This window comes from Desulfosarcina sp. (genome assembly GCF_046496365.1).
Classification (GTDB): domain Bacteria; phylum Desulfobacterota; class Desulfobacteria; order Desulfobacterales; family Desulfosarcinaceae; genus Desulfosarcina.
This window is the reverse complement of sequence record NZ_JAWOHB010000037.1, coordinates 57,672-115,342: the sequence shown is the minus strand read 5'-3', so window position 1 is coordinate 115,342 and position 57,671 is coordinate 57,672. Positions and strand designations below refer to the sequence as shown.

The following is a 57,671-nucleotide window of genomic DNA, read 5'->3' as shown; positions in this document are numbered from 1 at the left end:
GGAAAACCGTACTCGTGGCCCCCAGTTCGGTGCCCATGTTGGCGATCACGTGACGGTCCATGGCTGTCAGATTGCCCAGCCCCGGTCCAAAATACTCAATGATCCTGCCCCGGCCTCCATCCACACCGTGGCGGCGAAGCATCTCCAGAATGACATCCTTGGCGCTGACCCAGTCGGGTAAACGGCCGGTCAGGAAAACACCCATCACCTTGGGCATGACGATAAAAAGGGGCTCACCCGCCATGGCCGTGGCCACTTCCAGGCCACCGGCACCGAAGGCCAGCATGCCCAGCCCGCCTGCTGCCGGGGTGTGGCTGTCGGAGCCGACCAGGGTTTTGCCGGGCAGACCGAAACGTTGCATATGCACCGGATGACTGACGCCGTTGCCCGGCCGACTGTACCACACACCGAATTTTTGGCAGGCGCTGCGCAGGAAAAGGTGATCATCGGCATTGCGATAGTCCGTCTGCAGCAAATTGTGATCGACATACTGAGCGGACAGTTCCGTGCGTACCCGACCGATGTCCATGGCTTCGAACTCCAGCATGACCATCGTTCCGGTGGCATCCTGGGTAAGCGTTTGATCCATCCGCAATCCGATCTCTTCACCGGCTGCCGCTTTGCCTTCGACCAGATGAGACTGAATTAGTTTTTGAGCAACATTTTCGGGCATGCGCATCTACTCCTGCTTCCGATTTCTGCAGCCACCTCTGCAGGTATCAGTTCGTGTCCATCGGGATCCTGGGGGTCTTCAGGGTGCCGGCATCTCTGCCGGCACCCTGATTTGACTGCCGCTTCGGTTTTGAAGCCTTGAGCGGTTGAATAACCCGATGGCGGGGGTCAGTTCGTGTTCATCCATAATGGCACCTGTAGGCCAGGCCGGCGTTTCCGCTTTTTTGAAAGTTTCCACCCAGCGCCACTGCGCCGGCGGTTTCAATTTCGTTGTGGACTCGGCCTGAATCAAAATCCACCCTTTCTGGACGGACACCGGTTAGACCCGACCCCCCATGGCTCCGGGCGGGTCGTTGCGTTTGGATGTCCATGGTGGTGACTGTTTGGCGGGCTCATCATATTTTTTGGATGAACGATTGATGGCAGCCTGCCGTTCCAGTTCGCCTTCAAAGACACGGTCCCGGCACTCTCCCCTGCACTTTCCAGTTGTATCTCTTAACGGCATTTTCTTCATGGTAATTTTCTCCTCATTTCTTAACAGACAGTCGGTTTGAGGTTAAATGTCCGCTCTGCGTCGATCCCATCATTTCCGTTTAGTCGGTCAGCATCTGGATCTCGGCTCCGATCCCATAGCGTTCATTTTCGTCATGGCCATCGATTTTGACGCACCGCTGAACCCTGGCAAGGAGATGCGACCGGAATCGGGTGCAGGCCTCGGGATCGCTCTTGGCAATGGAAAACAAAGGCGCCCTGGCTGCCGCATCGACATCCAAAAAATCGTTCGCACCCGTTGTCCTGAGCACGACAATGGTCCCGGGCTGGATGATAGCATACGATTCGAAATAAATGCCGTGAGTACTATAATTGCGTATGGTTACAAGCCGATGCGCTCTCCCGAGCAACACAGTGCAGTGCATGCCGACGTCCTTGGTACAGCGGTGACTCAGTCTCCGGTCTTTAATCTCGGACGCCACTGGCACGACCCCCTGTGCAATGCTAAAGGTGGTGCGATATGAACGGATATTTTTACAAAGGATGCGCTTTCCCAGGCCAATGCCTCGAATACCAGGGGGAGGCCGCCTTTAATCAAGCACCCACGCGTTGACCTCCTGCGGTTTTACCTTCAATTGTCGTGCCGGTTGGCGCTTGTGTTTAATCCATTGAGTATACAAATAATTTTATAAGGATTGCCCGCCACAGGCTCTCAATAGTTTGATTTAATCAAATTTTTGAGTCTTTTCATCAAAATATTGATAATTTGTGATCGTGTCGATCGATAAGACAGGCAGGGAATCCATGCCAACCAACAGGCAGGTGTGCGATCAACTGCGCTTTAGCATACCCGAAGCCAGCATATGGGTTGCATTTCCCAAAAACAGTTCCGCCGCTTCGGCTTGGGTTTCTGACAATGTCGGATGGGGATGGATGCTCAGGGCCATGTCTTCGGCCAAGGCACCCATTTCGATAGCCAGAACCGCTTCGGCAATCAACCCTTCGGCATGGCGTCCGGTCACCCCCGATCCCAGGATTCGTCCGCTTTCGGGATCGATGATGAGTTTGGTCAGTCCTTCATTTAATCCCATGGTGGCCGCACGACCTGAATATTTCCAGGGGAAGCGCCGAATCTCAATGGGGCGGTTTTCCCGCTGAGCAAGCGCCTCGGTCATGCCGCACCAGGCTATCTGCGGATCGGTGTAGATTACTGCCGGGATGGCTCGGATGTCAAAGGCTGCGGGTTGGCCGGCAATGACCTCGGCAGCCACCTTGCCTTCTCGGGAAGCCTTGTGCGCCAGCATCATTCCACCAGTCACATCACCGACGGCGAAGATGTTCGAATCACCGGTGCGTTGTTGTTCGTCTATAATGATGAATCCCTTTGCATCTACCGTGACGCGCGTGTTTTCAATACCGATGTCTTGACTGGCAGGAAGGCGGCCGATGGCCACCAGTACCCGATCGTAGGATATCAAACCGCTTTGGTCGTCATTGCTGATGTGTACGTCAACTCCACTGACAGTCTCTTTCATCAAAGCCACCCGCGTGCGCAGACGGATGGATTCGAACTCGTTTTCCAAACGTCGCTTCAGCGGGGCCACCAGATCCGCGTCCACACCGGGAAGGAGCGTGTCGCCCAGCTCTATCAGATCGATCCGGCAACCGAGGGACGCATACACGGATCCCAATTCCAAACCGGCATAGCCGCCGCCGATCACCAGCATCCGTCCAGGCAGATCGGCCAGCGCCAGGGCACCGCTGGTGTCCATGATCCGGCTGCCGGTGGTGAAGGGAATGTCGGGCAGGGGTGCAGGAACCGATCCGGTGGCAATAATGGCATTGTCAAAGGCAATTCGGCTGATTTCGCAGCCTTCCAGGCGCGCCCGCCGGGAACTTTCCAATGTCGCCCGGGCATGCAGGCGTTGAATCCCCCGCTGGCGGCTTAATTCCTCCAAACCGGCGGCCATGGTGTTGATCACCTGTTTTTTCCAACGGCGCAGTGCGTCAAGATCAATCCGCGGCCGTCCAAAGGAGATCCCCATTTCATGCGCACGACCGGCATCATGGATCAATTCCGACAAAAAAAGCAGTGTCTTCGAGGGAATGCAACCTTCATACAAACAGACCCCGCCGGGTCGTGGAGCCGAATCCACCAGGGTGACGTCCAATCCCAGGTCTGCGGCGCGAAAGGCCGCTGCGTAACCGCCCGGTCCACCACCGATCACCAGTACCTGGGCTTCCTGTTCCAGTTCTCCCATAACCATGGAGATTGCTCCTTGACTGTCCGTATCTGTGCACCGATGGATCGTCCGTAATGGATCTTCTTAGATCATGGTCATCAACAGTTCATCCGGATCTTCAAGCGCATCCATCACTACACGTAGAAAACTGATCGCGCCCGCTCCATCTGCAACCCGGTGGTCAAAGCAAAGCACGACGGGCATTAACAGCCGCGGGACGATCCGATCACCGTCATCGGCGTCCACGACCGGCTGCATCCGCGCCTTTCCCATTCCCAGAATGGCCACTTCCGGAAAATTGACGATCGGTGTAAAAAAGCCTCCACCCATGGCGCCGGCATTGGTAATGGTAAACGTTCCTCCCTGAAGCGATTCGCGCGCAATCCTGTGTTCGCGGGTTGTTTGGACTAACTGCTGCAATTCGATGGACAGCTCCTTGATGCTTTTGCGATCCACGTCACGGATAACCGGGACGATGAGGCCGCTGTCCGTATTGACCGCCACTCCGATATGGTAATATTGCTTTTGGATGATCTCCTGGTTGTCCACATCCAGCGACGCATTGAACTGCGGATAGGTTTTCAATGCGGTGGCCACGGCCTTGAGTGCAAACACCGTCAGCGTCAGGCGTCCACCGGCCGCTTGGATGTCGGACTTGTGCTTCTGGCGAAATGCTTCCAGACGGGTGACATCGATCGATTCCTGGCTGCTGACATGGGGGATGTGGGACCAGGCTTTCACCATGTGGGCAGCCGTGGCCCTGCGGATGGAGCGGAAGGGGATTCTTTCGACCGGTCCCCACTGGGAGAAATCGGGCAGTTCAATATTCGGTCGAGATCTGTCGGCAGCCGGGGTTATCGGTTTTTCGGGTTCGGCCGCAATTTTGACGGGAGTGTTGTCGCGCTTGCCAAAGGAACGGACATCGTCCGCAGTCACGACCCCGCCGGCGTCTGCAGGCTGGACCTGGTGCAGATCGACACCCAATTCTCGCGCCAGCCGGCGCGTCGCCGGAGAGGCCGGTACAGGTGTTCCATGGCCACCCGGCGGCGTTTTTTGGGGTTCTTCTTCCTGGCCCCGGGGTTTGATCCGACCGGCTCCCTCCGCTGGGGCAGTTTTCTCCACTCGGCTGTCGCCATTTTCAAAGCGCAGCATCACCTCTCCGACTTTTACCGTGTCTCCGGGACGAACCATAACCTCGGCAACAATCCCGCCATACGGTGAGGGTATCTCAACGGCAGCCTTGTCGGTTTCCACCTCGAAAATAATGTCGCCTTCGCTAACCATCTGACCCGCTGACACAAAAACAGCCAACACTTCTCCCTCATGTACGCCTTCCCCGAGGTCGGGCAATTTAAACGTCCGCGCCATATGGACTCCTTCTTCAGTGGTTGAAGGTCCTGCGTGCAGCGCTGACAATGCGCGACACACCGGGCAGATAATGGTTCTCGCGGCTGAACAGGGGGATGACGATATCGAATCCGGTTACCCGTTCAATGGGCGCCTCCAGGTAAAAGAAGGCACCTTCCATCAACCGGGAAACGATCTCTGCCCCGGGTCCGAAGCTTCGCGGCGCTTCGTGGACGATCACGGCGCGGCCAGTTTTTTTAACCGATTCAGTCAACAGGGTGTCATCCAAAGGTGACAAGGTCAACAGATCGATCACTTCGGCTTCCAACCCATCCTCGCCGGACAGCCGGTCTGCAGCGGCCATTGTGGGGCGCATCATGGCCCCATAGGCGATCAGGGTGAGGTCGGTTCCTTCCCTGGCGATTTGGGGCCGGCCGATGGGCAGGGCCTCCTCTTCATCGGGAACCTCTTCCCGATATGCGCGATAAATCGCTTTTGCCTCGTAAAAGACCACCGGATCCGGATCGCGGATGGCGCTCACAAGAAGGGCTCTGGCATTGCGGGGTCCTGACGGAACAACGGTTTTCAATCCCGGTGTATGGGCCCAATAGGCTTCACGACTCTCCGAATGGTGCTCCAGGGCCCGCACACCCGCTCCATAGGGCGTCCGCAAAACCATGGGGACGTGGTAATGTCCCCGGGTGCGCCACCGCAGGCGCGCGGCATGGTTTTCCAACTGGTGAAAGCTGTGATAGGCGAAGCCCGAAAACTGGATTTCACAGACCGGCCTGAGTCCGTAAGCGGCCATTCCGATGGCCATACCTGCAATTGCCGATTCCGCCAGGGGTGTGTCCAACACGCGCTCATTCCCGAATCGGCCGATCAGCCCGTCGGTCACCCGAAACACACCGCCATCCACCCCGACGTCCTCGCCCAGCACAATCACGCGATCGTCCGCTTCCATCTCTTGCCGCAGGGCCAGGTTCAGGGCCTGGACCATCGTCATCTTACCCATGCGCATCCTCCCTGTCCGATTCGGACAACTCGCCTTCAAACATGGATTTTTGCTTTTCCAGATACGGCGGAATCTCGTCATAGAGGTGGTCAAACATTTCCATCGGGTCACCCATGGATTTCATCTGGTCTTCGGCACGGTTCACGGCCGCTTGGATTTCCTCTGCAATCTGAGCTTGAAGGTCGGCGGCGTTTTCTTTGGTCAAAATCCCCTTGTTGAGAAGATATTTTTCAAACCGGCGCAGTGGATCCCTTTTGCGCCATTGTCCGACCTCCGCATCGGTACGATAGCGTTTAGGATCGTCGGCAGTGGTGTGCATCAACAGGCGGTAGGTGACGCACTCGATAAGCGTGGGGCCTTCGCCTGCACGGGCGCGTTGTACCGCTTTTTCAGCTGCTGTATACACCGCCAAAACATCGTTGCCGTCCACCCGAATTCCAGGAATTCCGTAGGCCACGGCCTTCTGTGCCAGCGTTTGGGAACGCGTTTGCCCTGAAAGGGGGATCGAAATGGCCCAATGGTTGTTCTGGCAGACAAAAATCAATGGCACCTGGAAAACAGCGGCAAAATTGATGCCCTCATGGAAATCACCTTCCGAAGTGGCGCCGTCACCGAAAAACACCATCACGACCTCATCAGTTTTGCGGTACTTGGCCGCCCATGCCAGGCCCACCGCATGGGGAATTTGTGAAGCCACGGGAATCGATATGGGGAAATCCTTGCTGGTATCCGGCATGATGCCCCCTTCGTTCAGCCCATTGTTCGCAATAATAATGTTTTCAAGGCTTCTGCCCCGCCATAATTCTGCCGCAGTTTCACGAAACGATGGAACCAACCAGTCTGCGGGTCTGATTGCGGCGACCGCACCGACCTGGGCGGCCTCCTGGCCTGAAATGGGTGGAAACGTGCCGATGCGCCCCTGGCGCTGGAGTTGCAGCAGCCGTTCGTCAAAACGACGGCCAAGCAGCATGGTTCGGTAAAATCGTAACAGCATCTCAGGGTCGATTGGCGTTTCGAGACGGCTGTCCGCCTGTCCATTTTCATTCAAGATGGCAAGGAATTCAATCGTTGCGTCTATATCTATCTTCTCAAGCGGCATGGGAAGGCTCCTTACGGATCGAAGGCAATCGAAAGCAAAGCGGCTGTAAAAAAAATATGCATTCGGATCGTTGTTGGCAAATCGACTGAAGCGATGATGGAGAATCCGGATGGGTCAAAATTTAACTTCCCGGCCACAGGAACTGGCCGGATTCGGATTGCTCCTTCAGGTTTATGGCAGAGTACTGTTGCCGCCCAACACCGTCAACATCCGTTTTAAAGGGATGGCCTCTCCGATGAATCCTCGGTAGCCGCTGATTGTGGTGGCTTTGAACAGGGAGTTCAGGATGGCTTCCTCGGTTGCTTCAATGGCCCCTTGAAACAGCGCAGAGATCAATTCGTTGGGCAGATCCGCGATGGCGGATCTGGCTCGACGCCGCTTTGGGGTGCGGCGCACCGCATCAGCCACGGAGAAGGCAATCGCATAGTCGCCGGAACCGTTGGAAAATGAGGCCCCGGTACGTGCCAGGCCGAACAGGGCTCGCCGGGCCAGTCGCGACAGGTTCCGGTCCGACAGGGGCGCATCGGTTGCCAGTACCATCATGATCGAACCGTCCCCATCGCCGTTATCCAGCGAATCTTTGAGGAAATATCGGCCCAGCGCCTTGCCCACCGGTTTTCCGAGAATTTGGAGAACCCCGCCGAAATTGGACTGCACCAAAGCGCCGAGCGTATAACCGCCCAAGGATTTCGGAAGCCTACGTGAACTGCTGCCGATGCCGCCTTTCCAGCCGAAGGCCATGCTCCCCGTGCCTGCGCCCACACTGCCCTCTTCGACCGATCCGTCGGCAGCCCGATCTATTGCCCGGCGAATGATTTCGGGCGTCAACACGCGTTTTCGGATGTTGTTCAGCCGGCCGTCATTGGTTTCCCCCACCACCGGATTGACGGTGGTAACCGCTTCGTTTCCCGAAAGTGTCAATACCCAGTCCAAAATGGCATCCGCCGCGCGTGGTACGCACAAGGTGTTGGTCAGGACTATGGGGGTCTCGATTTCACCCAGTTCCCGGATCTGGGTGCTGCCCGCCAATTTGCCATACCCGTTGCCGACGGCGATGCCTGCCGGAACCTTGTTCTGATAAACGTTGTCCGCATGGGGAAGAATGGCGGTTGCTCCGGTGCGGATATCGTCCCCATCGATCACGGTCACATGTCCGACCTTCACCGGGCGAACATCGGTAATGGCATTGAGCCGCCCTGTCGGCAGGATGCCGGGGGCGATGCCCAGCGCTCTGGCCCGCGGCCGCGTGGTTGGATTTGTTTTTTGCGGTATATGCATCGCAGCATCTCTTTCCGGTTTCGCTTGATGAACCGGTCAAGTCAATTGCCGATATTGGCCATTGACGCGGCGCCGTTCACCAGACCTTCGATGGTTGGACTGCATGAATGGCTGTTTACATGAATTCCGGATTGGACTATAGATTGCGGTATAGCATGAACGTGCATCGGTTTCCTGCCTGCCCGTCCGTCAATATTCTCCGGAGGAGCAACCATTTATGCGTATCGTCGTCGCCCCCAATGCGTTTAAGGGCAGTCTCAATGCCGTGGAAGCGGCGCAAGCCATTAAAAAAGGAATCCTCAACGTTCTTCCCCGATGCGATGCCGTCTGCGTGCCCGTGGCTGACGGGGGTGACGGGCTTACTGAAGTCATGCTCGCCGCGTTGGGCGGTCAGATGGTCAGCGCCAGCGTCCATGGCCCGCGAATGGAACCCATTTCGGCTCCGTTTTGTATGCTTCGGTCGCGAAAAACGGCCGTGGTGGAAATGGCCAGGGCCAGCGGGCTGGCTTTGTTGCCCGCTGATCTGCATGATCCGACACAGACCACTACATTCGGTACCGGCGAACTGATCCGCGCGGCCATGGATAGCGGCGCGACGCGGATCATTGTGGGGATCGGCGGCAGCGCAACCTGCGACGGGGGTATCGGCATGGCTGCTGCCCTGGGTTACCGGTTCTTGGATGCGAGCGGTTCGCCGGTCGAACCGGTGGGCGGTGCGCTGAATGCGATCACGGCTATTGACCGCGACCACATTGATCCGAGACTCCAGGATCTGTCGGTATCCGTGGCCTGCGATGTGACCAACCCATTGACCGGCCCGGACGGTGCATCGCCGGTCTATGCCCCCCAAAAAGGCGCCACGCCGGATCAGGTCGTCCAGCTCGACGACGGGCTGGTTAACCTGGCCCGGGTCATTCATACGGATATGGGAATTGACCTGGCGGATATGCCGGGAGCCGGGGCCGCGGGTGGTCTTGGAGGCGGTTTGCATGCTTTCCTCAGGGGCGAGCTGATACCGGGAATCGACCTGGTGGTGGATGTTGTCGGGCTCAAGGGACACCTCGCCGGTGCTGAGCTTGTAATTACTGCCGAGGGCCGGATCGATGGTCAGACCCGGTTTAACAAAGCCCCGGCAGGTGTTGCCCGGGCGGCCAAAGCGGCCGGAATACCCTGCATCGCCATTTGCGGCGGGATCGGTGATCGCATTGAATCGCTTTATGATATCGGCATCAATGCGGTTTTTTCGATCTGCAGTGGGCCCCAGTCGCTGGCGGAAACGATGCAACACGCCGGTGATCTGCTGGCCCGCCGCAGCGAACAGGTGGTCAGGGCCTTTCTCGCCGGGCGATCGGGACGGCGCGTGGATCAGTAATCATAAAAGAGCTGCTGAATCTCATCCAGGCTGCGCGTTTGCAAAAGCGCCAGCATGAGCAGGATTCTGGCTTTCGCCGGGTTGAGCTCATCCGAAGCGACAAACCCCATGCGGTCGTCATCGATCTCCATGTTCCGCCCCACTTTCCCGGTGGGAACGCGGGAACTGCGAACGATCAAGATTCCTTTTTTTGCAGCCCGGGCAGCCCGTTGAATGGTGGCTGCATTCATGTTGCCGTTGCCATCTCCGGCGATCACGATGCCCTTGGACCCGTTGTCAACCGAACAGTCGATAAGGTCAGGCGGCATGTCGGCGCAGGCGTAGATGATATCCACGCGGGGCAGGGATGCAACCCCCTTGAGGGAGAACTCGCTTTGATGGGTGTGCTTGCGGAACGGTCTCCGGAAATACTCGGTCCTGCCATAATCGACCGTTCCGATCAGCCCGTTGATGGGCGAAATGAACGTCTCCACGGACGTGGTATTGGTTTTGGTCAGCGAATGGGCGCCATGGATTCGGTCATTCATCACGACGAGTGCGCCCCTTCCAGCGGCATGCGGGTCGGCGGCGACCGCGACGGCATTGTAAAGGTTCAGCGGTCCGTCAGCGCTGACGGCGGTGGCAGGGCGCATGGCCCCGGTCATAACCACGGGTTTTTTGCTTTTAACCGTCAGGTTAAGAAAATGGGCCGTCTCTTCCATTGTGTCCGTGCCGTGGGTGACCACCACGCCGTCGGCCTCGGAGCTGCCCAGCAGGGTGTTGATCCGGTTGGCCAGGTCGATCATGATGGCAAAGGTCATGTCCTGGGAGCCTACATTGGCCACCTGATCACCGTGGATGCGGGCGAGGGCGGTCATACCGGGAACCGCATCGATCATCGTTTCGATGGACACCCGGCCGGGTGTGTATCCTGCCTGGGTCGCAGACTCCGCCGAACCGGCAATGGTTCCGCCTGTGGCCAGAATCATCACGCGGGGTAATTTATCCGGCTGGTGCCGGCTGCCACGAATCACCATCGATATCCCTCGGCTGCGTGCCGGCGTCAATCCGGATTTATGTTCACACGGCGTTGTGCCGGAACACGGCCGCCTGGTTCCGGGTCGACAAAACAAAAGGGGTCTTTTTCAGTAAACACATCCAGGCCCAGGCTGTGGGAGACAGCCAGGCAGCCGCGGCAGACGAGGTTGAGACTGCATTCGCGACAGGCTTGACTGCCGGCGCGATATTTTCCGGCCCGATGACCGTGATAGATATCGTAGAGGCTGCTGTCAAGCATGTTTCCGATGATGGAGGGGAATTTCCTGCAGGCGTGAACTTCACCGTCGGGCAGCAGGGCCAGAAAATTGAATGCAGCTCCGCAGCCATAGCCGGTGCAGCCTCCCAGGGCGGGGTCGCCGTTTTCCCGCCGAATAATGTTGAACAGATTGTCCTTGAGGCCCATGATTGGGCTGTTGACGGCCGCTTTGGCGTAAGCCCGCAGAAAAAATTCAAAGGCGTTTTTTTCGGGCATGAGAAGCTTGGCCCCTTCTCCCACGGTAGAGAGCCGATTGAAGGTGAATGCATCGGTCCGGTTTTCCAGCAATTCAGCCAGCGGAATGACCTGGTCAAGATTGTCGCGCGTCAGAGTGAGCATTACCATGCTGAAGATATCCAATTCCCGCAACACCTGCAGAAACTTCAGGGACCGGTCGAAATGTCCCTTGCCGCGAATATGGTCGTTGTGTGCGGCCAATCCCTCCAGGCTGATTTGAAAATAAAGCGGTCTGGCGATTTCGAGGAGTCGTTGAATCTGTTCAACGGGTGTCGGGTTGCCCAGAATGGCGATACCGAAACCAAGCTGCGCCGTCCTCCGGTAGACCATTTCAAGATGAGGATACAGCAACGGGTTGCCACCGGTGAAGGTCACCTGGCCACGCACATGCATTCGACGGCAAAAGTCGTAAAAATCCTCCAGAATGGCCAGGGCCTTGTCAACGGATATGGCCGCACGGTCGCTTCGATCATAGCAATGCTTGCAGTGAAGGTCGCAGGCCTGGGTGATGTGCCACTGAAGGGTAAAGATCTGCGCGCACAAAAACGATTCAAGTTCGGGGGGCACCATTGCCCTGGTCTGCGGAACGCGGCGGATGCCTGACCCTGGCGACAACAGCAGCCCCTGAAAAACGGCGCGATCGATGGCGGTCTGGATGTCACCCCGGCTCACGTTGCCGAGTGCTGCCGCCGTTGTGGGATCGACCTGTTCCGCTGCCAGTTTGAGCGCAAGCAGGTCGATGTCACCGGCTTCGCGATAGTGCAGCTGATTCGTTCCGGGGTGCTGCCAGATGATCACATGTGCCGGTTCGCTGTACGGGGGCGCACCCGTGGCCCCGGCCTGGATAAAGACGGCCAAATTTTTCCATTGGACAGGCACGATGGTCAAGGTGGGGTTGATCGTAATGGCCTCAACAGGCCGCTTGAGGTCATCGCACTTGACTTTTATTTGGTAGAGCATCCATTCCAGCCGCGCCAGGTCGGCGATGTAGCCGGGCAGGTCCATGCATGCCGTCAGGTGAACGAGTGCGTCGGGAAGGTTTTCAGCCCCAAAATCCTCTTCCACTGCCGCCAGCACCCTGCCCCAGGTTTCTTTGCCTAGCGTGCGGCAGCAAGTGGAGAAGATCGTTTCTTGCATATCGACATCTGAAAAATTCAAGTGGTGTTCGTATGCGTTGCCAGGTTTGGCGAGTCATTTGGCTTTGTGCGATCAGCCACGCAGCCTGCGTGGCGGGGCGTCAGCTTCAGCCACTTTTGGCTGGCGCCTTTTTTTCATCGTCGGTGCCACCGGCACCGGAAGTGCTGCCACTTCAACCGCTTGCGGAACCACCGGTTCCGGCCTTATCGCCACTTCAGGCGCTTTTGCCGGATGCGCAGCCGCTCAAAGTGAACGTGGATCCTGCAATCAAACCGGCGATACAGAAACCGGCCAGGATCTTTTTCAGTTCGTCTACATCCATGGTTGCCTCCTGCACGGTAAACGGTTTTTTTCCATCTAACCCGGGGCGTGAAAATAAAAGACTGATGATTGCGGTGTGATGCTGATATAGAAGAAGGCGATAGCGCAACTGAAAACAATAGCAAAAAGCTATCAGAAGCCCATGGGCATGTCAAGCCTGCTGTTTACAAGATTCTTTAGTTATTTCTGTAATTCGTGGATGCAAACCGGCAATGGACGCCAACCTTGCCTTTGACAACTTTCATCCCCGTCTGTTATAGATTTGGTGACAATCTAAACTTTGCCGGGGGCTTACGATGGCCTACGGATGCTGATACCCTATCATCCGGATGAACCGCGGCAGCCTGTGCACTCCCCGTCGCTTGCGGCGAGGTTAGCGAGTGGACTTGAATCGTTTCGACAGAAAGCGGACCGGTAACCGGGCCATTTTGATATCCGCCAACGGATCCGGCGGCTTTTGAAAGAGGACGCGACCATCCATGAGCGTAAGGCTGATCGAAGAATTTCTGACCGGCGACAGCAAGGAAATTCGGGATCTTGCCAGCAATGAGGCCTTGCTGGTCGGGTTCCTGACCCTGGCAAAGGGAATCGATGACCTGGAGGACATAAATACCCGTTTCTATGAGGAGTCGCGAAGCCTTTACCAGGTCACCTCATCGGGGCATTCTATCAGCAAGCTGGCGGCAATCCTGTCGGATTTTTTCGGTAAACCGGCCAAGGCACCCGGTAAAAACCTTCCCGTTACCCTGCGCTTCGACCCCGTCGTGAAACATTTGGGGGGAATCCGCAAAGACCAGGCCCTTTTTCTGAAAAAAATTAAAACCGGGGTGTTCTACGGTGCACTGTGGCCCTGGCAGCAGGACCCGACCAAGATCGAAGTCCTGTTGGGTTTTTTTTCCACCGGTATCAGCCCCGAAGATTACCGCTGCCTAGGAGCCCTGATTCAAAAATTTCTGAGCAAAAAAAAGATCGCAAGCATCTCCGAGGTGGGCGGACAGATCCATGGCATCAGCCTGCCTTCGTTTCTGCAGATGTCTGAAATGGAGGGCGCCACCTACACGTTGAGAGTGACCAGCGGCGATCGTACCGGTCATCTTTACCTCGATGGCGGCAGCTTAATTGCGGCGCGGTATGCTGACCAGACGGGCAACGCGGCGGCATACCGGATCATCAGCTGGGACAGCGCCGCCATTCAGATTGAGGCAGCCGACCCCGACCAGGTCAGGGAAATCAACGATCCCCTCATGCACGTGATGATGGAGAGTTTGAAGATCAAGGATGAGGCGGGCGCAGAACCGGCAAGCCCGGCGCCCGTTCCCCCGCCACCCGCCAAAGCCAACATGCCAATGCCGGCGGTGGATCGGCCGGCAACGGAAAAATCAGCCCAGCCGGACGGGATACCCGCCCGGAAAACGTCGACGCCGGCCCCAAAGAAGCCCCTTGCAAAAGTGTTTGCCCAGCCGCTCCAGCCCGAACCCCTCGATAGTGTGCCTTTTCAAAAAGCAAATGATCGTTCGGTGGGCAAGCAGAATCAGATGGGAAGGACAACCAAGCTGCTCATCGTTTTAGGGGTGGTGATTGTTTTTGCCATCGCCGTTGCCGGTGGCGGAAATCTGCTCAAGGAGCGGCAGGCCGATCGACGGTACGACCAGTTGATTGCAGACCTGGCGGTCACCAACGAACTTGACGCCCAGATTGTGCTGATGATGCAATACCTGCAAGCAAATCCCAATGATGCCCACCGGTCTGAATTGGAAACCCGGTTGAACGAAACCAATGTCGAAATCGAAAAACAAGACTACGAAAAGACCATCCAGGACGTCAATGGTCTGCCGATTGATGAAAATTATGAAAAAAAAGCACTCTCTCTGTATACCGCATTCTTAACCCGATACCCTCAAAGCATCTATGCCAAACCGGTTCATGCAGCCATTGGCGGCATCCGCCAGTTGCTGGCAAGGGCGCATTTTGAAGATTTAAAAAAGGTTTCCGGGGCCGATTATCTGGAACGCCACGCCGCCTATCGGGAGCACCTGGAACGGTTCCCGCAGGGTGCCGAGCGAGATGCTGTGGCGCGGATGATTTCCGACCTGGCACAAGAATATTTATCCGCCATTGAAAAACAGACCGCCGCATGCGATGCCCAGGCAGATTGGACCGCCTGCATCGCTCAGTGTGACCGCTTTTTGTTAACCTTCACCCACCAGGATGCGTCAGAGAAGGTCAACCGGCTGCGATCCCTGCTTCAAGACAAACAGGATGTTGCGGCGCTGACAGCCAAAGCGGCGCTCCTGGCCGATGACCCTGTCAAAGCCAGGCAGGTGTATGCCGACTACCTGAAAGCACAGCCGGATACCACCCAGAAAGAGGCAATCCGCCAGCGTATTGAAATCCTGACCGGTGATCTGGACAGGCAAGCTGCATGGAAAGAAACGGCGGCCTATGCTTCCAATCCGGCAAACGATATCAACAGCCGCATCAAAAGGTTGGATGAATATATGCAGAGTTCTGCGGTGGGGCCGTACATCGCCTACGCCCAAAAATTGAAAACCCAGCTCGAACCGGAGCTTCAACAAGCCATTCGCGCCCAGCGGGCGGATGCGGAACGGCGTAAGCTGCTGGCCATGCAGCAGGCTGAACAGGTCCGCCGGACCCAGGCGGTCCAGCGCATCCAAATGCTTCGGAATCAGGTAGCCGGACAGCTTGTTCCCGTGGCGCACCGCTTTGTCGATCACAAAGACGGTACGGTCACCGACCGGCTCACGGGTCTCACCTGGTGCCTGCTGGATTCACACCTGGATCTCGAGAGGTGCATTTCCTACGAAGCCGCCAAAGCCTACGTTCGGGCGCTGAATGTGGGCGGCCATTCTGACTGGCGCCTTCCCACCGCCGGTGAACTGGCCGCACTATATAAAAACAGTCCCTTTTTCCCCGGCACCGGTGCCGAGTGGTACTGGACATCGGAATCTTTTGCCAGGGGATTTCACCGGGTGGTGGATGTGGTGACCACGGTGCCGGAGACCGTGTTCACGAGGACCGCCAAACCCGAGGCCAGTTGCGGCGCCGTTCGTGCCGTGCGCTGATAAACAGTGTTCTTCGTCGGATGTCGCCAGGTGGCTGCAACCGATTCGGCCGGGAAGCAGGGGCTGCCCGATGGGGGCGCACGGCAATTATTCATTGAAAAATTTTCTATTTGGGTTTATACCTGCTTCGATTTTTCAACGACCAGAGCCCAGATAATTATTGAGGAGGGGTAAGCGTATGCGTAGCCTATCGATTGTGGAGGTTGTGTTGCTCATCGGTATAGTCGCCTGTGCCGCGTTGGGGACCGCCGTTGCCGGAGATGATGAAGAGATGTGTGTTCCCATGGGGATTATTACCCTGGAGCCGCCTGATTCGGTGGAAGCCAAGCGCGCCGCCGTGGAATTTCAGCATGGCCGCCATTTTATCCTCGCCTGCAATACCTGTCACCACACATGGGAAGGGGCGGAGCCGATCACCGGATGCATGACCGCTGGTTGTCACGACCTCGATACCCTGCCCAGAAAAGAAGACGCCAAGGCCATCGACAAGGAACAGGCCTTCCGATACTACAAAAACGCCTACCACGGCCAGTGCATCGGCTGCCACAAGAGCATGAAGGAAGAGATTCAGAAGATGGCCAGCACCCTTACCGGGATGGATGGCAAACTACCCACCACCGGTCCTACGGGTTGCATCGGGTGCCATCCGAAGGAATAGGGCGGCGGGCATGGCCCGACCCGTTTGATGGAGAACCAAAAAGCCCCGTCCGGCGACGGGGTTTTTTTTGTCGAACGCCCAACCGGCTGCCCTGGTGGTTCATGCCAGTGCATCGATCTTAAAGCGTGTGTTAACCCACTGCCCCGAAAGGAGCAGCTGCCATTTTACAAAAAATGGACCCCTATGAAATAGATCAGCGGCAGGAAGATGGCCGGAAGCATGTTGCCGACCTTTATACGCGCCAACTGAAGCATGTTGATGCCGATGGCGGCAATCAGCAGCCCCCCCACCCCTGACATCTGGGAAATTACACCCGTGGTGAGAAACGGCTTGAGCAGTGATGCACCCAAAGTGATCGCCCCCTGATAGATCAGTACCGGAATGGCGGAAAAGACTACCCCGCCGCCGAAGGTTGAGGCGAAGACCACCGATGTGATACCGTCCAGCAAGGACTTGGCAAACAACGTATCATGGTTGCCTGTCAATCCGCTCTCCAGAGACCCGACGATCGCCATGGAACCCACGCAAAAAACCAGGCTGGCGGTAACGAAGCCTTTGGAAAAGCCGCCATTGGTTGAGCGGCTGAAACGCTTTTCGACAAAGGCGCCCAACGCTTCGATGCGGTCTTCGATTTTCATGGCTTCCCCCAGCAGGCTCCCGATGGCCATGCAGACGATGACACCGAGAAGATTTTCTGCCCTGAGTGCGGAATGGGTGCCGATGAGAATAACAGACAGACTGATGGCCTGCATGACGGTCGTTTTATAGCGGTCCTTGATACCTTTCTTCAGGAGTTGGCCAGCCACGCCACCTGCAATAATTGCCGCTGAATTTACCAGTGTGCCGATCATGGGGTGCTCGCTTGTTTTTCTGAGTTGAGAACATCGTGGGTCCGAACGCAGGCAAGCCGGCAACAGGTGCCGGCTTGCCTGCGTTCGAAAAATTGCTTAAGCCAAGGGGTGTAAGACGGACGGCCGCGATCTATCAATCCATTTTGCGGATACCCCGCTCAAACAGTTCAAAAGCCGTTGCCAGGGTGGATTTCAGATAGTCCTTATCGGCAGTGATGATTTTTTTGCTGGCCTCCCAAAGCACCACACCGGAAAACATGGACCAGAAGATGTCGGCCAGGGCAACGGGGTGGCGATCGATAAAAATACCTTTATCCATGCCTTCTTCAAATATTTTGGCGATGGCTCCGATGGATTTCTTGGACAGTTCCTTGATCTCCTCCAGCAGCGATTCGGAAAGGTTCTTTAGCGTTTCGCTGGATTGAAGGTGAAACATATTGATGATGATCAGCGGATCGAAATCATAAACATCATACATGGCCTCCATGAGTGCGCGCAACTTCTGATCCGGATGCAGTCCGGTTTCCTTGTTGACATGGGCGACCCGAATCTGCAGGTATTGGAGAATACGCAGTGAAAGCGAGGCGTAAAGCTCTTCTTTGTTTTTAAAGTAGAGATAGAGGGTGCCTGGGCTCAGTTCCGCCTCTTTGGCAATATCCTCCATGGTTGCCTTGTTGAAGCCCTTTTCCGAAAAAACCCGTTTTGCCGCAACGATAATCTGCTGCCGCCGCCTTTCTTTTTCTCTTTCTTTACGTTCCTGAATACCCATGGTGCCGATGCTTCCTGAATGTGATTTATTTTGGAAACGTCTGTATAGTGAATAATCCTTTGGGGGTCAAGGGAAATCGCCCCATGGGCCAGGGCAGCCGCTGCGGCGCTAGCCCATGAATACGGAGAGGATGTTGTTGCGGGCGTTGACATGCTGGATGGTTACCTGAACCAGATCTTCGGGCTTCAGGTTTATCCCGCTGGACTGGGGCAGGGGGCATTCGATCATGTAGGCCTTGAGCAGGATGGTGTACATATTGCGGCGCCGCTGCAGAACAATGGCCTCCTCCTTCTCTCCGATTCGACGTTCCAGGTGCTTGAGCAGCCAGTAGCGGTTTCTGCGAAACTGAACGCGTCCCACATCGGCCATGGGCTGGGCCAGTTGTCCGATAATTTCCTTGATCTCCATTTCGCTGTAAGGCTTTTCAAGACCCAGCACCGCCCGAAGCTGGCGCTGGGTGACCAAATCAAAATATTTTCTGATGGGTGACGTGGCAGTTACATAAGCATCCAGTCCAAGCCCGCAGTGATGCTCCGGTCCGGGCAGCAGGACAAATCGATTGAGCAGTTTACGCTGCATCCAGTTCTGAAACAAGGTTCCCGTGCCGTTTTTAAGAATGCGATCTTTGGGCTTTGGCTGCGATCTGAAAATGGTCGGGGTATTGTTTTCAACCAGAAACCGGGCCGACAACCAGTTGGAGAGGATCATCATTTCAGCGATCAGGATTCGACCCGGACTTTCACGGTTGACTCGATTGACAACCGGAATACCGGATTCATCCAGCCAGACGTTAATTTCTGGAATGGTGATTTGGATGGCTCCCTGGCTTAACCGTTTTTCGCGGAACCGGCTGGCGATATCGAAGAGCGTGGCGATGGCCGTACTCTCTTCTGCACTGATGTTGGCTTCATAGTAGCTGAGCTGGTGGTCGACGCGGATGATCGAGGCGAAGATGTCGTAGCTGATGATCTCACCGGACAGACTGATTTTGACCATGGTGCTGATGGCCGGTCGGATGAGATCCCTTTTCAGGCTCAGCCGGTTCTCTGCGAGCAGCGGGGGTGTCATGGAGATTCGGTTGTCCGGCAGGTAGATTGAACTCCCGCGCGATCGCGCCTCCCGGTCCAGCAGGTCTCCTTTTTTTATGTGTTCGGCGACATCGGAGATGTGAATCCCTACCAGGAAGTGATCGTCCCTGGTTTCGATGCTCAAGGCATCATCAAAATCCAATGTGGCCTGCCCGTCGATAGTGATCGTGTTAAGGTGGGTAAGATCCACACGACTGGTGCCTTCAAACAGGCCCGCTGTTTCCGCCGGTATGGATTGGGCCGATTCGATAACCGGCTGCGAAAAATCAGTGGGAATTTTAAACCGCAGCAGATCCACATTTTCATCCGGTGTCCATTCCCCCACGGCCACCAGATGGTTGAAAAGAGCCTCGGTCGATGTGAGATCGGCCTTTTTCATGATTGCACGGGCTGTATCGCAGTGGGGGCTTTCTTTGTCGAACAGATAAAAGGATTTGATGATTTCCGTTATTTCCTGATGGCGGGCCGGTGCTTCTACCGTGGAACCCGACCGGACAGACTGGATCCATGTTGCAGCGGCGTCAATCAGGTTATCCTGACGGGCGGTCTTTTCTTCTGACGCGATGAGGGCCGCCACCTGTTCTTCTGTATGCGGCAGGAATCGGTCAGGCCTGAATTTAAAATAGCGCCTGCTTTTAAACAGGGCGCGGATCACTCCCGCTTGGTGATCATCGTCTGCATCCGTCGGGAAGCACAGGCCGGTCATGGTTTTCAGATCGATCCATGTCTGTTCCTGGTTGAGGATTTCCCAGAGCAATTCAGTCTCAATTTCATCGGCGATGGCGCTTCGCTTGAGAGACAGCTCGCGAAGGGATTGTACGAGCTGGTTTCTGCCCAAGGCCAGATTCAACCGTGCGCTCCCTCGATGAGAAAGGCGTTGGGCGGCCATTTTCACCTCCCGGTTGTGTTCGGTCAACAGCCTCAGTCTCTGGTTGCCGCCTTCCAGCACCACCGCACAGATGGTTTTTTGATCGTCAATATATTCTACAATATCACCTGATTCCATGGCTGTTTGTTTTAGCAACCCCCCCGTTGAAAGTCAATGCGTTGAGACGCTGCGGCGATCGTCAATCGGCTGCCCAACCGGGAAGCGTAGCGCTTGCTTTCATAAAAAAAGGCAGGGCCATCGGCCCTGCCTTTTTGAAATGGCGGATCGAAGGGCGTTGCTATTTGACGATATCCTTCAGCGCTTTCCCCGGTACGAACTTGGGGACCATTCTGGCTTCGATCTTGATTTCGGCACCGGTCTGGGGATTGCGGCCGGTGCGGGCTTCGCGCTTGGTGGTCTTGAAGCTGCCAAAACCGGCAATTTGAACGGGCTCATTTTTTTTCAGGGAACTGGTGATAGCTGAAAAAACGCTGTCCACAACTTCCTGAGCCTGTTTTTTGGTAGAGACAATCTGGGCCACTTCGTTGATTAAATCGCCTTTATTCATCTTTCATTCTCCTCCATATAAAAGTGTAAACATAAGGACCGTCAAGGTGGCCACCTATACCCGCTATTGCCATTTGCGTCAAGTCATTAAACGTTTCCGGGCATACGCCCGGAAATTACCGGTCGGCCTATGAACCCCGTGTGGCGGCCTTTTTCCAGGCTGTCGCGGGTGTGGGACGGGGTGGGTTGATCCGTTAAATGGCGCACTTATCGAAACGGATTCAGCTCAAAACGCCATCGTTTTAAGCCTTCGTGGTCCGGTTTGTCAGTTTCCATAAGCGACAACCGCTTAAGATCCTCCTGAAGGACCAGGGCACAGTGTGGGCCGCTTACCTTGGTTCCGGCAATGATGTTGCCTCCGATTTTGACAACCGCCACGCCGTGGCTGGTCTTTTGTGCTTCGTTGATTTCATTGAGACGTGCATCCAACGCATTGATGGTTTGAACGGTTTCAGCGATTGCCGTTTCAGTGGCGGCGATTTCCTGACTGATGGATTCATCCGCCTCCATGAGCTGAGCAACATCCTGATCATAGGCATCCTGTTTGGCTTTCAACTCCACGATGGTCTTTTGCAGTTTTTCTGCCGCGGCATTATCTTTTTTCAACAGTCCGGCTTCTACTTTTTCCTGAAGGCGCCGGTGCTGAACCATGCATTTGTCCTGTTCCTGGGCCACTGCTCCCAGGCGGGTATTGACTTGATCTGAGCGGCTTTTTAGGTTTTGAAGCAGTTTCGGCAGGTTTTCTCGCTCTGCCTTGATCGCCTTGATTTCTGCCTTGATGGCCTCTGCCTCCCTTTGCATGTGCTGGTCGATCCCGACAACCATTTCGTTGGATTTGGATGCCTGCGTGCCGACATCCATGGCGGTGATCCCCATCTTGGCGGAGATGGTCGACGAGATGATGATTCCATCGTTGACCAGACAGCGGCCATTGACTTCAATCCTGGATTCGATGATCTCCTTTTCCACTGCCATGTCACCGGTGATGATGATGTCGCAATTGTGGATATGTCCGGCTTTCAGATTGCCGCCGGATCGGATAGTGGCACCAAAAATACCGTTGGCTGCGCTGATGTCTCCGTCCACATCGATCCGGGCATCGCGAATTTCCTTGGCTCTCAAGCTTCCGCCCTTGACCCGATAGCCTTTTTCGACGGCACCGGCAACTTCGATATGCCCATCAAATACCACATGACCGGTTTGCAAAGCGATGTCGCCTTGAATATGAAGGGTTGGCATCACCGAAATTTCGCCGGTAACCGAAAGTTTGGGAATGCCGGACAAGGTGGCGTGCACCTGCATGCCGTCTTCTGAGCGCCGGGCGCCTTTTCCACATTTAAACCGCTGCTCACGCAACCTGGGAATGGGAATGATGCTGCCGAACACATCCATGCCCTCCCGGCCTTTGGGGCCCGGAATTTTTTCCGCCAGCAGGTCCCCCGCTTTCACCTGAGGCAAATCGCCGCGTTCTTTCCAGTCCATCAGTCCGTCTTCGGTCAGTGTGCCGATTTTCAAGGGGTCGGTATCAAAAAGGTATCTGATTTGGGGCGGTGCATCCGGAATTGGATCGGTTCCGGCAGCAATGGCCCACTGCTCTCCGACACTGAACTCAGCGTTTAAAAATTCCTGGATATGCACATCTTCGACGATGCCGTGAAGGATGCCCTGGGAATGCAGTCTGGTTTTGACGTCGTTGACGTCCAACGCTGTGGTCGGGACCGTTCCATCGATATAGATCGACGCCGTTAGTTTGTCTTTGGATACAGTGATGTCGAAGGCGGTGTCCTCTTTTTTGACGGACCGCAGGGATTTGGATTGTTTTTCGGGTTTCGCCGATGCTTCGGTTGAATGGGTTCGGCTGTCTAATTCTTGCTGCACCTGAAGAATCTGGTCACGCTCAGCAGGGGTAATGGCGCCCATTTCAACCAGGATTTCACCGATGGGCATGGTCACCCGCGTCTTATTGAAGATGCGGGTTTGAACCACCAGGGCTTTGTCCACTTTACCCTGGTCGACGAAATGCATCTCTACCGCAATGGTGCCAAACTTGCTGTTTTTGACATTTTCACCAGCCATGAAAGCCATTTCCATTGCTGCGGATGCTCTCCCATGGGATCATTTTGAAACGCCATCGGCCTTGTGCCGCCAGACTTCAACTGAGACTGTCATCGGATTTTTCACGGGAAACTTTAGCCGATTGTGTCATCCGGCTCCCGGCAGTGGTTGCACAAAGCCCTGGGTGTCACCTCTATTTCATGGATAGTGGGTAATTAATTCTATAAAACAATTGCAGACTGGCCAGCCATGATTGATGAATGGCTTTGCTAACTGCTCATTATAAAATGTAATCTTTAATTTCGGACACCATGGTTTGAATCTGGCATCATCATTGCTTTTGAATCGGGTGTGGAGCGGCACCTGAATATGGATGGTGTGTCTGTAAATATTGTGCTGCCGATGGCTGCGGATCCGAGATGCGGTTGCCAGCTTTGACCTTCCGCCGCTCCATTACTTCGCGTTGTGACCTATCTGTCGTCAACGGTTGGTGTTCTGAACCGGCAAACGGATGAAACCCCCTGCCCGGTCGCAGAAAGGAAGGCACCGATGGCCATGAATTTCAAGATTTTCAAGTTGAAAAACAAAAACAGCGTGCACCTGACCCTCGACGGAGATTTCGACGGCAGCTCGGCCCACGAACTGATCAACACGTTAAAATCTTGCGGGCCGGATGTCGTTCAGGTCTTCATCAATACCAATGGGCTGAAATCGATTCACCCCTTTGGTCAGATCGTCCTTCACCGCAACCTGTCCGACGTGTACGGCCGTTACGGCAGTCTGGTGTTTATTGGCGACCACGGCCGGCAACTATCCAGGCCCTCGATCAATTAAATCGTCGGCCGGCCCTTGCGGTTTTACCTGGGGCTGTTTTGCATTGAACCGCGCCCCCCATCCGGCCGCTTGCGGCGGGATGGGTTGATTGCTGCGGCACGTGCTGCCCCCGTCGGATATTTGGAGGGATGGTCAAGGCTGCACCAGCGTGAGAGACGGGTCTGGATTTATGCAGGCTCGGGCAGCGCCGGTCGGACTTTGAAAATCCGTTCCCTGCGAATCTGAACGGTGCCTGGCTTGGCGCCGCGGGGTTTGGTGACATGGCGGGCCAGTGTTCCGGAAACCGCCACGACCCCGCCGCCCCGGGCTTTGCTGTGATAGGCCGCAATGGCGGCCGCACTGTTCAGGGTGCTTCGGTCCGGTTGCTGGCCTTCGGCAACCACCAAGACCACGTGGCTGCCGGGCATGCCGCGAACGTGGAACCACCAGTCGTTGGCACCGGCAATTTTCAGGCTGAGGCGGTCATTGTCCGCATCGGTTTTTCCCGCCATTACTCGGTAGCCGCCGGTCAGGGTATACCCCCACACGTTTGGCGGGCCCGGCCGATAGCCGGCGGTATCATCTTCCGCGGTCATGGGCATCTCCTTTTTCCAATCCATCAAATTCAGAGAATATGTCATGGTTGTGAGAAATTCAAAGCATTTTTCTTGAGAATTGACATGGGGCGTCAGGGCGGGTAGATTGGGGCATGGCCGCTGAAGTTGAAGCGGTGCTCACACCCATACCAAGCACCCATCGATGCTTAAAAATGCATAACCACTTAGCGACTATTTTGCTGGCAATCGTTCTGGTCACGGGCAGCGGAGCGGCCGGCGCCGATATGGTCATTCTCAAATCGGGAGAGCTCTTTCAATCCCAAAAAGCCTGGCGGGAACACGGTGAGGTACTTTATCTGGAGGATGGCCGGGTTGTCCGCATCGATGCAAGCGAGGTGGAACGGTTGATCGATGCACCAGACTCGCTTGAAGACAAGCTGCTCCCCGCGCATCGGTCAACCGACGATTCCCAGTCGGCACCTGACGCTCCCAAGGCCGGACAGGTTCTCTTGCAGCCATTGCCGTTCGATGATGACACCGGTTGGCTTGGCCTGAAATGGGGACTGGCCCTGTCACAATTTGAAGGTTTGGTAGCTGTGGAGACCGACCCGGCCTACGGCGGGGTGGCGCAGTATGTCAGCAAGAAACGCAATCAGCGCTTCGGCAGGGCCAGTGTGGACGGCATCATTTACGGTTTCTGGCGGGACCGTCTCTACACCATTGTCGCCCAGACCAGCAATTTTCTGGATTTCAGAGATTTGAAGGCGGAGGCTTTCCGACGTTATGGGGCGGGCATACAGAACCAAGACGATGTTGAAAAATACTATTGGATGGATGAGGGCACCGACCGAATGCTCTCCTATGACCTTGAATCGGACAGCGGGTTTTTATGGATGCGCTCGAAAGCACTGCACGAACAGGTCAGGGCCCGCTATCCGGATTAGGCATGGGGGGATGGCGTCATAATTTATTTTGGACGGTTGTGCGTTGGGGCCCCTGCAGGACGTCGATCAGGAGGATGGCTGGGGACGGAGTCGGTCGATGACATGAACCGGTGCGGGGATTAATTTTTGGTCCAGCATGATTTTTTCTGTCTGCAGCCATGCCCCTTTGTCGATATGGCCCAGGCGAACCGCTGGATCGGGTTGGATCATCTGACGGGTGACTGCCAGCTGGCGGCGCATGACCGCCGGTGATGTGTCCCGGTCGTAAGCGGACACTGCACGGATAACCGCGGATTCGTTGGCCGATGCCATTGCCGCCTGCCATCCGGCAAGCAGCGCCCGGGAAAACCCTTCAACGGTCCCCAAATGGTGGGCGATCATCTTTTGTGATGTGACGATGCTGTTGGCCACGAATCGAACCCCATGTTCGGACGGATCGAAAAAAGCCACCCGATCCCCGCCGGACGCAAGCTTGTCGGCCAGGAAAATGCCCTGGGTGTTGCGATAGACCGGCCACACCTGGACCTGGTTTTTTAAAAAAGGCATATAGTCGTATCGGACGCTGGCCAGACGAACCTGGTCTGGATTCATTCCGGCACCGGCCAGCAGGGCGCGCAGGATGGTTTCATCGTTTCCGCCATAGGTTACACCCACGGTTCGTCCGGCCAGATCCTGGGTCCGCGACAAGGAGAAGTCGTCGGGGCGGTAAATCCACTGGAGGGGATTGACCTGAAACAGCTGTGCCAGAACAACCACCGCAGCACCTTTGCTCAGCGCCCGAATCACCTGGTCAGCCGAGGCCACCCCAAACTGGGCGTACCCCAGTTCCAGCTCACGGATGGCATCGCGTTCCGGCCCACCGGCCTTGACCGCCACGTCCAGGCCTTCTTTGGCAAAGAAACCCTGGCTGAGTGCAAAAACGTCCCCTGCGGTGCTTGCGTTGATCATCCATTTCAGTCGGTAGGCGACTTTTTCCTGGGCCAGACCGTCGCCGGTGCCCATCAGCCCACCGCTGACGATCGCGATCACAATCAAAGCGGTCAACCCGAGCGATGACATGCGTGGTTTCATGCTGTGGCCTCCTTCCGAAGGTAACCGATTATCCGGCGGTCCATGCTCGCTTCACACCTGCGCCCAGCAGCTCCAATAGACCCTGATAAAAGGATAGGGTAATGCCGATGATAAACAGCGCCGCCAGAATTTTGGAAAGATCGCTTTGATATAGGGCGATGCGGATGCTGTAGCCGATGCCGGCGTTGGCGGCGATAAATTCGGCGACGATGGTGCCGGCCATGGCCAGGGTGGCGCTGCCCGAAATCACGGTGGTAAGCTTGTGAAGGTTCTCAAAAGCCCTGATTTTTACTTCGAGCTGCCATCTCAGCCGCCCCGTGGCCCGGTAAAAGTGTTCGATTTCGGCCACCGGTTCACTCATAATGCCGATCACCGACAGAAGCAGCGGAAAATAGCAGATCATCGCAGCGATTAACAGACGGGTGAGGTACCCGTCTCCGAGCAGGATGAACAGGATGGGGGCGATGGCCACAATGGGATAGGCCTGGACATTGAAGGCCGCCACCTTGATGAAAGACCCGAACCAGGTGGCCCGGCGACCGGCCACCCCTAAGGCAAGGGCCATCATGATGGACAGCACCTGGCCGATGACAGCCACGGATAAGGTGTCGAGTACATCCCCGGCATAGCGGGAAAACTCCTCCCGACCGGTCTGCCAGACGCTTGCGGGACCCGGGATCACGTAATCGGAGAGATTCAGAACCACTTTGAGCCCGAACAGCAGACCGATGCCCAACAGGTAGACGATGAGGAACTGGAAGACGCGTCTATGCAGCATTGATGATCTCCAGCATGGATTGCTCCAGTGCCCGCTTGTCCAGCGCCTGGTTCATGCGGTGATCCTGTCCGTCGATGCGACAGGTCTGGGGCGATTGGTTAGCCCCGCGAAAGACGATGATCTGCTTACAGAAACGCGACACCTCCATGACGTTATGGGAAATGTACACAAAAACGACCTCCGGGAAGGTCGATTTGATCCGGTAGAGGATGGTGTGCCGGGTGGGTTCATCCACATTGGCCAGGCTTTCGTCCATGATGAGGATGCCGAAGTCCTGGAGAAGGTATCGCAGCAGGTTTATCCGGTTGGCCTGCCCCATGGAGAGTTGCGAGAAGCGCATTCCCATGAGTTTGGACAGGCCGAAATGGTGGATCAGTTCATCCTTGAGTGTCTGCCTGCCCGCCGGGGTTGTTTTCTCCAGGTGCCTGCCCACGGGCGACCACCCGGGCAGCCGCTCACGGTTGTGCGTGTACAAGCATGGCCTTTCGCCGATGGTTTGAACCTGCCCTGAAAAATTGGCGATGTCCCCGGAAATAATTTTGGCAAGGGTGGTCTTGCCGACCCCGGACGGCCCGAACAGGGCGTGAAAGCCCGGCTTGTCGATGGTCACATCGAGGTTTTCGAACAGCGGGGTCTCCGCACCCGCGTATTGAAACGTGATGTCACGGCATGCGATCATCTTCTCACACAAAAAAATCCATCTGCACGTTGAAAGGATTGCCGGTCTTTTTGTTTGACACAAATATATCTGTTCAATATCATTTAGAAATAAAATTTTCCAGCCCTATCCGTAACTGGTCTTGAACCCATGGCGGATTTTATACCCCCGGAGGCGGGCATGCACGCAGACAGCTGTACCGCGGTGACCCCTGCTTTCCGGGGCGGTCGGGTCGCAACTGTCTTCAAAGCGACTGCCGGGCAGGGCAATGAACCGGCGGGGAAACCGATATTTTCCCAAAACTTCACATTCAAGGCAATCACAGCGTAGATGAACGAACCCTCGCCCCCAAAACGATATGGAACGACCATGATTCTGGTTGGTCTGGCGGTCGTCTCCCTGGCAGCCTGTCTGGGTGTTGCCGGTTATCTATATCTGCCCGTACTGGTGACGAAGCGGCTCCCCGTGGTCCAGATGCAGCAACTGGGATTTTTGGATTTCACGGGGCGCGTCTCCAGGATCGGCCTCCGTCAGACTGCGGCAGGGCCATTTATTTTCGGCCCTCATGACCGACCGGCCCTTGCCATTCATTCCATGGAGCTCGACTACACCTTGGGCGAATTGCGCCGCAAAAAAGTTCGTTGCCTTCGCATCCGCGATGTGACGGTGAACTGCAGCCTTGCCCCGGATGGTTTGGGTATCACCCTGCCGGGGTTGCCAGCAGGTCCGCGGGCAGATGCGAAAACTGACGGCACTTTGCCCACACAGGGGGCGCCACCTCTGGGGGGCCTGACGGTCGATAAGCTTGAGATCCGCAGCGGAATGATAAACCTGACCTGGCGCAGCGCGACCTATAAAATTCCCTTTGAAGCGTATTTGGAGCCGGATGGCAATGGTATGACCCATCTGAAGGCCCGGTTGCACGTGTTTCCCCGCGATCACCAGTTCACGCTAACCGCCCAGGTGGACCTGCAAAACCGCAGGGCCGATGTCAGTCTCGATGGCGCGCTGATTGACCTGGACCGTTTTGCCGATCTGATTGACCTCATTCCCGGACTCGAGGCCACCGGAACCATGACCGCTCAGGCCGGTGCACGGGTGAGCATGAATCCCTGGACCCTGTCGGATGCCAATGTCGACCTGTCCTGGCACAGCGGTCGATTGGCGTACGCGTCCCTGGTTCTCGAACCACTGGCGGGCGAATCGCCGACCGTTCTGTCGGCAGTCTCCGGGGATCTTGATACATGGCGGCTCCGGGGTGGGGGCCTGCAGCTTCAGAAGCCGCTGCCCGTGGCCCTAAACATGCTGGCAGCGACCGCGCGTCTTGATGGAGACCCGCGATCCGTGGAAGGTGAGGCTGAATTATCGATCCGCTCCTTTGCCGTCGAACACCCGATAGCCCTGGCTTCGAAAGGCAGCGTATGGCTGCCGCTGCGATTCGTTATCAACCAAAATGCAGCTGGCGACTGGACAGCGCTGACCGGTCAGACTGAAAGACATGGCGACATCCCAACGCATGGGCTCGATTTGACCGCAGGCGGGATTCGTATCCTTACCGCCCCGCCCCACTTCAACCTTGCGGTGCAAGGCGATGGAGAGGGGGTAACTGCCAACTGGCAGCTGGATCTGGACACGATCCAGGCGGCTGGCGGTGACACCGTTGTCAGGCTGGCTTCGACCCATGCCAACGGCCGCCTGCAGTTCAGCCATGCGCGCCATGGGCCCGCACTCGTCGGTGAAGCTCGGATTGAGGCGGCCTCGCCGACCTTCGCTGGCCATGGGTTGGAGGGCGAACTCGACGCCTTGACGCTTTCTGCCCGCTTTCAACAGCAGGCGGGCGATCCGCAGGTTTGGGATGCGCGTCTGCATGTGTCCAACGGTCGATTTCGTCACCCTGCCAGCGGCTTGCATGCGGCCGGCGGTCGTCTGGATCTTCCCTTTCGATCGGACCCTGAAGAAAACGGCGGCAAGGGCACCTTTTCAGTTGGCAGCCTCGTTTACAATAACCGCTCCCTGGGTAAGATCCAGGGAGGGATCACCCAGAAAAAGGATGCCTACGACCTTAGCGCCACCCATGCCAGCGACCTGTTTCCAGGTATGACCGCCGTCTTCAGCGGGACCGTGTATGCCGGTGCATCACGATCGGTGGAGTCGGACTTCACCTTTCAGATACCGCCGTATCAACTGACGGCGGAAAACGATCTGGGACGTGTTTTCCCGGCAGTCAAAGGGATTACCCTTGCCGGCATGGTTTCCGCCCGGGGTGAGGGGTCGCTTTCAAGCAAAGGCGTAAGGGGCTCCCTGGATTTGGGAATTTCGGGTGGTACGCTGACCATGGCGGAGAAGAAAGTCTCTGTGGCGGGGATCGATACAAGCCTGAATTTCCCGGAGCTGCCCCGCATTCGCAGCAGCCCAGCCCAGCAGATCCGTTTTGCCCGTGCCGCCATGGGAAGTATCGTAGTGGACGGAGGGTCATTGGATGTGCAGGTGGAATCGGACAAGACCCTGTTTATCGAAAAAGGACGTCTGGATTGGTGCGGCGGCAAGGTGGATGCTCAGGCCCTGCGCATTACAGCCGGCAGGCCGGATTACACGGTGAGCCTGTACTGCCAGCGTCTGGGGCTTTCCCGAATCCTCGAGCAGCTGGGGGCGGTCAACGCCAGGGGAAGCGGAACGGTAAACGGAAGAATCCCCATCGTATACAACAACGGCAAGATCCGTTTCGATGACGGGTTCCTCTTTTCCACCCCCGGGGAAACCGGGCAGATTCAGCTCAGCGGCACCGAGGTTCTCACCCGGGGAATTCCGGTGGGGTCGCCCCAGTTTGCCCAGATCGAGTTGGCCCAAGCGGCGCTGAAGGACTATGCCTACACCTGGGCCAAGCTTGGCTTGATGTCCGAAGGCGACGATTTTATCATGCGTCTCCAGTTTGACGGTAAGCCGTCCAACCCATTGCCGTTTATATATAAAAAAGAGATTGGTGGCTTTGTTCGCGTCGAAGTCGGGTCGCAGGGGTCGGTTTTCCAGGGCATCGGTCTGGACGTGAACCTGAGACTTCCCCTCAACCAGCTTTTGCAGTATAAGGATATCGTCAACACGATCGAGTAGCCAAGGAGATCCGTTATGCTGAAAATGGTTTTGCTGCCGGCGGCGGCAATCCTCTGGGCTTTGTGGGGCCTTTCATCCTGTGTCACCCGCCACGAGGTGGATGTCAAACCGATGGAAATCAAACCGATCCACATAACCATCGACGTCAATGTAAAAGTGGACCGGGCCCTGGACGATTTCTTCGGCGATATCGACGAAACCGCCGATGCGATCAAAACATCTGAACCGCGATAGCGAGTGCATTCCCCGCCGCTTGCGGCGGGGAGGGTTCAACAGGGACGGTGATAAACGATGTGTGCTTGGAAATGAAAGGACGATTGCAATGAACCGGACACGACATCTGTGTTTTGCGGCAACGGTGGTTGCCGGTATCCTTCTCTTTTGGGCGTCGGCATACTGCAGTGATATCAAAGCGCGGATGAAAGATCGGCTGCCCAGGATCATAGAACTCAAGGCTGCCGGCATTATCGGAGAGAACAATCAGGGATTGCTTGCCTTTGTCGGCGCCGATCAGCAGGCGCAGACGCTGGTGGATGCCGAAAACAAAGACAGGCAGCTGGTTTACGGCGCCATCGCCAAGCAGCAGGGCACTGCGGTCGAGATTGTCGCTCAGCGTCGGGCATTGCAGATTGCCGAAAATGCCAAACCCGGGGAGTGGCTTCAGGATGCCGGCGGCAAGTGGTATCAGAAATAATTCGTCGGTTCCGATTCGATATTGATTTAAGCAACGGCGGGGGGCGGCTGGAGGCCCTATGGATCGGACCGGATCCGGGTCAGGCGCCCACCCTGGTACTGCTTCACGAAGGACTGGGGTGTGTGGACCTGTGGCGGGACTTCCCAGCCCGCCTGGCCGCAGCAACCGGATGCGGCGTGCTGATTTACAGCCGCCTGGGATACGGGGATTCGGATCCCTGTGCACTGCCGCGTCCCTTGGATTTCATGCACCATGAAGCCCTGACGGTGCTGCCTGCGGTCATTCGGCAAACCGGTATACGGGCCCACCTGCTCGTCGGCCACTCCGATGGCGGTTCCATCGCCCTGATCCATGCCGGCAGCAAGCCCTGCCCCGGCCTGAAGGGGGTGGTCACCTTGGCCGCCCATGTTTTTTGCGAGGAGCTCACGCGGCAATCGATTCTGGGCGCGCGCGACCGCTACCTTAACGGGGATCTCAAGGCGCGTCTTTTTGTCTACCATGGAAAAAACACGCCTTGCGCCTTTTGGGGCTGGAACCAGGCCTGGCTCGATCCGGGTTTCAACGGGTGGACGATTGAGGCTTGCCTGCCTGCCATCCGTGTACCCGTACTGGCCATCCAGGGGTCAAAAGACCCTTACGGCTCCCAGGCACAGATTGCGGCCATTCAGGAAAAATGCGGTGAGGCGGCAGTCGTCGAAATGATTGCCGACTGCGGTCATGCACCCCATCTGGAAAAGCAGGTTGACGTGCTTTCGAGGATCGCTGCCTTTACGGCTGGCTGTCTAAATACGATCCGGTGAGTGGTTCCCAAAGGCTCGGCGTGCAGAATCGGTTATCATGAGCCGGATCCCTAAACATTCCAGGTTTCCGCGGGCAAGCAGGCGCCGGCGCTCGAATACTTTTAATCACGCGCAAATAAAGCTATTGCCCGCTGCCGGAGGATGGAAGCCGTTCCAGCACATTACCTTCCTCATCCAGGACCCAAACCAGAAATCCATTTTCAACGGCGTGGCGGGCAAGGTCTTCGCAGATAATGGCCTGCACTTCGTATTTTTTCTTTTTTTCAAGGCGCAGATGGAACATGGCCTGCTGGGCGACCTCCTTGCTCAGGAAGGCCGGAATGAAAGAGATATCGTGCTCGGTGTCGGTCTGACCGACGATCTGTTCGTTGGGACCGTTTTTCTGAATGGCCACATACAGCCAGGTGGTCGCTTCGATGGTCATGCCTGTCACTCCTTGATCGGGTCGGTCTTTTCAGGAACCCCCGAATCTGATTTCCGGTTGCCCACAATCTTCTCTCAAGTCTTCAAAATCCCATGTCCTCGTTGATCAGAACGACCTTGACCCGGTGTTTGGGAAAGCTTTTCTCGGTGATTGTCCAGGTGTTGCAGATGCGGTCCGGACTGCTGCAGTTTTCACAGTGGCCGGTTTTGCCGCAGGGGCTTTTTTTGTCCAGGCGCATGACGTTTACCGGCGCCGCGAAATTTTTTATGCGCGCAAAGGCAGCCTCACGATCCGCGACGATCTTGTTTCGACCGACGAATACCAGCACCTGTCTGGGACCGAAGGTCAGGGCCGCCACCCGGTTGCCGATCATGTCCAGGTTGACCAGCTGGCCGTTTTCGGTAAGGGCATTGGTGCCGGTGATGAACAGATCCACCATCAATGATTCCCGGCGGCGCTGCATGCTCTCTTCCGGGGAGAGGCTTTTGTCGTAGGTGTCCAGCACCGTGTAGCGGGGGTCATTTCTCAGCGATTCATAAAGACGCGTGCCCACAAAGGTCATGGATCCGCCCCAGGAGATGGTTTTTGGGGCCATGGCCGGGATTATCGTGTCGTAGGCCATTTTTTTGGCCAGATCCTTATTGTCTGCAATGTAGACATCGAAGTTGCCGGCCTCCAATGCGCGCTTTGTTTTTTGAAGCCGAATTTCCCAGTAATGCTGGATGGGATTGTCCATGGCGAATCTCCTCTTGTCCGGTCGGAGTTGGTCTGTTCGCGGTCCTGTTTACGACGCCGGTTTTAGCCTCCTTGCAGGGCGCTGTCAAGGCACATCCGATCCCGATGCTATCCCGTGACCTGCCGTTGCATCCGATCGAGGTAGTCGTCGAGTTCTCCCATGCTGGAGAAGACCTGCTGGGAGGGCAGGGCTTTGATGATGTCGAATACTTTTTGAATCTGGGGTTGCAGATTGAGCAGGATCACTTTGCCGTTATAAGCCTTCATTTCCCGCTGAGCCTTGGCGATTACGCGCACACCCATGCTGGAGATGTAGTCGAGCCTTTCCATGTCAAATACCAGGGTGTGGGGATTCTCCCGGAGAACCACATCCACGCGTTCTTCCAGGACGGGATAGGTGCCGGTATCCAGCCGGCCGTATGGCGACACGATGTATACCCCGTCCATTTTCTGCTTCGATGTCACTGATAAATTCACTGGCTGCTCCTTATGATTTTTTTGCGGCTCAACGATACCGTTTTTCCATTCGCAGGATATTTTTTCCCCGTTCACGCCGGTATTCCATCAGATCCATGAGATTTTTTGCCAGGATAATGCCCATCCCGCCCTGGTCGCGTTCTTCCAGTGGTTTGTCTTTGCGGCCCATTTGAACATTGAGGGGGTTGAACGGAATGCCCTCATCCTGAAGCGTCAGGACCAGCGCGTCACCTTCGATAACCAGATCAAGGGTGATGGTGTGATCCAGATCGTCACCAAACCCATAAAAGACGATGTTGGAAAATATCTCCTCCATGGCCAGGGTAACGTCGTGAACCACCACCGGCGGGCAGGACGCCGAAGCGGCGGTGTGGTTTATTGCGTCGATGATCCGGCTCAATTCATGGATGTCATTTCTTAGCACAATGGTCTTCAGCGTGCTGTCAATCCGGTTTGGAGAAAAGTAGGTCAGGGCCAGCAGGGTCAAATCATCCTCCAAGGGTTTATTTCCAGTAAATTCATTAAGTTGAGACAATATAGCCGTGACCCGCTCCTTGGGCGTCAGCCCTGCCGTCAAAGATACCGTGTTCATCAACGCTTCCTGCGTAAACAGACGATTGAGGGGATTGTGCGCTTCGGTGACGCCGTCAGTAAAGAGAAGCAATCCTTCTTCGTGCTTCAATTGGACGCGGGCCTGGCGGTACTGGAAGGTCTCGTCCAGCCCGATGGCCGGAAATTGGGCCTCGCCAAGCAGCACCGAGTTTCCTTTTCTGCCGATAATCAACTGTGGGATGTGGCCGGCGCAGGAGTAGGTCAGGTTGCCGCTACCCAGGTCCAGGACACCCAGGAAAACCGTTACGAAAGTGAGGGACGGATTGTTCCTGGCGATTTCCCGGTTGACATCGGCCAGAATATATTCCGGCTCCACCAGCACTCTTGCCGCGGCCTTGATCATGGTTTTGGTCATGGCCATGAACAGGGCTGCGGGTACGCCTTTGCCGGACACATCGCCGATTACCAGGCACAGGGAGTTGCGGTCGATGAAGAAATAGTCGTAAAAATCACCCCCGACCTCGCGGGCCGGTTCCAGACTGGCGAATATGTCGAATTCTTTCCTGCCGGGAACAGACGGGAAATTGCCTGGGACCAGCTGCAGTTGGATTTCCCGGGCCACCGCCAGCTCACTTTCAAACTTCTCTTTCTCTGCGATGGTGGTTTTCAACGTTTCGGTGCGCAGCTTGACCTGCCTCCTGAGAAAAATATTTCCCACGATAATCAACCCCATGATGCATACGCTGATGCCCAGTAGCCACAAGGGGCGCAGCCACAGTGGCAATGTCGTCTTGCGAACCCCCATGGTCCAGCGGTCCAGCGACCGATAGAAGATCGAGTTGGGGTTTTCCTTCAAGGTCTTTAAATGATGATCCAGGGTGTCCATAAAGGCAGCGTCGCGGCCTTTGGCCGCGGCAAACCGCAGTTGCGTGGGTTTGAAACGGATGGGGCTTTTGTCTATCCGGTACCCCTTTTCATAAAAAGCGCCGTAAAGCCGGGGGACAATCCCGGCAGACACTTTTTTCTGGTGGATCAGGGACAATACCTGTTCATAATTGTCCACCTGAATGAATCGCGGGTGAATGTCGAATTTGCCCAGGACGGCCTCAAAAAATTGAAAATAGATGTCTGCTTCGACCACCGCCACTTCTTTTTTTTCAAAATCGAGAATATCCGCAAACCGGCTGTCCGGACTGACATAGATCTGCCCCCAGTTCTCAACGATGGCCTCTTCACTGAAGGTGAAGCTGGCCGCCATCTCAGGGGAGATGACCATGCCCGGCAACAAATCGATGGCCCCGTTTTCCAGCCGCTGGGTGCACTGGGCGTATGAACCGGGAAGGTATGCAATGGCCCAATTCTCTTTGCGGGCGATATGGGTGAGAATATCGACGGCGATGCCCTTGACCTTCCCGTCTGAATCGGTAAAAATCAGGGGTGTATGTTCATGACAGCCGACGATGATCCGCCGGTCGGCGGCAGGTGCAGCCAGCGCCGAAAACAGGCCAAGGAGGATGAGGAAAAAGAAAATTCGGGTTCGCATTTCCACGCGGGCGGTATTCAGTTTGGACATCAAAAAAACCACTTGCCTGTATCTGGAGCGGACACGGGCCTGGTCAGGCCCAACAGCACAAAAAAATGCACAGTGATTTCACCTGATCACTCGGGATTTAACAAACCGGTAAAGATTACAGTTTGTTAAATAATGTCAGGACTTCCGCAATTTGTCAAATCATGTTGATCAGCATCAAAAGCACCGGCAGCACGACGATCAATGCCGACGTGGTGAAAAACCAGCAGGCATTGGCCAGGTCAAGATCCAGATCGTAAATGGATGGTGGGATCAGCGCATTGAAGGCCACCGGCATGGATGACAGGATCAGCACCACCTTCAGCGGCAGACCGTCGTCAATTTGACCATATCCGATCGACCAGGCGGCCGTGGTGGCGCACAAGGGCACGATGGCAAATTTGATCAGGCTCACCAGGGTGCATTCTTTCAGATAGTGGCGCACACTTTTAAAACGCATGGCCAGGCCGATGGAGACGAGCAGCAACCCGGTGCCCAGGGGGATGAATATCGCATTGATCGTGCCGAAGACCGCCGGACGCGGCACCTGGGAAAGATTGAGAATTCCGCCCAGAAGAATGCTGGAGAGGGCCACCAGGATAAACGGATCACCAGCCAGGGCCTTCAGTCGATCAGCGGTTGAGTCCTGCTTTGCATCCATGGCGCTGAAATATTTTGCGATGGGGAACCCGATCGAGTAATAGGTCAACTCCTCAAACAGTTTGTAGATGGGAACCAGGGCGAACCCATTTTCTCCCAGGTAAACATAGCAGATCAAGGCGCCAATGGATCCGATGTTGGTGAACGCGCCACATGGAATCAGGGCTCCGGTCCGGTGCGCTTCGAGCTTGAGCAGGCTGGCGGCCCCCATGGCCAGGATGCCGCCCAGGGTAATTGCCCCAACGCCAATCAGGGGGAGGGCGGCGATGGACACGGACCGGACATCCACGATCCAGATGGCACCTAACACCGTTACCGGCAGAACGAAAAGCAGAGCTGTCTTCTGGAGGCGTTTACGTAAAGCATCCAATGATATGGGCAGGCGCACCACGCCAGCGTTGGACAGCCGTTGAACGGCATATCCCAGCGACAATCCGACCGCTATGATTCCCAAAGAAAGCATCAGTTTGGTCAATGGCGGGGATCCTTGTGCGCAGGCTGCCGGCCGCCGGCCAGGCAGGCAGCCATCATCGCTTTAACGCCGGCGCGGCCATTATGGATTGCAATTGATGGTGCATGGGTGCTTTCACTGTTGCGGGGCGTTTGCGTCATGCAGAAAACGGACACCCGCAATTGGACCTTTGCCCGACAGCGCAGTGATTCGATAACCGCCGGTCTGCCTGACAGCCGCGGAATTGCTGCGATTCGGGTGCTTGAAACCTCAGAATTTGGTAGACATGCGCCCTGCTCCTTGTGTAACGCTTTAAAAGACGTCAAGTTAGACTGTTTTGTATTCAACATGCAAGCAATGTTTAACCGGAAGCCAACCGGGTGTGATTTATCCAACGGCAAACCCGGGACGTCAACCCTGAAAAAAGGACGGCCGGCTAATGGCTTATTTCCGAACCCAGGACGGATGCAGCCTGTATTATGAAACCATTGGATTCGAACTTGCGCGTCCGGTGGTTGTTTTTTTGAACGGCACCTTGCAGACCACCATGTACTGGAAGGTGATCGCCGCGGCTTTAAAACCCGATTTCCGCTCACTGCTCTATGATGCCAGGGGGCAGGGAGAAAGCGAATTGGGTGAATTGCCTCTCTGCCTGGATCTTCATTTTGAGGATCTTTGCGCCCTGATCCGTCACCTTGGACTGGGACCGGTCTGTCTCGTGGGATTAAGCCACGGCTCCCTGTTGGCCTATGCAATGGCCCGGCGGAAACCCGAATCAGTCAACCGACTGGTGTTGTGCGCCATTGGGGTCAGAGCGCCGATACGTGCCCGGCTGATTGTCCGGTCATGGCTGAAGATCATTGAAAACACTGGCATGGACACCCTGGTGAGCGCTGTCATGCCGCATGTTTTCGGAGAGGCTTACCTGGTCCGGAACAGCAGAATTCTTGATCGAATCGCCAAAACCATCAGCCGACGCAACCGCGCGCCGTCTCTGGTGGCCCACCTGTCGGCCATGGCCGGTTACCCGAGCCTGAGGTCCATGCTGAACAAACTCGAGGCACCTTTACTGGTGATGTGCGGCTCAGACGATCCGCTGGTAAGCGTCGACGGGGCGGCGGAGGTGGCCGAAATAAGCGGTGGGCGGATTATGGTGGTCAAGGGTGCCGGTCACTCCATTCCGGTTGAAGAACCGGAGCTGTTCCTGAAGACCATCGTGAAATTTCTGGCAGGGCGCTGGACGGATATGCCCGAGGGTATCTGAACCGCAACCGCACCCAATGATCGGGTTCATACCCTGAAACAGCTCACCAGCCTGTTGAGCTCCTCCGCCAGACGGGACAGGGCATGGGTGCTGTCGTTGACGGCGTTGCTTTGACTGGACATGTCGCTTGAGGCGCGGTTGACCCGCATCAACGTCTGGGCCACCTGTTCTACGGCCAGGGTGCTTTCGGCGACAGTGGTGTTAACTTCCTGGACGCCCTGAGATGCCTGAGCCACGTTGCCGGCAATCTCCCCTGTGGTGTCGGACTGTTGCGCCACGGCTGTTGAAATCGTGGTGACGATCTGACTGACCTCATTGATGACGGTTGTGATGTTCTCGATTTCGGCGACGGTTCCTTCGGTGGTTTGCTGGATCCCTTCTATTTTCTGTTTGATTTCCGCGGTAGCCGCGGCTGTCTGCTTGGCCAGTTCCTTGATCTCGTTGGCCACGACGGCAAATCCTTTACCCGCTTCGCCGGCCCGGGCCGCCTCAATGGTGGCATTCAGGGCCAACAGGTTGGTCTGATCGGATATTGCGGTGATGGCTTCCGTCACCTTGCCGATTTCCTGGGCGGCAGACCCCAGCACGGAGACCCGTTGCGAGGCGCGACTGACCTGATCCACCGCCTTGCCGGTGATTCGGTTGGCGGTTTCGGTGTTGCGTACGATTTCATTGATGGTGGCCGTCATCTCTTCGGCAGCGGCGGCTACGGTGCTTAAGTTCAGGCTGGATTGTTCCATGGCCGAGGCAATCGAGCTGGTGCTGAGGCTTACCGCTTCCGATGCCGAGGAAACCGCCGCCGATTCAGTGGACATGTCTGACGCACGGGCGGCCATTTTTTCGGAAAGTTCGTTCAGGCCGGTGGCGGATGCGGCCAGGTGGCCGGCATTACCGGCAATTTCCTGGATGATGCCCTGCAGTCGCTGGATGAAGGTATTGAACCAGCGGGCCAGATCACCCAGTTCGTCTTTGCTGATTTGCGCGAGTCGCCGGGTCAGATCTCCTTCGCCTTCGGCGATATCCTTCAGTCCACCGACTACATCATTGATCCGACGGGAGAAAGAGGCGGCAAATAGGTAGGCCATCGGGATTACGACAACCAGACAACCCAAATAGACCAGGCTCATCATGATGACCATCTGGCGTGTGTTGGCGGCAACCGTTTCCATGGAAACCAGGGCGCTCAACCATCCGTTGACGCGGGTTCCGTCATGGAGCGGAAGGGCCGCCTGGAAATAGCCGGCGCCGTTCACGATGATTTCGCTGGATACGAATGGCTGCGTCTCCACTGAGCGGGCGGTGTCCACCGCAGCCTGAGTGGCACCGGCCAGCTGGCTGTATGCCGGCAGCGAGCCGAGATTTATTTTTCCCTGGCCGGAGAATACATTCAGGTCCATGCCGGACAGTTTGGCGATGGTGGCTGAAAAATCACGCCCCAGCCGCTGCCAGGCGACAACCGTTCCAAACACCTGCGGTTCCGCCTGTTCGGTCACGCGGTTGTAGACATGGGTATAGATGGGCGCTGTGATTTGGATGCAGAGCCCGCCGTCCATTTCCACATACCGAACGGATTCCTCCTTTGCAACCGGGTTTCCGGAAAACCGCTCGGCAATGGTGGTTATCGGGGAGGACGCGGATGTTTGCCAGTCGGCCTCATTCAGGGGTGCGCCTGCATTGATGCGGGCGTGTTCAAACGTCTGTTTGCCTTGACCATGGGCATAGACGGTCATCAAGGTGTTGTCTGCCATGTTCTGGGCAGACGACACGAGCGCTCCGTTTTGATCAAAAACAGCGGCCTGCCACAACTCGCCGGCGGCAATGAACTGCGCCAGCGCGGCCGTCGTTTTTATGTAGCCGTCACGGGTGATATTGATCTGGCCGGCAAAATCAGCCATGAATTTGATGTTTTCGCCGATTTTGTTCAGGGTGACCGCTTGGCGGGTGTCTCGAATCTGCTTGGCCTGGCGCTTGCCAAGGTCGTCCCTGACCAGGTTGATGGTTTTCTCCAGGCTTGCCCTCACTGCGGCACGATTTTGCTTGTTCAGCAGCAGGTAAACCGCCACTGTCGAACAGATCATGATGACCAATACCACTCCGGTGAAACCCAACAGCAGCTTTGACTTTATTTTCATGCATTCATCCTCATTTTTCGGATCAGAATTGCCAACGGTTTGGCGACGTGGATTGGCGGGGTGGCTGCAACCTGCCGCCCGGATTCTTTTTTCGGTCAGTGCTCGTTTTTCTTTAGCGCATATTTTGATGCGGTGGTAAGAACAAAAGCGGGTCGCCTGGAAACCGAAAGCATTCCGTCGGTGCTGCGTCACTGTGCCAGGTTCGGCGACTTGCATGGCGCCGCACGGTTGCGTTGCGCATGCCGACCCGCTTATCCAGTGCGCCGACGGATTGCAAAACACCTTGACAACCTGACCGCGTGAACTTTATTGGAAGAGGCTGGCACGCATGGGCAGAGGCTGAGGATACTCAGACTTAAGTTGGGTTGATCGTATACGGGTTAAGGAGTCATGCAAAAATGATCAGCGTGGGCATCGTTGGCTGGCGTGGAATGGTAGGGTCGGTTCTTATGGACCGGATGTTGGCTGAAAAGGACTTTTCCGCTTTTGATCCCGTTTTTTTTTCGACCTCCCAGGCCGGCAAAACCGGTCCGGTCCTCGGCACAGGCCCCCAGCCGGTCCTGGACGCCAATGACCTGGACAAGCTGGCGGACATGACGGTGATAGTATCCTGTCAGGGTGGCGGCTACACGGAGCGGATCCATCCGACGCTGCGGCAAAGGGGGTGGTCCGGGTACTGGATCGATGCGGCATCCACGCTGAGAATGAAGGCCGACAGCGTCATCGTCCTGGACCCGGTAAACCGCCGTGTGATCGACCAGGCACTGGATACCGGCATTAAAGATTATATTGGTGGCAACTGTACTGTTTCGCTGATGCTTATGGCCCTTGGCGGCCTGTTTGAAAAGAACTGGATTGAGTGGCTGACCTCCATGACCTACCAGAGCGCTTCGGGCGCCGGGGCCAACAACATGCGGGAACTGGTGACGCAAATGGGGATGCTGGGCGATGCAGCCAAAGTGCTGCTAAGTGATCCGGCATCCTCCATCCTGGAGATCGATCGTCAGATTACCGCGGCGCTGGCCGGACCCGATTTTCCGGTCCAGTATTTCGGCGCGCCGCTGGCGGGCAGTCTGATCCCCTGGATCGACCGTGCCATGGAGAACGGGCAGACGCGGGAAGAGTGGAAGGGCCTGGTGGAGACAAACAAGATCCTCGGGCGATCGGGCAATCCCATTGCCATCGACGGTCAATGTGTCCGCGTGGGTGCCATGCGCTGCCACAGCCAGGCGCTGACGATCAAGCTGACCGAAGACATCCCTCTGGATGCCATTGAAGCGGCCATTGCCTCGGGCAACCAATGGGTATCGGTGGTGCCCAATGACAAGGCCGCCACCCTGGCGCAGCTCAGTCCGGCAAGTGTTTCCGGGACGCTGGGCATCCCCGTGGGGCGTATTCGCAAACTGAACCTGGGACCGCAATATCTGACGGCTTTTACCGTAGGTGACCAGCTGCTCTGGGGGGCGGCCGAACCCTTGCGCCGCGTACTCAAAATTATCCTTCAACGCATGCGCTAAGAATGTCCGAGCCTTGACATGCATGCTTCCGGGCGCCTGCGCGGCGGTGATCCAGCCCTGTTTTTCAGCCAAGCGGTTGATTGAGAGCGTGTACCCTTCATAAAATCAGAACCGATAGGAAAAACCCGCTTCGAACGTGAATGAACGCCAGTGGACTTCGTTGAGGCGGGTGTCGGCAGCCGTGCCATCGGCGTAATACATGCGATCCACCCCGGGGTCGGTGGTCATTTCCTGCATGTGCATGCCGACAGTGAGGCCCCAGTGCTTTTTGGTTTCGAACAGGATTTTTGCTCCCGCCGCCAGGCCGCTGCCCTCGGCCTCGTGGGTAAAACTGACCGGATGCTGAAAATCCGCACGCAGGTTCCAGTTGGCCTCGGCATCATAGTCCACCCAGTGGTATTCAGCGGTGAATATAACCCCGATTTCACTGAAGAGCCCCTCCGTGCTGGCAATCGAAAACAAGAGATCCATGCCTATCCAGGGCCCCTTCCAGCGGGCCTGGTAGCGGCTGTCCAAACCGGGAAACGGACCGGTGCCTGTTGTGGCGGGTGGTGCCGTGAAGGCCTGATAGCCGTCGACGATGTTCAGGTCCTGTTCGGAAACGGCATAGCCGAGCAGGGGGCAGACGACCAAGCTGGATCCAAAAAAGGCAAAGCGGGGTCCCACAGCAACGGATCCATCCCAAACGTCGTTGCCGTCCACGCCGTTGAGTGAGCGTGAGAATTCCTGCGTCCGGTCGTCGCCATTGTAGTCGACGTCCCGGTTGTCGCCGGATGCCACCAGACCAACGTCCAGATGACCCCGCACATAGACGTGATCTTTGATAAAGGTGCGATTGGCCAGTTTGAGCTGATAAATGTTAAGATCGGACCAGGTGAGTTCGGAACGGACGTTGGGGTCGGTGCCCTGCAGATTGCCGGCGATGTGCCAGTTCAATTTGTCAACGCGGTAGCCCGCGGACAGATCGAAGGTGGTGGAAACCCGGTCGTGTAGCGTGGCATTGTTTTCAGACGCCTCCGGCGAAGCTTGGTTTTCAGGTTCAGGGGACTGTGATGAAACGTGGGAAGCCTGCAGACAAACCAACACAACGATACCCAACGCAACTAGGAAGTGTCGCATGAACAGCCTCTTTTCTGATCGCATTTGAAGATGGATGCTGATAGGATACCCGGCCGGATCGCCAGAGGATGACGTTTATCCGGGACACGCGGTCTTCATCTCATGAAATCGGTTCAAATTCAAGCACTCATCTCACGCAGTGCCGACTTGACTTGCAATGGCCGGTGATTTAAGGTTGTGCCGCTCCAAGGAGAGGCCCAATACGGTGGGGCCGTGAGAAAGTTGCAGATTCGTGTTTCAATTTGAAAAGGATGGGCCGGAAAGTTTTGGACTGCAGCAGCGAGCGCATTTTCCGGCCTGTACGATGAGGGTTTGCAGGCGGACTGCCATTTGTTCTTTGTCCATACGCTGGATTCCCCGCGGTTGGCCGCAAAAAAAATCCTCGATACGAGGCAGCGCCCCAATAATGGCGCTGCCTCTCATGTCTTATGCGCTGGAATACGAGATCCAGCTGCTTAGAATCGTCTCGGTGACGTGACCATCGCCTTCAAAACCAAATGGCTGCCCGCCATCATCAGCGGGCTGATGCTGACGGCGGCTTTTCCCAAAGCGGGATTTTCCGTATTGGCCTGGTTTGCCCTGGTCCCGCTCTTTATCACCCTGCGGGAATTGAATCCCAAAGACGCCTTCAGATTCGGAATGATCACCGGTTTGGTCCACTACCTGACCCTGCTGTATTGGGTGGTCATTACCATGCGTACCTACGGATATCTGCCCTGGTGGCAGTGCGTGTCCCTGCTGGTTCTGCTTGCCGCCTATCTCGCCCTCTATCCCGGGCTCTTTGCGCTGGCCATTGCCCGTATGTGCACAAAGCCCGGGCTCCTGATCCTGCTGGCCCCGGTTTTCTGGGTGGCGCTGGAATATATGCGCGCGATTCTGATGACCGGATTCCCCTGGGGATTGATTGGATATTCCCAGTTTAATCGGTTGCATATCATCCAGATCTCCGATATGTTCGGGGTGTATGGGATCTCTTTTCTGGTGGTGCTCTGCAACGCCGCCGTTTATGTGCTGCTGCTGTTCGCCGCCCAGAAAAAATGGCGCGGACATCCGGTGGCCAAGCGGCAGGTGATTACGGCCGCCTTGCTGCCGATTATCTTGATGGGTGCGTGTCTGGGTTACGGAAGCATGCGAATCGGGGCCACGGATCAGGCCGCGGCCCAGGCGGCATCGTTTAGGGTGGCACTCATCCAGGGCAATATCGACCAGGCCCGCAAATGGGATCCGGCCTTTCAGATCAGCACCACCAAAAAATATATCGATCTGACGTTGTCGGCCGCCGCCCATGAACCGGATCTGGTGGTGTGGCCGGAAACGGCGACGCCGTTTTACTTTGAGGCCAGCCCCAAACTCACCCGGCTGGTGATCGATGCGATCCGTGAGGCAGGCGTCCATCTGCTGGTAGGCAGCCCCAGCGTACAGGGGCAGCCCGGTAGTCAAGCTTATTTCAACAGTGCCTATATGGTGGCGCCGGACGGCGGCGTTACCGGGCGATACGACAAGGTCCACCTGGTTCCCTTCGGCGAGTATGTGCCACTCAAACACCTGCTCTCCTTCGTGGGCAAGATGGTGGCCCAGGTCGGCGACTTTTCGGTTGGAGAGCGCGGTCGGACCCTTGCGTGGGGAGATGACAACCCCGCCATCGGCGTGCAGATCTGTTTTGAGATCATCTTCCCCGGGCTTTCCCGGTCGCTGGTGAAAAACGGTGCCGGGGTGCTGGTTAACCTGACCAACGATGCCTGGTTCGGAAAAAGCAGCGCCGCATACCAGCATCTGTCGATGGCGGTTTTCAGGGCTGTAGAGAATCGCCGCAGCCTGGTGCGTTGCGCCAATACCGGGATCAGCGCCTTTGTGGATCCTGCCGGGCGCATCCTGGTTTACACGGCCCTTTTCGAAGATGCGGTGGTCGCTCGAACGGTCCCCGTGCTCTTCGAAAAGACCGTCTATACGCAAATCGGCGATGTATTGCCCCTGGTCTGCCTGATCCTGCTTGGTCTGCTGGTGGGCCGTTCCCTGATTGACCGGGGAGCGGCCGGAAATGGCGGCATGCGGGTCAACGTGTCCGATCGGATTAAAAAATTGGTCGGCCGGATGGCTGACAAGAGGAGATAAACGATGAGTACCGAAGCCAAACAGACCCTCAAAGAACATAAACAGAAGTTTGACCAACTCAAGGAGTATCTTTGACCTGGTCAGTCAGGAAAACCGGCTCCAGGAAATCGAGGCGGAAATTGCCCGCAATGGATTCTGGGACAACCCCGAGGCGACCACGGTCATTTTAAAGGAGCGAACCCTGCTGAGCCAGCGGGTCGACGCCTTTCACATGCTGGAGAAGGAGTTGGAGGAAGCCGGAATTCTTCTGCAGTTGGGTACCGAGGAAGCCGATGCCGCGACCCTGGCAGAGGTGGCCGGGCAGATCCGCGAACTGGGGCGGCGGCTGCACCAGTTCTCCCTGAATATGATGCTGGACGGCGACGACGATGCCAACAATGCCATCATCTCCATCAATGCGGGTGCCGGCGGTACCGATGCACAGGACTGGGCCGAGATGTTGTTTCGCATGTATTTGAGATGGGTGGAGGGCAAGGGATTTAAAGCCGGCATTGTCGATTTCCAGCCCGGTGACGAGGCGGGAATTAAAAGCGTCACTTTTACCGCCGCCGGTCAATATGCGTTTGGGTACCTCAAATCGGAGACGGGCGTTCACCGGCTGGTGAGAATCTCCCCCTTCAACGCCAGCGGCAAGCGCCATACATCGTTCGCCTCTGTTTTCGTTTACCCGGAGCTGGACAATGAAATCGAGATCGACGTGGAGGATAAGGATCTGCGCATCGACGTGTTCCGTGCCAGCGGCGCCGGCGGCCAGCATGTCAACAAGACCAGCAGTGCCGTGCGCATCACCCACCTTCCCACCGGCATTGTGGTCCAATGTCAGCAGGAAAAATCCCAGCACCGCAACAAGGATATGGCCATGAAGGTGCTCAAGGCCCGGCTCTACGAGGCGGAAAAGCGCAAGCAGGACGAGCGCTTGCAGGAGATCCACGACGGCAAGGACGATATCGCCTGGGGCAGCCAGATACGCTCTTATGTGCTGCATCCCTACCAGATGGTCAAGGATCACCGCATCGGTCTGGACGTGGGCAATGTCAACAGCGTGCTGGATGGGGATATCGATGTGTTCATCGAGGGGGTTTTGCTGTCGGGAAAGTCCGGACCCATTGGTGGCGCCATTGAACGATGACTTCGATCCGCAGGCCATTATCACCCGTTTCTATCCCGTCGGCAGCCTTACCCGGGATCTGCTGCTTCGCCACGGAGAACTGGTGGGCCGCAAGGCGATCGAGATCCTGGAACGGGCCGAATGGCTGAATGCCGATCGACAGTTCGTGTTTCAAGCGGCCGTGCTTCACGACATCGGCATCGGCCGGACCCGATGCCCGGAACTGGGATGCATGGGAACCTTGCCGTATGTGTGCCACGGGTCGGAAGGGCGGTCGATTCTGGACGGGTTGGGCCTGGTCCGCCACGGCCTGGTCTGCGAGCGCCATGTGGGGGTGGGAATCAGCGCGGAACAGTGTAAACGGCGGAAGCTCCCCTTGCCGGTCCGGGATATGCTGCCCCTTTCCGTTGAAGAACGCCTGATCTGCTACGCGGACAAATTTTTTTCCAAGACGGACAATGGCCGGCATGAAAAGACCATCGAAGAGATAACCGCCGGCCTGGCACGCTACGAAGCGGAATATGCGGGCCGTTTCCTGGCGCTTCATCGGATTTTCACCCAGGCGCCTGCCAATCGGTACGGTTCAACTGGTGGGTTGTCAGACCAAGGGGAAAACACCCATGAATCCTGACATAATTCGAGATGCACTTCGGTTTTATTTCATCACCGAGGACGGCGTGGATGGTTTTCCCGCCGCGGATCAGGTGCGCACGGCCATCGAAGCCGGTGCCACCATGGTCCAGTATCGCAACAAGGCCTTTTCCCTGGAGGCTTTTGCGGATGTTGCGGTCATCGCCCGGTTGTGCAGGAAGTACCGCGTGCCCTTTGTGGTGAACGACAACGTGCTGCTGGCAAAAGCCGTGGGAGCCGACGGTGTCCACGTGGGCCAGGATGATGCATCGCCCCGGCTGGTCCGGCATGTCATGGGGCCACAGGCCATTGTTGGTGTGTCGGTTTCCAGCATGGCTGAACTGGAGAGCACCGAGCTGGCCTTTTGCGACTATATCGGCACCGGACCGACCTTTGCCACCGACACCAAGGCCGATGCCAAGCCGGCCCACGGGCTTGCCGGGCTTCGTGATATCGTCAACCGCTCCCCACTCCCGGCGGTGGCCATCGGCGGCATCGGGCCGGCCAATGCGCTGGATTGTTTTGCGCATGGTGCGGCCGGAGTCGCCGTCATCAGCTGTATCACCCGCTCCAAAGCCCCCTTCGAATCTGCCGCGTCGCTGGCGGCCGCATGCGGCGTCCCGGCCAGGAGGAGGCGGGGTTGATTCGGTTGGCCTCGATTGAAACGGGAATTCCTTCCTTCGAATGTCTGCGGTTCCCTGGACGACATCGGATGTTCGTTTTTTCATGCCACAAGCTCAGGTCAAGGCGGAAGCGGCAGTGATTTCCCGGACAAAAAATGCGCCCTACAACCCATGCTTGCTGACCGACGCAGCGATGGCCGACGGAGCCTGCCATGCTTGACATTCACAACCTCGCCCTGAGCGCGGCAACACGTATTCGACCGCACATTCGCCAGACACCGCTGGAGAGGTCCGCCGACCTGGCCCGTGAAAGCGGCGGTCCGGTATTTCTCAAGCTGGAAAACATCCAGCATACGGGCTCCTTCAAGATTCGTGGTGCCATCAACCGCCTGATGACCCTGGACCCGGACCAGCGGGCGGCCGGTATCGTCACCGCATCGTCCGGCAACCATGGACTGGCTGCGGCCTTCGGTCTGAGCCGGTTGGGAATAAAAGGGGCCATTTACCTGCCAGAAGGTGCTTCTCCAGCGAAGGTCCGGATGATCGAAGACCTGGGTGCTGCAGTCCGGTTTCACGGATCGACCTGCGAGATTACCGAAGCCTTCGCCCGCCGACAGGCTGAAGATAACGGCCAGGTCTATATCTCTCCCTACAACGATCCCTTCGTTGTCGGCGGGCAGGGGACCGTGGGGCTGGAGATTTTGAAAAGGCTTCCCCAGGTGGACTGCATCATGGTCTCTGTGGGGGGGGGCGGGTTGATATCCGGCATCGCCGGAGCGGTCAAGGCGCAGTCCAAAGGGATCCGTATTGTGGGATGCCTGCCTGAACATTCGCCGGCCATGGCTGCATCGGTAAGGGCAGGTCGGATTCTGGATGTCCAGACCCGGGACACCCTTTCCGACGGCACCGCCGGCGGCATCGAACCGGGCGCCATAACCTTTGAGCCCTGCCGTTCACTGGTTGATGCGTGGGTGCTGGTTTCCGAAGATGAGATCCGCAGCGCCATGCGGCGGGTATTCGAAAACCACCGGCTGGTGATCGAGGGTGCGGCGGGGGTGACGGTGGCCGCATTTCTCAAGATCGCGCCACAACTGACCGGCAAGACGGTCGTTTTGATCGTCTGCGGCGGCAATATCGATGTGGACCTGTTCCGGACCCTGATTTGTCCGTTGGGATGATCGGTTCCGCCAGCTGATCTGGCGGTTGAGGGCGCCCGGGTGCGGGCCGCTGGGGATGAGGCCATCCTTTGCCCGTGTCCGTGATCCCAGGCCGTGCACACCGGAAAGGGTGGTCCTGGCGCTTATAAACCCAGTAGATCCGCCACCTCGGCCAGATGACGGATATGGTGGCCGGCATTCAGTTTCGGGTTGCGGTAAGCCACAAAGGGGACTCCGGCCGCCGCGGCAGCCATTTCATCCACCGGGGAGTCGCCCACATAGAGGACTTCATCGGCTGCGGCGCAAAAGTGGTCGGCGACTTTGATCAGTGCTTCGGGGTGGGGTTTGGGAAACTGGACGTCCAGGGCGCACACGACCAGGTCGAAGAGGTGGTCGATGCGGTTGTCTGCCAGCACGCGGGCCATGGTATCGGTGCGGTTGGTGGCCACCGCCGTCTTGAAGCGTGGGCGGAGTGTCTGCAGCAAGGGCACCAGGCCCGGTTCCATGCGCATGAACTTCAAAAAGGGCAGGTATCCCAGTTGCCGCCGGTAATCCTGGGCGGCGCTGCGGATGGTTTCGTCCCGGATCAGGTATGCCAGCGATTCGTCGACGGTGTGCATGTGGGCGTAGGCCAGCTGTTCGGGTGTCATGGCCGGCAACTGGAACCGGTTCAGCACGTGGTCGTAGTAAGCCCGGTTGGCCTCCCGGGAATCGAACATGACCCCGTCACAGTCAAAGGCAATGACTTTCAGGGGGCGGTTCACTGGCACAACTCCTTTTTGCATATTAAAAACCCTACAGCACCGACAACCCCATCTCGGTAATTTTGCATGCGCATCGGGTTCTTTGCCGCGTGCGCTTACCCGCCGCTGGTGTTTTTTGTCGGCGAGGAACGCTCGGGTTTCGGCGTCGCCGAAATAATCTGGCCGTAAACCGGTATGCTGATTGTTGGTCTGATCGCGCTGTCTGTGGTCAGGATGACCGTGTCCGCGTAGCGGCCCGCGACCGTTTTTTTGTTCTCAATCGTCAGGATATAACCTTCTGCGTCGGTCTGGCTGAACTCTTGGACATCAAAGGCAATATCCTTTCCGTTGCGGGCTTTGACATCTAAAATCTTAAATGGGTAAGCCTTTTCGCGGGTGATGGTAATCGCTTTCTTGATTTCGGTGCCCGCCGCACCCACCAACCTGGCATAGGCGGGTTCCATGCGGGCAAAGTGCAGCACCGATCCGGTTACGTTCAGGGTTATCCGGGCGTTAACCGGGTCATTGGTGAAGACTTCGATGTATTTGTTCAGGGTTCTGCCGCCGTAGCCGCTGGTGTTGACCTTGATACTGATGGTTCCCTCGCCGCCGGCGGGGATCTGCCTCGGATAGGAGGCGACCGAGCAGCCTCAACCGGTTTTTACCTGGTTTATGGCAAGGATGTCGTCGCCGGTATTTTTTATCGTAAAGTCATGGGTGACTTCGGTACCGTCCACCACCGCCTGGAATTCAAACTTCAGTTCAGGCAATACCGCCGCCGGTTTTGCGGTGGCCGCGGTGGCGGGTGGCGTCGGGCGGGTCGAATCGTTGCCGGAGGTCGGCTCCGATGCAAACACGGTGGCAGCTGTGACCCAAAGCACCATCCACGTGGCCGTGAGCGCAAGCATACGGTATTTCATCTGGGGTTCTCCTTGTTGGTCCGCGATGGCGAAAACAACCCCCGCAACCTGCAGCGGAGAGGTTCCTAAATGTGTTGGTAAGGGGTGCTTTTCGCGTATATTACCAGGCGCCCATATTTAAGCTTCGGCGCCGATCCTGTCAAGCTACATCAAAAAAAACGGATCCACGTCAACGGAGACTTTGATCTGTCTGCCGGCGGGAATCGCGCCCCGGCCCAGGATCAGCTCATGGACGAACCGGTGTAGGGCGGCGGTATCCGGGCTGTTGATCAGCACCTGCCAGCGGTGGCGGTTGGCGATGCGGGCCAGGGGTGCCTCGATGGGGCCCATCACATGAATCCGGCCGTGAAACGGCCCGGCAGCCGTCAGCATCTCCCGACAGTTTGCTCCAAGTGCCTTGGCGTGTCCGGCGGTATGCTGCGGGTCTTTACCGGATACGCGGATGGCGATCATGCGGGTGAACGGGGGGTAGCCCAATGCCTTGCGAAACCCAATTTCCTGTTTGAAAAACGCCTTAAAATCCTGGTCTTTTGCCGCGAGGATGCTGAAATGCCCGGGGTTGAACGTCTGCAGGATCACCCGACCGGGTTGATCCCCCCGTCCTGCCCGTCCGGCCACCTGGGCCAGCAATTGAAAGGTTCGCTCCCCGGCTCGAAAATCAGGGAAATTCAGCGTCAGGTCCGCGCATACCACGCCCACCAGGGTAATGCCCGGGAAATCATGCCCTTTGGCCACCATCTGGGTGCCCACCAGAATATCGATCCGACGGTGCTTCAGATCTTTGAGCAGGCCGATGATCGACCCTTTGCGCGTCATGGTGTCCCGGTCCATGCGCGCCACCCGGGCCCCTGGGAACAGCTGCTCCATGGCCTCCTGAACTTTTTCGGTTCCCACGCCCAGCAGTCTGATCTTGTCGGACCCGCAGGATGGGCAGGTGGCGGCGGAGGCTTTTGAAAAGCCGCAGTAATGGCAGCGAAATGCATTGGCGCGCTTGTGCAGGGTGAGGGTAATGTCGCAGTTTTTGCATCGAAGCGGCTGCCCGCAGTGGGCGCAGATGGGACAGGCCGAAAACCCCCTTCGGTTAAGGAAAATAAGGGCCTGGTTGCCGCTGTCCAGGGTTTTGCGGATGGCTTCCTGGAGCTGTGGGGTGACGTAGCGGCGGATGCCGCGGTCATCACGGCTCTGGGAAAGATCAACAGTCTGGATGGCCGGCAGCGGATGGCAATTGACCCGCCGGGTCAGACCGACCGTTGCATACTTGCCGACGGTGACATTGTGCCAGGACTGGACCGAGGGGGTTGCCGATCCCAGGATTGCCAGGGCGTTGTGGTGACGGGCCCGGACCACGGCCAGATCCCTGGCATTATAGCTCAGACCGCCTTCCTGTTTGTAGGAGGGGTCATGTTCCTCGTCCACGATGATCAAGCCGACCTCGCCAAAGGGGGCGAAGATGCAGGAACGGGCACCGATGGCGATGGCCGCCTCCCCGTTGGCAATCCGAAGCCACTGGTCATAGCGTTCACCCTGGGACAGGCCGCTGTGGAGGACCGCCACCGTTTCTCCAAATCGGGCGCGGAATTGACGTTCGGTCTGGGAGATAAGGGCGATTTCCGGTACCAGCACCAGCACGTGAAGCCCCTTTTCCAGGGCGGCCATGGTCAGCTGAAGGTAGATCTCAGTTTTTCCGCTGCCGGTGACGCCGGCCAGCAGAACGGTTTTAAACCCCTGCCCCAGCAGCGGGTCCATCACCTGCAACGCGGCGGCCTGTTCGGCGGTGAGTTCGGGCGGGGTGTCCGGTTCAATGGGATCGCCGAACGGATCCCGGTGCACCATCTGCTCATAGAGGTTGACCTGGCCTGCTTTTTCCATTTTTCGCACCAGCGCTGGTGCGGTGTGGATCCGTGTTTTCAGCGCCGCAACGCTCAGGTCGCCTTCAGTTTCCAGAACCCGCCGGATGGCTTGCCGCTGCACGGAGGGTCGTCCGGACAAAAAGGTGCCACCCTTGACCGTCGCCATGCGTACGGTTTTGGGTTGAATCTGCCGGGATTTTATCTGGCGATCGACGTGGATCCAGCCCCGCTGCCGCATCTGATGGATCAACGCCCATGATACGTGCTGGCCGATCTCTTTTTCCAGTTGTTTGATCCCAGCCGGCCGCTTCTCCAATGCAGACAAAATAATGCCTTCCAGGGGCGCAAGGGGTGCTGCGGTCATGGCCTGAACGCCTGCTGCGCATAGGGTCAGGACGGCGATATCGTGAAGATTCAGCCCGGACGGCAGCGCGGTGCTGATCACCTGCCCCAGCGGGTGCATGTAATAGGCGGCGGTCCATTCGAAAAATGGGATCATTGCCGCAGGAAAAAGAGGGGTTTCATCGAGCACATCCAGAATGTGCTTGATTTCCGGAGGGTCCGCCCGGCACGCCGGGCCGAGCAGGTATCCGGTGACCGTCCGCCGGCCGAAAGGTACCAAAACCCGCTTGCCCGGGCAGGCCTGCGGCGTGAGGTGAGGCGGGACGCTGTAGGTGAAAATGTCATGGACCGGCAGGGCCACGGCCACAGCCACGGTTTCCCGGTGATGTTCAATTTGATTTTCCTTGACAGTGATCAAGGCTTCTTTTAGTTTGAAATTCATTGTGTTGCAACCCTTCTCCCTGTTGGCAAGCTGCCTGGTCAGCGCATTATAGCCCCGGGATTTTTCGGTTTCAACCCTATCATGCGTTGCAAGCGGTGCCGATACCTGTTATTAATTTAAATATCGACAGTTTACTCGCCTTGCACCGCTGCGTGAAGGCATCTATACACAACCAAAGGAGGAAACGGTATGAACGGGTTTTTGAAACGCCTGGTCGTCCTGCTGACCGCGCTCTCACTGGTCGCGGTTCCCTGTATGACCTGCTTTGCCCAGGATCTTGCACAGGATAAAGATGTCATTGCCGGAAAAATGGCCGGCGATGCCCTGATTGTCAGGCCGCTGGGAATTTGCGCCACGGTGATCGGTGGCGCGCTCTTTATCGTATCCCTGCCGTTTTCCGCCCTGGGCGGCAACACCAAGCCGGCCTACGATTACCTGCTGGCGGATCCCTTCAACTTCACCTTCAACAGGCCGCTGGGTGAGTTCTGACCATTTATCAAGGCCTTGACGGCTTCGTAAATCCGCTTTTTACGAACGCATCAAGGCCTTGAACTTTCGGGAAAATGCCCGGTGACTGGCCACCGGGCCTGAAAAGGAGGATGTGTGCCCGTCCATCTTGTCGACCATCCGTTGATCAGACACAAAATTGGGCTCATGCGTGGGCATGATGTATCAACTAAAATTTTCAGAGAATTGGCCAATGAACTGGCCACGCTTCTCACCTATGAGGCCACCAAAGACCTGGAGACTGAAACCACATCAATCAGGGGGTGGGCCGGTGAGGTGGTTGTTGAAAATATCAAGGGCAAGAAGATTACCGTGGTTCCGATCCTGCGAGCGGGCCTGGGGATGATGGATGGTGTGCTGAACCTGATTCCGTCGGCCCGGGTAAGTGTGGTCGGGTTGTATCGCAATGAAGAGACCCTGGAACCGGTGCGCTACTACGTCAAGATGACCAGCAACATGGAAGAGCGGATCGCCCTGATCCTGGACCCCATGCTGGCCACGGGCGGCACCCTGGTGGCCACCATCGACCTGCTGAAAGAATCCGGCTGCCGGCAGATCCGGGGGCTGTTTCTGGTTGCCGCGCCCGAAGGGCTCAAACGGTTGGAGAAGACCCATCCCGATGTGGATATTTACGTGGCGGCCATCGATGAAAAACTTAACGATATCGGTTATATCATTCCTGGCTTGGGCGATGCGGGCGACAAAATTTTCGGGACCAAGTAAACGTCTGGGCCAAACCATTGCCCCCAGTTAACCCCCATGGAACCCGTGATGCGCCTGTTGCCCAAGCGGGCGCTTTTTTTGTCCCCATCGACCCAGGAATTCAGCTTCGCGTGCCTGGGCGCATTCTTCAGCGAAACAGAAATCGATAGAGCCAGCGGTGGATGCGCCGGCCGTAGGGCGGCCAGGCCAGACGGGTGCTGTTGAATCGTCCCCGCTCGAATACCGGTCGCGCCTTGGAAAAGGTCAGAAATCCGGCCCTGCCGTGATAGGCGCCCATGCCAGACTGTCCGACGCCGCCGAAGGGCAGGTCGTCCTGGGCAACGTGGGCAAGGGTGTCATTGATGCATACCCCACCCGATCGGGTCTGGTTGAGAACGGTTTGGGTCCGTTGGCTGTTTTCATCGAAATAATACAGCGCTAGTGGCCGGGAACGGCCGTTGATATAGTCGACAGCCTCGGATAGCTGCCGGTAGGTGACGACGGGAAGGATGGGGCCGAATATCTCCTCTTGCATAACCGTCATGGCACGGGTGGGTTCTAGGACGAGCCACACCGGCATTTTGCCGGTACCGGAAAAGGCTTCTGCCGATGGATTGATCTCCACCAGACGCCCGCCTTTTTCCCTTGCGTCGGTCAGGTAGTCGGACAGCCGGTTGAACTGCCGTTGGTTAAGGATGGCGGTGTAGTCCGAGTTGGCCGCCATGGTGGGGTATATGCGGGCCACGGCTGTTGAAAAGGCCTTTACAAATGCATCCAGACGATCTTGCGGGCAGAGGAGATAATCAGGTGCGATGCATGTCTGCCCGGCATTGAAGCACTTGCCGAAGGCGATGCGTCCGGCGGCGCTGTCGATGGGGTAGTCCGGTGCCACCAGTGCCGGTGACTTCCCCCCCAGTTCAAGGGTGACGGGGGTGAGGTTCTCGGCCGCGGCGTGCATCACGCGGCGACCGACGGCGGTGGAGCCGGTGAAGAGCAGGTGATCGAAATCCAGCCGTGAAAAGGCTGCGGCAACATCGGCTTCGCCGCTTATCACGGCTACATGATCGTCAGCGAATAGGCCGGCCAGCATTTCCCGAAGGGCCTCGGTGGTGTTCGGGGTGAATTCACTGGCTTTGATCATGACCCGGTTGCCGGCTGCCAGGGCACCGGTCAGCGGTCCGATGGTCAGGTAGACGGGGTAGTTCCACGGGGAGATGATGCCCACCACCCCCAATGGCTGGTAAAGCACCCGCGCCCGTGCCGGTTGAAATATCAGTCCTACCCGTCGCCGGTCGGGCCGCATCCAGCGGCTCGCATGGTCGACCGCATACCGGATGCCTGCGAGGCTGGGAAAGATTTCAGCCATCAGGGTCTCGTCGCGGCTGCGCCCGTTGAAATCCATGTCAATGGCCTCGGCCAAGCGGTGCCGGGCCGCCTTCAGGGCTGAGGCCAGCCGTGTGAGGTGCCCTTTGCGCCGGCCGGCCGAGGGCATCGGGTCCATTTGAAAGGCGGTTTGTTGTCGGTTGAGCAACTGCTGCATGGCAAGGAATCTTTTATCCGGGGTGTCTGGCGGCATGGGCTGATCGTGCTCCTGCTTGATGTGATCGATGCGTTAAATTAACCATCTTCTGATCATTCGAAACCGTCCATACTGAAAAAACTTGTCATCGTACCGTGTGCAACGTATTCTGCTTCCATCGTTTTTCGACGATCGGGGAATCGGTTTCCGGAAGTCGCCATTTCAGCACAAGGCCGGGATTCATGAACACCTCTATTTGGACTGCGCTGCGTGTATTCGTTCCCTTTGCCGCCGGGTATTTTCTCTCCTACCTCTACCGCGTGGTCAATGCGGTCATCGCTCCGGATCTGGTGGGTGATCTGCGCATCGGTCCGTCGGCCCTGGGCTTGCTGACCGCCACCTATTTTATTGCCTTTGCCTCATCGCAATTGCCGCTGGGCGTACTGCTGGATCGTTTTGGTCCCCGGCGCGTGGAGGCTTTCCTGCTGCTTTTCGCCGGACTGGGGGCCTATCTATTTTCCCGATCCGAATCCTTGGCCGGCCTCGTGGCGGCCCGGGCCTTGATCGGCTTTGGCGTGTCGGCCTGTCTGATGGCGGCGTTCAAGGCGTATACGCTGTGGTTTTCAAAGGAAAAATGGCCGCTGGTGAACGGCTTTCAAATGGCGGCCGGCGGGCTGGGTGCGCTGGCTGCCACGGCCCCGGTTGAAACGGCATTGCATGTGACCGATTGGCGCGGCGTCTTCATGGTGCTGGCCGTGCTCACCCTGCTGGTGGCCGTTGCTGTTTACAGCGTGGTTCCCGAAAAACCGTCCAGCCCCGCCGGGGAGCGCTTTTCCGAACAAGTGCGAGGCGTCAAAACGGTATTTACCAGCCTTGAGTTCTGGCGAACGGCGCCGTTGACCACCATGTCCCAGGCATCCTTTCTATCGATTCAAGGCCTATGGGCCGGACCGTGGCTCAAGGATGTGGCCGGTCTGGAACGCATGGCGGCAGCCCATGTGCTGCTGTGGATTGCCGTGGCCATGATTGCCGGCTTCATCCTGCTGGGATCGCTGGCCGGGCGGTTGAGCCGTTCAGGGGTCAGTGTGCTGGCGACCGCGGTGGCGGGTATGTGCCTGTTCATGTGTGTTCAAGTACTGGTTGTGGTCGGGTCCGTCCGCTGGATGCTGCCCATGTGGGTGCTGTTCGGTTTTTTCGGCACCTCGGGGATCATTGCCTATGCAGCCCTTTCCCAGCGGTTCCCCGTACAGTTGTCGGGGCGGGTTACCACGGCCGTCAATCTGCTGGTCTTTATCGCCGCCTTCATGGGGCAGTGGGCTGTTGGGACGATCATTGGTTTCTGGCCGGTTGATGCAGGCGGACACTATGCCCTGGCGGGCTATCGGACCGGCTTTGCAGCCATGCTGGCCCTCCAGACGCTGACGCTGCTGTGGTTTTTTATGGCCAGTCGGATGATCATGCGCAGGGACGACAAAGGTTAACCTGAGCGTCCGAAAATGGTGGCATTCAGGGAGGTGCGATGAAAATATATACCGGTACGGGCGATCGGGGGAAAACCAGCCTTTTCAGCGGTGAACGGGTTTCCAAAAGCAGTCTGCGCCTCGAAGCCTATGGTGATCTGGACGAACTCAATTCCTTGATCGGTGCCGTGGTGTCGGCATTGGATGTAAACCAGCCTGAATTGAAGGCTGAAATCCAGGCCCTTCAGGTGCTGCTGCTTGAATCCGGCGCCTGGATGGCGACGACCCCCGGATCCGGTTCCGCCCGTTTTTTAAAACCATTTACCCATGACCCCGCTGAAATGCTGGAGGCGGCCATCGACCGGATGAATGCATCCCTGCCTGAACTGAAACATTTTATCCTGCCCGGAGGGCACCTGTCCGCATCGCTGGCCCATATGGCCCGCACCGTTTGCCGGCGAACGGAACGGCGTGTCGTCGAACTGGTCGAACATGAAGACGGCGAGTCGGGTGCCTCCGGTACCATGAAGCATATCCTGATTTTTCTCAACCGGCTCTCCGATTATCTTTTTGTGGTTGCCCGCACCTGCAACCATGTTTACGGTCATGGGGATAGGGTGTGGAAAGATTAGCTGGAAAGGGTCTGACCACCGCGGATCTGGTGGCCAGGGCATGCCTGGCTCCCGGATTCCTGGAGCTGCGTCTGAGCCGTCCGGCGGATTTCACCTTCATCCCCGGTCAGTATGCAAGCTTTATCATGAAAGGCTACCGGCGCGACTATACCAT

52 protein-coding genes (2 of these 52 cut by a window edge) are annotated in these 57,671 nt (G+C 57.0%); 21 read left to right on the top strand and 31 right to left on the bottom strand.

The window, feature by feature from the left end; all coding sequences use genetic code 11:
- From R6V78_RS02535 to R6V78_RS02500, 8 genes are all read right to left on the bottom strand, one after another.
- Window positions 1-673, bottom strand: the beginning of a protein-coding gene (locus R6V78_RS02535; RefSeq protein ID WP_410287753.1) for an aconitate hydratase. It extends 1,262 nt beyond the left edge of the window; the window shows 673 of its 1,935 coding nt (coding positions 1-673); its start codon is at window positions 671-673; the stop codon falls past the left edge of the window.
- A gap of 318 nt (window positions 674-991) precedes the next feature.
- Window positions 992-1,186: a hypothetical protein gene (locus R6V78_RS02530; RefSeq protein WP_410287752.1), complete on the bottom strand. Its 195-nt coding sequence runs from the start codon at window positions 1,184-1,186 to the stop codon at window positions 992-994.
- A gap of 79 nt (window positions 1,187-1,265) precedes the next feature.
- Window positions 1,266-1,475: a hypothetical protein gene (locus R6V78_RS02525; protein ID WP_410287751.1), complete on the bottom strand. Its 210-nt coding sequence runs from the start codon at window positions 1,473-1,475 to the stop codon at window positions 1,266-1,268.
- A gap of 519 nt (window positions 1,476-1,994) precedes the next feature.
- Window positions 1,995-3,431, bottom strand: a complete 1,437-nt coding sequence (lpdA, locus tag R6V78_RS02520) for a dihydrolipoyl dehydrogenase (RefSeq protein ID WP_410287750.1) — start codon at window positions 3,429-3,431, stop codon at window positions 1,995-1,997.
- 60 nt (window positions 3,432-3,491) lie between these two features.
- Window positions 3,492-4,775 (bottom strand): dihydrolipoamide acetyltransferase family protein, encoded by a 1,284-nt coding sequence (locus tag R6V78_RS02515; protein WP_410287749.1) that lies wholly within the window; start codon window positions 4,773-4,775, stop codon window positions 3,492-3,494.
- A 13-nt stretch (window positions 4,776-4,788) separates the two neighbouring features.
- Complete coding sequence (locus R6V78_RS02510) at window positions 4,789-5,769, bottom strand: alpha-ketoacid dehydrogenase subunit beta (protein ID WP_410287748.1); 981 nt, start codon at window positions 5,767-5,769, stop codon at window positions 4,789-4,791.
- Window positions 5,762-6,868 (bottom strand): pyruvate dehydrogenase (acetyl-transferring) E1 component subunit alpha, encoded by a 1,107-nt coding sequence (gene pdhA, locus R6V78_RS02505; protein WP_410287747.1) that lies wholly within the window; start codon window positions 6,866-6,868, stop codon window positions 5,762-5,764. The genes R6V78_RS02510 and pdhA overlap by 8 nt, the downstream gene beginning before the upstream one ends.
- Before the next feature lie 171 nt (window positions 6,869-7,039).
- Entirely contained in the window at window positions 7,040-8,146 is a 1,107-nt protein-coding gene (locus R6V78_RS02500) for a P1 family peptidase (RefSeq protein WP_410287746.1), read from the bottom strand.
- A 217-nt stretch (window positions 8,147-8,363) separates the two neighbouring features.
- Between R6V78_RS02500 and R6V78_RS02495 the strand changes: the two genes are divergently transcribed.
- The gene (locus tag R6V78_RS02495; RefSeq protein ID WP_410287745.1) at window positions 8,364-9,518 is read left to right on the top strand and encodes a glycerate kinase; all 1,155 of its coding nucleotides are present in this window, start codon (window positions 8,364-8,366) and stop codon (window positions 9,516-9,518) included.
- Here R6V78_RS02495 and R6V78_RS02490 read toward each other — a convergent pair.
- From R6V78_RS02490 to sbtA, 3 genes are all read right to left on the bottom strand, one after another.
- Entirely contained in the window at window positions 9,512-10,534 is a 1,023-nt protein-coding gene (locus R6V78_RS02490; protein WP_410287744.1) for a type II asparaginase, read from the bottom strand. The two genes, R6V78_RS02495 and R6V78_RS02490, sit on opposite strands and share 7 nt — an antisense overlap.
- A gap of 26 nt (window positions 10,535-10,560) precedes the next feature.
- Entirely contained in the window at window positions 10,561-12,186 is a 1,626-nt protein-coding gene (gene sbtM, locus R6V78_RS02485; protein WP_410287743.1) for a thio(seleno)oxazole modification radical SAM maturase SbtM, read from the bottom strand.
- Window positions 12,187-12,292: 106 nt separating this feature from the next.
- Window positions 12,293-12,508, bottom strand: coding sequence for an SbtA family thio(seleno)oxazole RiPP natural product precursor (gene sbtA, locus R6V78_RS02480; protein WP_410287742.1), 216 nt, complete (start codon window positions 12,506-12,508; stop codon window positions 12,293-12,295).
- 478 nt (window positions 12,509-12,986) lie between these two features.
- Here sbtA and R6V78_RS02475 point away from each other — a divergent pair, with 478 nt between their 5' ends.
- Both R6V78_RS02475 and R6V78_RS02470 read left to right on the top strand, forming a co-directional pair.
- Window positions 12,987-15,590, top strand: a complete 2,604-nt coding sequence (locus R6V78_RS02475) for a DUF1566 domain-containing protein (RefSeq protein ID WP_410287741.1) — start codon at window positions 12,987-12,989, stop codon at window positions 15,588-15,590.
- Between the two features lie 178 nt (window positions 15,591-15,768).
- Entirely contained in the window at window positions 15,769-16,248 is a 480-nt protein-coding gene (locus R6V78_RS02470) for a cytochrome c3 family protein (protein WP_410287740.1), read from the top strand.
- Window positions 16,249-16,412: 164 nt separating this feature from the next.
- Here the strand turns inward: R6V78_RS02470 and R6V78_RS02465 are convergent, their stop codons facing one another.
- The 5 genes from R6V78_RS02465 to R6V78_RS02445 all read right to left on the bottom strand — a co-directional run bounded on the left by R6V78_RS02465 (window position 16,413) and on the right by R6V78_RS02445 (window position 22,467).
- Entirely contained in the window at window positions 16,413-17,099 is a 687-nt protein-coding gene (locus R6V78_RS02465) for a DUF554 domain-containing protein (protein ID WP_410287739.1), read from the bottom strand.
- A 133-nt stretch (window positions 17,100-17,232) separates the two neighbouring features.
- Window positions 17,233-17,868 carry a TetR/AcrR family transcriptional regulator gene (locus R6V78_RS02460; RefSeq protein WP_410287738.1) on the bottom strand — a complete coding sequence of 212 codons (636 nt, stop codon included), beginning with the start codon at window positions 17,866-17,868 and terminating at the stop codon, window positions 17,233-17,235.
- 108 nt (window positions 17,869-17,976) lie between these two features.
- Entirely contained in the window at window positions 17,977-19,962 is a 1,986-nt protein-coding gene (locus R6V78_RS02455) for a ribonuclease catalytic domain-containing protein (protein ID WP_410287737.1), read from the bottom strand.
- A 160-nt stretch (window positions 19,963-20,122) separates the two neighbouring features.
- Entirely contained in the window at window positions 20,123-20,392 is a 270-nt protein-coding gene (locus tag R6V78_RS02450) for an HU family DNA-binding protein (RefSeq protein ID WP_410287736.1), read from the bottom strand.
- Between the two features lie 206 nt (window positions 20,393-20,598).
- Complete coding sequence (locus R6V78_RS02445; RefSeq protein WP_410287735.1) at window positions 20,599-22,467, bottom strand: flagellar assembly protein A; 1,869 nt, start codon at window positions 22,465-22,467, stop codon at window positions 20,599-20,601.
- A 534-nt stretch (window positions 22,468-23,001) separates the two neighbouring features.
- Between R6V78_RS02445 and R6V78_RS02440 the strand changes: the two genes are divergently transcribed.
- Window positions 23,002-23,280 carry a hypothetical protein gene (locus tag R6V78_RS02440; protein WP_410287734.1) on the top strand — a complete coding sequence of 93 codons (279 nt, stop codon included), beginning with the start codon at window positions 23,002-23,004 and terminating at the stop codon, window positions 23,278-23,280.
- 167 nt (window positions 23,281-23,447) lie between these two features.
- Here R6V78_RS02440 and R6V78_RS02435 read toward each other — a convergent pair whose 3' ends face one another.
- Window positions 23,448-23,855 carry an NFACT RNA binding domain-containing protein gene (locus R6V78_RS02435; RefSeq protein WP_410287733.1) on the bottom strand — a complete coding sequence of 136 codons (408 nt, stop codon included), beginning with the start codon at window positions 23,853-23,855 and terminating at the stop codon, window positions 23,448-23,450.
- Between the two features lie 173 nt (window positions 23,856-24,028).
- On the opposite strand from R6V78_RS02435, the gene R6V78_RS02430 reads away from it, so the two are divergent.
- The gene (locus R6V78_RS02430) at window positions 24,029-24,760 is read left to right on the top strand and encodes a hypothetical protein (protein WP_410287732.1); all 732 of its coding nucleotides are present in this window, start codon (window positions 24,029-24,031) and stop codon (window positions 24,758-24,760) included.
- A 66-nt stretch (window positions 24,761-24,826) separates the two neighbouring features.
- On the opposite strand, the gene R6V78_RS02425 is transcribed toward R6V78_RS02430, so the two are convergent.
- The 3 genes from R6V78_RS02425 to R6V78_RS02415 are packed head-to-tail and all read right to left on the bottom strand — an operon-like array spanning window position 24,827 to window position 27,288.
- On the bottom strand, window positions 24,827-25,831 hold the full coding sequence (locus tag R6V78_RS02425; protein ID WP_410287731.1) for an ABC transporter substrate-binding protein: 1,005 nt from the start codon (window positions 25,829-25,831) through the stop codon (window positions 24,827-24,829).
- A 28-nt stretch (window positions 25,832-25,859) separates the two neighbouring features.
- On the bottom strand, window positions 25,860-26,609 hold the full coding sequence (locus tag R6V78_RS02420; protein ID WP_410287730.1) for an ABC transporter permease: 750 nt from the start codon (window positions 26,607-26,609) through the stop codon (window positions 25,860-25,862).
- Window positions 26,599-27,288, bottom strand: coding sequence for an ATP-binding cassette domain-containing protein (locus tag R6V78_RS02415; RefSeq protein ID WP_410287729.1), 690 nt, complete (start codon window positions 27,286-27,288; stop codon window positions 26,599-26,601). Before R6V78_RS02415 ends, R6V78_RS02420 begins: the two co-directional genes overlap by 11 nt.
- Before the next feature lie 348 nt (window positions 27,289-27,636).
- On the opposite strand from R6V78_RS02415, the gene R6V78_RS02410 reads away from it, so the two are divergent.
- The 4 genes from R6V78_RS02410 to R6V78_RS02395 all read left to right on the top strand — a co-directional run bounded on the left by R6V78_RS02410 (window position 27,637) and on the right by R6V78_RS02395 (window position 31,869).
- A complete protein-coding gene (locus R6V78_RS02410; protein WP_410287728.1) occupies window positions 27,637-30,375 on the top strand; it encodes a YdbH domain-containing protein in 2,739 nt (912 codons plus the stop codon).
- A 15-nt stretch (window positions 30,376-30,390) separates the two neighbouring features.
- Window positions 30,391-30,609 (top strand): YnbE family lipoprotein, encoded by a 219-nt coding sequence (locus tag R6V78_RS02405; protein WP_410287727.1) that lies wholly within the window; start codon window positions 30,391-30,393, stop codon window positions 30,607-30,609.
- A gap of 88 nt (window positions 30,610-30,697) precedes the next feature.
- Window positions 30,698-31,069 carry a YdbL family protein gene (locus R6V78_RS02400; protein ID WP_410287726.1) on the top strand — a complete coding sequence of 124 codons (372 nt, stop codon included), beginning with the start codon at window positions 30,698-30,700 and terminating at the stop codon, window positions 31,067-31,069.
- Window positions 31,054-31,869: an alpha/beta fold hydrolase gene (locus R6V78_RS02395; protein ID WP_410287725.1), complete on the top strand. Its 816-nt coding sequence runs from the start codon at window positions 31,054-31,056 to the stop codon at window positions 31,867-31,869. The genes R6V78_RS02400 and R6V78_RS02395 overlap by 16 nt, the downstream gene beginning before the upstream one ends.
- A 121-nt stretch (window positions 31,870-31,990) precedes the next feature.
- Here the strand turns inward: R6V78_RS02395 and R6V78_RS02390 are convergent, their stop codons facing one another.
- The 5 genes from R6V78_RS02390 to R6V78_RS02370 all read right to left on the bottom strand — a co-directional run bounded on the left by R6V78_RS02390 (window position 31,991) and on the right by R6V78_RS02370 (window position 36,762).
- Window positions 31,991-32,293, bottom strand: a complete 303-nt coding sequence (locus R6V78_RS02390) for a hypothetical protein (RefSeq protein WP_410287724.1) — start codon at window positions 32,291-32,293, stop codon at window positions 31,991-31,993.
- An 82-nt stretch (window positions 32,294-32,375) separates the two neighbouring features.
- The gene (locus R6V78_RS02385) at window positions 32,376-33,029 is read right to left on the bottom strand and encodes a lactate utilization protein (protein ID WP_410287723.1); all 654 of its coding nucleotides are present in this window, start codon (window positions 33,027-33,029) and stop codon (window positions 32,376-32,378) included.
- Window positions 33,030-33,136: 107 nt separating this feature from the next.
- Entirely contained in the window at window positions 33,137-33,505 is a 369-nt protein-coding gene (locus R6V78_RS02380; protein ID WP_410287722.1) for an STAS domain-containing protein, read from the bottom strand.
- Between the two features lie 28 nt (window positions 33,506-33,533).
- Window positions 33,534-35,630 (bottom strand): SpoIIE family protein phosphatase, encoded by a 2,097-nt coding sequence (locus tag R6V78_RS02375; protein WP_410287721.1) that lies wholly within the window; start codon window positions 35,628-35,630, stop codon window positions 33,534-33,536.
- Between the two features lie 154 nt (window positions 35,631-35,784).
- Window positions 35,785-36,762, bottom strand: coding sequence for an AEC family transporter (locus R6V78_RS02370; protein ID WP_410287720.1), 978 nt, complete (start codon window positions 36,760-36,762; stop codon window positions 35,785-35,787).
- 415 nt (window positions 36,763-37,177) lie between these two features.
- Here R6V78_RS02370 and R6V78_RS02365 point away from each other — a divergent pair, with 415 nt between their 5' ends.
- Entirely contained in the window at window positions 37,178-38,002 is an 825-nt protein-coding gene (locus R6V78_RS02365; protein WP_410287719.1) for an alpha/beta fold hydrolase, read from the top strand.
- Window positions 38,003-38,028: 26 nt separating this feature from the next.
- Here R6V78_RS02365 and R6V78_RS02360 read toward each other — a convergent pair whose 3' ends face one another.
- Entirely contained in the window at window positions 38,029-40,134 is a 2,106-nt protein-coding gene (locus R6V78_RS02360) for a methyl-accepting chemotaxis protein (protein ID WP_410287718.1), read from the bottom strand.
- A 398-nt stretch (window positions 40,135-40,532) separates the two neighbouring features.
- Between R6V78_RS02360 and asd the strand changes: the two genes are divergently transcribed.
- Window positions 40,533-41,651 (top strand): aspartate-semialdehyde dehydrogenase, encoded by a 1,119-nt coding sequence (gene asd, locus R6V78_RS02355; protein WP_410287717.1) that lies wholly within the window; start codon window positions 40,533-40,535, stop codon window positions 41,649-41,651.
- A 105-nt stretch (window positions 41,652-41,756) separates the two neighbouring features.
- On the opposite strand, the gene R6V78_RS02350 is transcribed toward asd, so the two are convergent.
- Entirely contained in the window at window positions 41,757-42,770 is a 1,014-nt protein-coding gene (locus R6V78_RS02350; RefSeq protein ID WP_410287716.1) for a hypothetical protein, read from the bottom strand.
- 474 nt (window positions 42,771-43,244) lie between these two features.
- Between R6V78_RS02350 and lnt the strand changes: the two genes are divergently transcribed.
- The 5 genes from lnt (at window position 43,245) to R6V78_RS02325 (ending at window position 48,421) form a co-directional block, all read left to right on the top strand.
- Complete coding sequence (gene lnt, locus R6V78_RS02345; RefSeq protein WP_410287715.1) at window positions 43,245-44,882, top strand: apolipoprotein N-acyltransferase; 1,638 nt, start codon at window positions 43,245-43,247, stop codon at window positions 44,880-44,882.
- Window positions 44,883-44,885: 3 nt separating this feature from the next.
- Window positions 44,886-46,011, top strand: a protein-coding gene (gene prfB, locus R6V78_RS02340; protein WP_410287714.1) for a peptide chain release factor 2 whose coding sequence is annotated in 2 segments (ribosomal slippage) — window positions 44,886-44,942 and window positions 44,944-46,011 — 1,125 coding nt in all. Because the reading frame shifts where the segments join, the coding sequence is not laid out codon by codon here.
- Entirely contained in the window at window positions 45,992-46,621 is a 630-nt protein-coding gene (locus R6V78_RS02335; protein WP_410287713.1) for a phosphohydrolase, read from the top strand. The genes prfB and R6V78_RS02335 overlap by 20 nt, the downstream gene beginning before the upstream one ends.
- Entirely contained in the window at window positions 46,611-47,264 is a 654-nt protein-coding gene (gene thiE, locus R6V78_RS02330) for a thiamine phosphate synthase (RefSeq protein WP_410287712.1), read from the top strand. Before R6V78_RS02335 ends, thiE begins: the two co-directional genes overlap by 11 nt.
- Window positions 47,265-47,455: 191 nt before the next feature.
- Window positions 47,456-48,421 (top strand): threonine/serine dehydratase, encoded by a 966-nt coding sequence (locus R6V78_RS02325; protein ID WP_410287711.1) that lies wholly within the window; start codon window positions 47,456-47,458, stop codon window positions 48,419-48,421.
- Between the two features lie 122 nt (window positions 48,422-48,543).
- Here R6V78_RS02325 and R6V78_RS02320 read toward each other — a convergent pair whose 3' ends face one another.
- The 3 genes from R6V78_RS02320 to priA form a co-directional block, all read right to left on the bottom strand.
- Complete coding sequence (locus tag R6V78_RS02320) at window positions 48,544-49,164, bottom strand: HAD family hydrolase (RefSeq protein ID WP_410287710.1); 621 nt, start codon at window positions 49,162-49,164, stop codon at window positions 48,544-48,546.
- A 95-nt stretch (window positions 49,165-49,259) separates the two neighbouring features.
- The gene (locus R6V78_RS02315; RefSeq protein ID WP_410287709.1) at window positions 49,260-50,063 is read right to left on the bottom strand and encodes an OS_HP2 family (seleno)protein; all 804 of its coding nucleotides are present in this window, start codon (window positions 50,061-50,063) and stop codon (window positions 49,260-49,262) included.
- Window positions 50,064-50,207: 144 nt separating this feature from the next.
- On the bottom strand, window positions 50,208-52,697 hold the full coding sequence (gene priA, locus R6V78_RS02310) for a primosomal protein N' (protein WP_410287708.1): 2,490 nt from the start codon (window positions 52,695-52,697) through the stop codon (window positions 50,208-50,210).
- 189 nt (window positions 52,698-52,886) lie between these two features.
- On the opposite strand from priA, the gene R6V78_RS02305 reads away from it, so the two are divergent.
- Together R6V78_RS02305 and upp are read left to right on the top strand one after the other, a co-directional pair.
- Complete coding sequence (locus tag R6V78_RS02305; RefSeq protein WP_410287707.1) at window positions 52,887-53,186, top strand: hypothetical protein; 300 nt, start codon at window positions 52,887-52,889, stop codon at window positions 53,184-53,186.
- A gap of 114 nt (window positions 53,187-53,300) precedes the next feature.
- Window positions 53,301-53,927, top strand: a complete 627-nt coding sequence (upp, locus tag R6V78_RS02300; RefSeq protein WP_410287706.1) for a uracil phosphoribosyltransferase — start codon at window positions 53,301-53,303, stop codon at window positions 53,925-53,927.
- Window positions 53,928-54,054: 127 nt separating this feature from the next.
- On the opposite strand, the gene R6V78_RS02295 is transcribed toward upp, so the two are convergent.
- The gene (locus tag R6V78_RS02295; RefSeq protein ID WP_410287705.1) at window positions 54,055-55,482 is read right to left on the bottom strand and encodes a coniferyl aldehyde dehydrogenase; all 1,428 of its coding nucleotides are present in this window, start codon (window positions 55,480-55,482) and stop codon (window positions 54,055-54,057) included.
- A 185-nt stretch (window positions 55,483-55,667) separates the two neighbouring features.
- Between R6V78_RS02295 and R6V78_RS02290 the strand changes: the two genes are divergently transcribed.
- The 3 genes in view from R6V78_RS02290 to R6V78_RS02280 are tightly spaced (at most 38 nt apart) and all read left to right on the top strand, a layout consistent with a single transcriptional unit that may run on beyond the window.
- Window positions 55,668-56,906, top strand: coding sequence for an MFS transporter (locus tag R6V78_RS02290; RefSeq protein ID WP_410287704.1), 1,239 nt, complete (start codon window positions 55,668-55,670; stop codon window positions 56,904-56,906).
- 38 nt (window positions 56,907-56,944) lie between these two features.
- Window positions 56,945-57,517 (top strand): cob(I)yrinic acid a,c-diamide adenosyltransferase, encoded by a 573-nt coding sequence (locus R6V78_RS02285; protein ID WP_410287703.1) that lies wholly within the window; start codon window positions 56,945-56,947, stop codon window positions 57,515-57,517.
- A protein-coding gene (locus R6V78_RS02280; RefSeq protein WP_410287702.1) for an FAD-dependent oxidoreductase crosses the window boundary here: on the top strand, window positions 57,505-57,671 show its 5' portion. Its footprint extends 508 nt past the window's final position; 167 of the gene's 675 nt are visible here — the first part of the coding sequence; its start codon is at window positions 57,505-57,507; the stop codon falls past the right edge of the window. The genes R6V78_RS02285 and R6V78_RS02280 overlap by 13 nt, the downstream gene beginning before the upstream one ends.

What these genes read in the sequence shown, in the direction of transcription:
- R6V78_RS02405 (WP_410287727.1), top strand. Translation starts at nt 30,391, where the DNA reads ATGCTGAAAATGGTTTTGCTGCCGGCGGCGGCAATCCTCTGGGCTTTG.
- R6V78_RS02445 (WP_410287735.1), bottom strand. Translation starts at nt 22,467, where the DNA reads ATGGCTGGTGAAAATGTCAAAAACAGCAAGTTTGGCACCATTGCGGTA.
- R6V78_RS02455 (WP_410287737.1), bottom strand. Translation starts at nt 19,962, where the DNA reads ATGGAATCAGGTGATATTGTAGAATATATTGACGATCAAAAAACCATC.
- R6V78_RS02510 (WP_410287748.1), bottom strand. Translation starts at nt 5,769, where the DNA reads ATGGGTAAGATGACGATGGTCCAGGCCCTGAACCTGGCCCTGCGGCAA.
- R6V78_RS02475 (WP_410287741.1), top strand. Translation starts at nt 12,987, where the DNA reads ATGAGCGTAAGGCTGATCGAAGAATTTCTGACCGGCGACAGCAAGGAA.
- R6V78_RS02425 (WP_410287731.1), bottom strand. Translation starts at nt 25,831, where the DNA reads ATGAAACCACGCATGTCATCGCTCGGGTTGACCGCTTTGATTGTGATC.
- R6V78_RS02460 (WP_410287738.1), bottom strand. Translation starts at nt 17,868, where the DNA reads ATGGGTATTCAGGAACGTAAAGAAAGAGAAAAAGAAAGGCGGCGGCAG.
- lpdA (WP_410287750.1), bottom strand. Translation starts at nt 3,431, where the DNA reads ATGGTTATGGGAGAACTGGAACAGGAAGCCCAGGTACTGGTGATCGGT.
- asd (WP_410287717.1), top strand. Translation starts at nt 40,533, where the DNA reads ATGATCAGCGTGGGCATCGTTGGCTGGCGTGGAATGGTAGGGTCGGTT.
- R6V78_RS02410 (WP_410287728.1), top strand. Translation starts at nt 27,637, where the DNA reads ATGATTCTGGTTGGTCTGGCGGTCGTCTCCCTGGCAGCCTGTCTGGGT.
- R6V78_RS02440 (WP_410287734.1), top strand. Translation starts at nt 23,002, where the DNA reads ATGAATTTCAAGATTTTCAAGTTGAAAAACAAAAACAGCGTGCACCTG.
- R6V78_RS02375 (WP_410287721.1), bottom strand. Translation starts at nt 35,630, where the DNA reads ATGTCCAAACTGAATACCGCCCGCGTGGAAATGCGAACCCGAATTTTC.
- R6V78_RS02285 (WP_410287703.1), top strand. Translation starts at nt 56,945, where the DNA reads ATGAAAATATATACCGGTACGGGCGATCGGGGGAAAACCAGCCTTTTC.
- R6V78_RS02360 (WP_410287718.1), bottom strand. Translation starts at nt 40,134, where the DNA reads ATGAAAATAAAGTCAAAGCTGCTGTTGGGTTTCACCGGAGTGGTATTG.
- R6V78_RS02450 (WP_410287736.1), bottom strand. Translation starts at nt 20,392, where the DNA reads ATGAATAAAGGCGATTTAATCAACGAAGTGGCCCAGATTGTCTCTACC.
- R6V78_RS02465 (WP_410287739.1), bottom strand. Translation starts at nt 17,099, where the DNA reads ATGATCGGCACACTGGTAAATTCAGCGGCAATTATTGCAGGTGGCGTG.
- R6V78_RS02305 (WP_410287707.1), top strand. Translation starts at nt 52,887, where the DNA reads ATGAACGGGTTTTTGAAACGCCTGGTCGTCCTGCTGACCGCGCTCTCA.
- R6V78_RS02295 (WP_410287705.1), bottom strand. Translation starts at nt 55,482, where the DNA reads ATGCCGCCAGACACCCCGGATAAAAGATTCCTTGCCATGCAGCAGTTG.
- R6V78_RS02470 (WP_410287740.1), top strand. Translation starts at nt 15,769, where the DNA reads ATGCGTAGCCTATCGATTGTGGAGGTTGTGTTGCTCATCGGTATAGTC.
- pdhA (WP_410287747.1), bottom strand. Translation starts at nt 6,868, where the DNA reads ATGCCGCTTGAGAAGATAGATATAGACGCAACGATTGAATTCCTTGCC.
- R6V78_RS02385 (WP_410287723.1), bottom strand. Translation starts at nt 33,029, where the DNA reads ATGGACAATCCCATCCAGCATTACTGGGAAATTCGGCTTCAAAAAACA.
- R6V78_RS02400 (WP_410287726.1), top strand. Translation starts at nt 30,698, where the DNA reads ATGAACCGGACACGACATCTGTGTTTTGCGGCAACGGTGGTTGCCGGT.
- R6V78_RS02515 (WP_410287749.1), bottom strand. Translation starts at nt 4,775, where the DNA reads ATGGCGCGGACGTTTAAATTGCCCGACCTCGGGGAAGGCGTACATGAG.
- sbtM (WP_410287743.1), bottom strand. Translation starts at nt 12,186, where the DNA reads ATGCAAGAAACGATCTTCTCCACTTGCTGCCGCACGCTAGGCAAAGAA.
- R6V78_RS02350 (WP_410287716.1), bottom strand. Translation starts at nt 42,770, where the DNA reads ATGCGACACTTCCTAGTTGCGTTGGGTATCGTTGTGTTGGTTTGTCTG.
- priA (WP_410287708.1), bottom strand. Translation starts at nt 52,697, where the DNA reads ATGAATTTCAAACTAAAAGAAGCCTTGATCACTGTCAAGGAAAATCAA.
- R6V78_RS02500 (WP_410287746.1), bottom strand. Translation starts at nt 8,146, where the DNA reads ATGCATATACCGCAAAAAACAAATCCAACCACGCGGCCGCGGGCCAGA.
- R6V78_RS02490 (WP_410287744.1), bottom strand. Translation starts at nt 10,534, where the DNA reads ATGGTGATTCGTGGCAGCCGGCACCAGCCGGATAAATTACCCCGCGTG.
- R6V78_RS02430 (WP_410287732.1), top strand. Translation starts at nt 24,029, where the DNA reads ATGCATAACCACTTAGCGACTATTTTGCTGGCAATCGTTCTGGTCACG.
- R6V78_RS02495 (WP_410287745.1), top strand. Translation starts at nt 8,364, where the DNA reads ATGCGTATCGTCGTCGCCCCCAATGCGTTTAAGGGCAGTCTCAATGCC.
- R6V78_RS02435 (WP_410287733.1), bottom strand. Translation starts at nt 23,855, where the DNA reads ATGACCGCGGAAGATGATACCGCCGGCTATCGGCCGGGCCCGCCAAAC.
- R6V78_RS02530 (WP_410287752.1), bottom strand. Translation starts at nt 1,186, where the DNA reads ATGAAGAAAATGCCGTTAAGAGATACAACTGGAAAGTGCAGGGGAGAG.
- R6V78_RS02420 (WP_410287730.1), bottom strand. Translation starts at nt 26,609, where the DNA reads ATGCTGCATAGACGCGTCTTCCAGTTCCTCATCGTCTACCTGTTGGGC.
- R6V78_RS02365 (WP_410287719.1), top strand. Translation starts at nt 37,178, where the DNA reads ATGGCTTATTTCCGAACCCAGGACGGATGCAGCCTGTATTATGAAACC.
- R6V78_RS02390 (WP_410287724.1), bottom strand. Translation starts at nt 32,293, where the DNA reads ATGACCATCGAAGCGACCACCTGGCTGTATGTGGCCATTCAGAAAAAC.
- R6V78_RS02415 (WP_410287729.1), bottom strand. Translation starts at nt 27,288, where the DNA reads ATGATCGCATGCCGTGACATCACGTTTCAATACGCGGGTGCGGAGACC.
- thiE (WP_410287712.1), top strand. Translation starts at nt 46,611, where the DNA reads ATGAATCCTGACATAATTCGAGATGCACTTCGGTTTTATTTCATCACC.
- R6V78_RS02325 (WP_410287711.1), top strand. Translation starts at nt 47,456, where the DNA reads ATGCTTGACATTCACAACCTCGCCCTGAGCGCGGCAACACGTATTCGA.
- R6V78_RS02290 (WP_410287704.1), top strand. Translation starts at nt 55,668, where the DNA reads ATGAACACCTCTATTTGGACTGCGCTGCGTGTATTCGTTCCCTTTGCC.